A 57,671-nucleotide genomic window follows, 5' to 3' on the forward strand; every position below is an offset into this window, starting at 1 on the left:
CTAGCACCTAGCACCTAGCACCTAGCACCTAGCACCTAGCACCTAGTTACCCCAAGGGTTACTGGCATTTGAGCGTTGTTTACGCGTCCGTGCACGATCTTTGGCTTCTTTTTTCGCTTGAATACGTTTTGCGTCACTAAAACTTAACTCACATGGTTCACCCGGTTTATGATCTTCAGGAATAACGCGGTCACGTGGTGGTAGTTCATATTGAACATCATCGGGTTTAGGTAGATTTTTTAATCTATAAAGATAAAAGTTTTCAACTTTATCTTGTGCCCACTGGGTTTTACGCAAAAATTTAACTGCAGATTTGATGTCAGGGTTGTTTTTAAAACAATTTAGCAGTAGATAAGCATGTAAAAGCTCCCACCCATATTGATCAACTAACTCTGATACAACTTGCTCAAGTTTAACGCCTTGTAGCGGGTTATTGCCGAATAAATCTTCATTACTCATGTTTTACACTCTTTTTCTAAAATCTAATCCCAGAATTATAATTTTTATCACGATAATTTGATACAAGAATATCAAGTCAGTTTGCTTGTGTAATTTACATTTGTTTACTTTATCGGTAATATTAGCGCGCTTTAATAAGCATCGGCATGACGCCACAACATTGGATGATAGATTTAAGGAATAATATACATGGGTCTTTTTAATAAAATTAAAACACAAGCTACCACTATTGGTTCAAATATCAGCGAATCAACGTCTAAACTAAGCTCTGATATGAGCACCTCAATGAAAGAGAACTCAAAGTTATCGGCGATCCGCTCTGAGATCACTTCAATAGAAGGGCAGCTAAATATTGGTTATCAAGATATTGGTAAAAAATACGTCGAAAATTTACTAGAAAACCAAGGACAAAATATCGAAAGTGCTTTGCAAGAAGCATTAAACCGTGTTGAACCGTTACTTGAGAAAAAAATTGAGCTTGAAGATGAAGCTATTGAAATTGAGAAAAAGCTAAAAGATCAAATCATCATTCAAGAAAAAGCAATTTTTCAAAAAGAATACGATCAAGAAAAAGAGAAGCTTGAAAAAGCCGTTAAACTTGATGTGATCTCTGTAGCAGAAAAAGAACAGAAATTAGCTAAAGCACGATTAAAACTTGATAATTTCGACACTATTCGTAAAGTTAAAAAACAGTATGAAATGAGTTTAATTTCAAAAGACGAATTAAACGAAAAGCTTGCTGCTTTAGGCGTGTAATGACGAAGAAATTAAAGCTTCTTTTACAAGAAGCTTTAATAATACCAATTGAGTTAAATATTTAACCATTCTAGCGGGCTAAAAACTACGTCAGTAATTTTTCAAGTAGAACAACGGCATGTCAAAATTCCTGCCTTGTTATTACTGCATTTCTATGTCGCTATAAATACTTAGTAACTTAACACGATTGGTATAACTTATTTTTACTGTTGGCAATTTACTACTACACGGCCTCGGATATTTCCGGCCATCAGCTCATCAGCCGCGTTAATAACCTGCTCTAAATTAATTTCAGTCGATATTTTATCTAAGTAGCTCTGCTCAACAAGCTCACCTAGACGTTGCCATGCTTGGATGCGGTCGACCTTTGGACGCATTACACTGTCTATGCCGATTAATGAAATACCACGCAAAATAAACGGCGCAACGGATGCAGGAAAATCCATGCCTTGTGCTAAACCGCAAGCAGTAACTACACCGCCATACTTTAAAGAAGCACAAATATTAGCAAGGGTGTGACTGCCAACTGAGTCAATGGCTGCAGCAAAACGTTCTTTTGCTAATGGCTTACCTGGATTTGATAGCTCATTTCGGTCGATCACTTCAGAGGCGCCAAGTTGTTTTAAATGTTCGCTTTGATCTACACGACCTGTTGCTGCAACTACGGTAAAACCTAGTAGATTAAGTAAATAGACGGCAAAACTACCTACACCACCGTTTGCACCCGTTACTAAAATATCACCAGAGTCGGGAGTGATGCCTTGCTTTTCAAGCGCAATAATACTGAGCATCGCGGTGTAACCGGCAGTACCAATTTGCATGGCCTGTTTAGGTGTTAACGACGTTGGGAGTGGGATCAACCAATCGCCATTAACAGCGGCTTGTTGAGCCAGCCCCCCCCAGTATTTTTCGCCAACACCAAAGCCATTTAATAATACCAACTGATCAATAGCGAACTCGCTAGAATCACTGGCTGTTACTTTACCCACTAAATCAATACCCGGCACCATAGGAAATGAGCGCACCACGGGGCCTTTTCCTGTGATAGCTAAACCATCTTTATAATTTAGGGTGCTGTAAAGCACATCTAATTTGACAGGGAGATTGGGTAATTCGCTATTATTTAGTGTTTGTAGTGACGCGGTATACTTATCGTCAGTATTATTTATAACAATGGCTTTAAATTGATTGTTCATCTGGACTCCATTTAGACCGATCGTCTTTTAATTGTTATGCAAAAAGAGCAATTACTTAAGCCGTTACCTAAGCAATGCACGTAAAAACATTTCAGTATATAAAATAAGTGGCTGAGTATTTTTAGTTAGCTTGGCACGCATTACAGCACCTTCCCAGCCAATCCAAAAAAATTCACTCATTTGTGTGGTATTCACGTTGGCTGCAATAACACGATCCTGCTGAGCTTGTGCCAGGCAAACTTGCACATGTTGTTGCCAAATCTCGTAGCTGGTTAATAGTTTATTTTTAAAATCAGCGCTGAGGTGGTTTAGTTCCTGATTTAAATTACCGACTAGACAACCGCGACTAAAATCGTACTTTTGCATACCCCTTGCTGCACTTTGGGTGAAATTGATTAGTCGCTCTAAAGGAGGGATATCGCTTGCCCCTAGATAGCGAATAAGTTTAGCAACAAAGTAATCGTTATAAGCGTCTATAACAGCTAAGCCGTAGGCATCTTTATTATTAAAGTAGTGGTAAAAAGAACCTTTTGGAACACCTACTTTTTTTAAAATAGTATCAAGTCCTGTGGCACTGAAGCCAAACTCGGTAAGTGTTTCTACCCCCGTAGCAATAAGTAATGCTTTGGTGTCGGCATTACTGCGGGCAACTTTTGGTGGGCGACCACGTCGTGGTGGATTTTGACTGTTTTTTAGCATAAACACATATTAGACCGATCGTATTTATATATGCAAGGATTAATTATTAAACAATTTAAAAAAGTGTACGTGAAATGTGGGCTAATTAAGTGCGAATAAGCCGCAGTAAAGTGGTCTGAAATAAGTTCAAAAATTAAACTTCTTTACTATTAATGAGTTGAAATAAATTTGTCATAATTACATTTTTTATAGGAACTTCATCCATAAACCGCAGTCACAATTAGAGCAGGAAACTGCGTGTTAGTGATTAGATAGTCGTAATTTTTTGTACATATATGGGTCGCACAGAAGATGGTACGACCACTTTACTTTTTTATATGTTAATTCATTTTTGCATCAGCAGCTTAGTTAAAGTCAATTTATTTAATTGCTTTTGTGATTTGAATTTAACAGTTTTATTAACTATTCATTAAATGTAGATGTCACGAACACTACAAATATATAAATATAAAAGGTGAGGATTTACCTATGAAGAGACAGAAAAGAGATCGGTTAGAAAGAGCTCATTCTCAAGGCTTTAAAGCAGGCCTCGCGGGCCGTTCAAAAGACCTATGCCCTTATCAACAAGTAGACCCAAAATCAGAGTGGTTAGGCGGTTGGCGCGAAGCGATAGAAAATCGCAATATGTATAAAACCTAATTTTTAAGTATTGAATTAAAGCAAAAACGCTGCTGTTTATGAAACAGCGGCGTTTTTGTAGCTGGGTTTTAATAAAAAATTAAAACGCGCTAGTATCTTGGAATAAACCAACTTTTAAATCTTTTGCTTCGTAGATAACGCGGCCATCTACTTCAACAGTACCATCAGCCATCCCCATGAATAATTTACGTTTAATAACGCGCTTCATGGTCAAACGGTAGGTCACTTTTTTTGCTGTTGGTAAAATTTGCCCAGTAAATTTAACTTCACCTACACCTAGCGCACGGCCAAGACCAGGACCACCAGACCAACCAAGGAAAAAGCCAACCAGTTGCCACATTGCATCTAAACCAAGACAACCTGGCATGACTGGATCACCTTTAAAGTGACAAGCAAAAAACCAAAGATCAGGGTTAATATCAAGCTCAGCAACGATTTCACCTTTACCATGCTCTCCACCGTCATCAGTGATTGAGATGATACGATCCATCATTAACATGTTGTCACTTGGTAGACGACAATTGCCTTCTCCAAACATTTCACCTTGACCACATAGGATCAAATCTTCTTTTGTATAACTATTTTTAGGTTCCATAACACTTTTCATCGCTTAGAAATTGCCACGTACTTTAGCGTACACTTGTACGCTAAACAACTCGGAGCAGTTAAAAAAATAATTTATTTGCACGAAATACCACCGCTTAGGTGAAGAACATGCTAATTACACGATTAAATCGCGCAATTACTAGCAAAAATCATTATAATTACCGTGATTTTTTAACCAGTATAAAGGAAGTTTATGATCCTTTTTGTTAACGCACTTACCGTAATTGATTTTTCTTACTTGTGTAATAAACGAGGCGCAGTTGGCGAGAGCTGGATTGTTGATTTAACCTTGCATGGCAAGTTAAATGAAGAGTCTATGGTGCTTGATTTTGGCTTAGTTAAAAAGCAAATCAAAGGCATTATCGACCAATGTATTGATCACAAGCTGGCCATTGGCAACCAAATTAACGGCCAAGTTGAAAACCATGGTGACTACACAACACTTGATTGTACTTTTGGTGATGATCACCACTTAGCAATGAGCGCGCCAAACCAAGCGTTTTGTTTAATTGATGCTGATGTTATTAATGAGCAGTCAGTTATTGAATTTTTAATTGCTACAATCATGCCGCAGTTACCAAGCAATATCGATAAAATCGAAATTGAGTTAAAGCCAGAGCATAGTAAGAGCTTTTATTATCACTATAGTCATGGCCTTAAAAAGCACGACGGTAATTGCCAGCGTATTATTCATGGTCACCGTTCGCAAATTGGTATTGCCCTTGATGGCATGGCAATGCCACGCTTACAAAAGCAATGGGCTGATAAATGGCAAGATATTTATTTAGCGACAGCAGAAGATCAAATTCAAGCGCCGCAGCTACAGCACATCAGCGCCAAAGAAAATGACCTCTGTTTTGCCTATACCGCCGCACAAGGCTATTTTGAAATGGCAATAAGTAAAGAACGGTGTGATATTTTACCCATTGATACTACGGTTGAATGTATTGCAGGTTACCTTGCTGAGCAAGTTAAAGCGCAGCATCCTGACAATGACGTAAAAGTCACAGCATACGAAGGTGTGGCCAAAGGGTCCATTTGTTATGCGTAAATTATTAGCCGTTTCGTTATTTGCTACTGTGAGCTTTTTTGCTGATGCAGTGGAGCTAAAAGGTCACTTAACCCAAGGCGGGTTAGTGACGGGTCAAATTGATGGGGTTAAGTCAGTTATTTTTAATGGCCAAGCATTAAAAACCACCGCACAAGGTGAGTTTGTATTTGGCTTTGGCCGTGATGCTGAATTAACCCATCAATTAGCCTGGGTTGATGCAGACGGTGTCAAACATCAGCAAGCGATTGAGATCACTAAACGTGATTATAAAATTGATAAAATTACTGGAGTGGCAAGTAAATATGTGTCACCGCCAAAAGCGGTAAGTGAACGTATCAGCCGCGAAGCTGTGGCAGTAAGAAATGCCCGAAAAGTTGACTCTGAGCTTAGGTATTTTTTAGATCCAGTTTACAAACCTGCACAAGGGCGTATTTCGGGTGTGTATGGTAGCCAACGCTATTTTAATGGTGAGCCTCGTCGGCCACATTTTGGTTTAGATATAGCCAACAAAACAGGCAGCCCTGTTTATGCGCCTGTCAGTGGTACCGTTGTTTTTGCTGATAACGACCTTTATTACTCTGGCGGAACTTTAATTTTAGATCATGGCCACAGTGTCACGTCTACCTACATACACTTAAGTAAGCTTGATGTAAAAGTAGGGGATACCATTAAACGCGGTGATAAAATAGCTGAAATTGGTGCGACTGGCCGTTTAACTGGCCCTCATCTGGATTGGCGTTTTAATTGGAAAGGCGAACGCCTTGATCCTGCACTTATGATGTTAGATAAATTAGCAAACCAAAAGTAGAGAACATGACAACTCAAGTAAACCGTGAAGAAATAATTGCTCAGCGTATTAAAGACTCAACGACTTCGGTCACAAAAACAGTATTTCCTGGGCGCACTAATCACCACAATACCTTGTTTGGTGGTGATGCATTGGCATGGATGGACGAAGTTGCATTTATTGCTGCAACGCGCTTTTGCCGTAAACCATTGGTAACCATTTCATCAGATAGAGTTGATTTTAAAGAAGCTATTCCAGCTGGAACCTTCGCTGAATTGATCTCAAAAGTTGTGCATGTAGGCAATACAAGTTTAAGAGTAGACGTTGAAATATTCTTAGAAACAATGCACAGGGATGATAAACACTCGGCAATTACTGGCAGTTTTACATTCGTTGCGGTCGATGACAATCACAGACCTACGCCGGTTGTATGCGATAAGATGATTTATGGTTTTTAAACCGAGTTGTTAAGTTAAGAAAGCATTTTTATGGTGCTTTCTTTGCTTTATAAAAAGAACACATCATACTATGTTGCACTATTATATATCTTTAGCATCTGCGTTAAAACAATAATTTAGTAACCAAGTAGGGGGCTTAATCTATTCTCTACTTGGTTACTCACATTCAAGGTATTAAAGCACCATAGCGGCTATCCAGCCAAATATTAGTAATGGAATATTAAAGTGGATAAAAGTAGGCACAACTGAATCCCAGATATGATCATGCTGACCGTCAGCGTTTAAGCCGGAAGTTGGTCCTAAGGTTGAATCGGAAGCAGGGGAGCCAGCATCACCTAAAGCACCTGCGGTTCCCACTAAAGCTGCGGTTGCCATCATTGAAAAGTTAAGCTCTAAGCACAGTGGCACAAACAAGGTTGCTATGATTGGCACTGTGGAAAATGAGCTGCCAATCCCCATGGTAATCATTAAACCAACTAATAAAATTAGTGCAGCTGCCAAAGGTTTGTTGCCATCAATAATCAATGCGGCGCTTTGTACTAAACTAGTCACATCGCCTGTCGCTTTCATTACAGAGGCAAACCCTTGAGCTGAGATCATGATAAATCCAATCATTGCCATCATTGCCACGCCTTTACTAAATACGTCGCTATTTTGCTCCCACTTAACTACGCCAAACAAACTAAAAATCATCACCCCAACTAAGCCACCTAAAATCATTGAACCACTGACATTTTGTGCTGCGAAAGAGGCTAATACCGCTGTAATACCGACTAACAATACTTTTTTAGGCTGTTCTACAACCACATTAGTTGCGTGCTCTTGATGTTCATCATGCTGATAATCCCGACGTTTTCTATAACTGATAAACACAGCTACAATTAACCCAACTAACATGCCACAGGCAGGAATGATCATCGCCATAGGTACTTGGGTATTAATGATATCTAAGCCATTTTCCACTAAGTTTTTATGTAAAATCGAGTATAAATAAATTCCACCAAAGCCATAGGGTAAAACCATATATGAGGTTGCTAGACCAAACGTTAAAATACAGGCAATAGCACGTCGGTCTAACCTTAGTTTATTAAATATAATCAGTAGCGGGGGTATCAAAATTGGTATAAAAGCTATATGAACTGGGACTAGGTTCTGCGATGAAATTGCACACACTAAAATTATCAGTAAAATAAAATAGCTTAAATTTGTTTCGCTATTACTACTATTGTTATTTACTTTAGCGAGTAGTTTTGCAGCTAAAATGCGCGTTAAGCCTGATTTTGAAATCGCAACAGCGAATGCGCCTAGCATTGCATAGCTTAGAGCGATCTCAGCTCCGCCAGAGAGGCCTGCGTTAAATGCGTTTAGGGTATCGTTTAAGCTAAGTCCGGCGGTTAAACCGGCGACTAAAGCACTTAAAGTCATAGCAACAATTACATTAACGCGGGCTAAAGTAAGGCCAAGCATTAAAATAACGCCAATCACGACTGCATTCATAGAGTTCTCTTAGTTGTTGTTTTAATTAATTTTACCAGATTTTTACTGTGTTTTTTACGATAAGCGCTAAATATTAGCTGGCGATAACGCACATCGGAGTATAATTGCGCAAATTGCATGATATATGTCCGCTTGTTAGGCAGCTGTTGAGCTGCATATGCTAAAAATTGCAGCGGCGTTTGATTTGACGGTGCAGAAATACCTTGCTTATTACACCAACGCACAACAGTAAGGTAGTCTTTTGCGAGTGAATGCGCTGGCGATTCTGGCTTTTTAGGCCAAGACAAATACACAAAGTAACAAATAAAGGCTAAACATACGGTTGCTATCACCATCAGTGAAATTTGCCAAAGCTGTTTATTACCGAATAATTCTTTTAGCAGGGAAGATTGCTTTTGCTGGTCAAAACCTAACACCCAATTTGTCCATTGATAATCAAGATTTTCAAGCTTAAGCCTTAACCAGTTAATACCAGCAATATTACTCAATCGTAATAAGCCAAAACTCAAGTTGCTTGTAAATTCGCTATTCAGCTGCAAGTGCTGTGATAAAGATCCGTTTAATCGTTCAGGTGAAACAACCGCAGTTGCATCAAAAATTTGCCAACCTTTATTTTTTATAAATACTTCAACCCATGCATGGGCATCATATTGATAGACGCTCATATAACTATTTTGTTGATTATACTCACCACCTAAGTACCCCGAAACAACGCGGGCAGGAATACCAACACTTCTAAACATAAATGCAGCTGTGCTGGCATAATGGCCACAAAAACCACGTTTATTAGCAAATAAAAACTGGTCAAGGGTGTTGTTACCGGTAATTGGATCCGGCGTTAAGGTATAGCTAAAGTTATTATTGGCAAAGTAGTCATACAGTGCTGAATAAAAAGCCTGATCATTGTTATTATGTTGTTCATATAGACGTTTAGCTAAAGACTGCGACTGTAAATTAGTCTCTTTAGCTAAACTAAGCTGCACGTTTTGATAGTGTGCAGAGCGAGAGAGTTCAGCCAAGCTAAAAGCATAACTCTGGGCTGTATAGCTAATACTATTAGCTAAAAAACGTTTCCGCAGTAGTAATCCATTGCTGGTTGTTTTTACATCTTGATGGGCCGAGTCGGCAAACTGTAAACCATAAAGCCAAGGCTTAGCGCCAGGCTCTGCAAAAATTTGATAACTATATAATGGTTCACCACGTTCAGCTGAGGTGATTTGGTCAATTACTTGTTGGCTTTTTAAAATGTCCGATATTAACCAGCGTTTCCCATCAAACTCATCATGTATAATCGCTCGCCAGTAATAGGGGGAAGATGGCTTTTGCTGATCAAATTTAGCTCGAAATACTAACTCATCTGAATTAGACAGTTTGGCTATATCAAATGGATCAACACTTTCTGACAAACCGGTTTTAGCGAGTTTTGGCCCCGGTAATTGCCAAAATGCGGGAAGTTTCGGTAACAATAATAATAAAAATATCGCTAAAGGTAGTGCTAGCAACAAAAGTTTGCAGCTGTCTTTAGCTGCAATTTTTAAACTATGTTTAGATTCAATCAGCGCTAAAAGCGCAAAATTTAAAATATATAGCATGCTAATTACTAGCGTAGCAAATAAGCTCTGAGAAAATAGATATACTGTTGAGAGACTAAAAAAACTTAACAAAATGATAGTTTGATAATGCTTTTTTGTATTGGCTTGCAGTAATTTAAATAAGCTAGAGAGGATCAGCATCGCAACAAATAAAGTCACCGTATCGCTAAAACCTACGTCATAAAACAAGATCAATAGACTCAAACCGGCCAAAGTATTTGCTAATATGGCATTGGGTTTATTTCTTTTCAATAAGGTAACGGCTAGATTCCAAATACACAAACTAGCTAATAATGTATTAAATAGAGGAGGTAACTCAGTAAAAATAAAACTCAGCACTAAAATATAAACAATAGATAACGACAAATTGATCGCGGTTAAATTATCAGTGACTTTCATTTTCATCCTTTGCAAAACGGCTTAGTGCTTCTAAACACTGTTTACAATGTTCTTTGGTATCACTGATCGCGTATAGTCCTGCTTCTAATTGCAGGCCATAACTAACGCCTTGTGAGTAAGCCTGAGTGACTAAATAGCTTAATTGTTGTAGGCGGGATTCGGTATTTCCTTGTAACTGATTAAAATCAAAAACAACACTTTGGGCTGAATAATTTACAAACTCTTTTACCATTAATTGCTGAGTTTTTGCGTAATGTTTCCATGATATTCGTTTCATATTCATACCAAGTTGATGAATATTTAAACCATCAAATTCATCACTACCATGGCTGTTTTTATGCAGGCCATCATCAGTGTTGTGGTTATTTTGCAAACTAGCTTCATGCAATGGTTTGAGTTGTTGCGGGTAGACAAATACCGTATGTGCTAATTGCATATAGCTCCATACCGATACTAATCCAAACGGGTACTTGCTGATTATTTTTAATCGGCGCAAGGGGTATTCACCACGTTCTTTTAATCCTAAATCTAAATTAACTATTTGCTTTTGACTGGTTATTTCATCAACGGTTGTGAGGGTTTTATTTTCATAATTAAACTGCAATGATTGACATTTTTTTTCGGTTTTTAGTTGCAGCTCTAATAATGCAGAGCAGGGAGCATAGCTAGCTATATGATTTTTATAATCAATTTTTAATCCTTTAAGATTGCTATAACCCATAAGTAGCGAAAATATCATTACTACAAGCATTAAATAAGCCATCGCTAAAATCAGATTATTCTGATAATTAATGCCTAATATAAAATTAAGCATAGTAACCACTAAAAAGCTCACGCCCAATTTTGATGGCAAAACATATATTGTGTTATGCGTTAAGGTAAGATGTTCGGTATTATGTTTATTTCTTAGTAATAGCTTGAAAACCTTAGCTTTAAACTGAAACCAAAAAGTAGGGCGCTTTCCTGTTTTATTGTTCATACCTTAAAGTGGCACATCAACAGTATTTATTAATTGTTTGATCTGTTGTGAGCTAACATCATGCTGCAGACCTAAACGATGTTCGGTAACACTAGCAAAAATAGTTTGGACATCATCAGGGGTAACAAAGTCACGACCATCAATAAACGCCCATGCTTTCGCGGCTTTGCCAACTGCAATACTGGCCCGTGGAGATAACGCATTAGCAAATTGGCTGTTATTTCGGGTAGCAGATACAAGCGCCAAAATATAATCAACAACCGGTTCACTTAACATAACAGCACTTACTTTATTTTGTATTTCAATTAATTGTTGTGTATCGATACGTACAGGTAAGTGTGCATAATCACGATTATGTTGGCCTAAAATGAGTTTACGTTCAGCTTCTTTAGGTGGAAAACCCAAACTAATACGCATAAAAAAACGGTCTAATTGAGATTCAGGTAAAGGATAAGTACCTGATTGATATAAAGGGTTTTGAGTTGCTATAACAAAAAATGGTGTTGGTAGGGCATGCTTATCACCATCCATAGTAACTTGGTTTTCTTCCATTGCCTCTAATAAAGCGCTTTGTGTTTTTGGACCTGCGCGATTTATTTCGTCCGCTAAAACAACTTGACTGAAGATAGGCCCTTTATGAAAAGTAAATTTATGCTCATTGGCATTAAAAATACTTGAGCCCAGTATGTCTGAGGGTAATAAATCACTGGTAAATTGCACTCGTTGATATGATAAACCTAATACCGCAGCAAGTGCATGCGATAAAGTGGTTTTACCCATACCTGGCAAATCTTCAATTAATAAATGACCTTGGCTAAATAAGCAGGTTAACGAGAGTTTTATTTGTTGCTGTTTGCCAAAAATAACCTGAGATAAATCATCAATGATCGCTTGTACGGTCTGTTGCATAGTAACCTTGTAGGTTGATAAATTACATTAAATAAGTTCGAGGCGTTTCATCACAGTATCAACTTTTTTAGCATTAAATGGCTTTGCAATAAAACCTTTAGCACCTAGTTCCCAAGTATTTTGAACATTTTCAAGGCTGTTATGGCCAGAGCACATGACAACATGTGTATGTGGGTAATTGTCATTTAAGTATTCAAGAATTTCTGTACCATCGGTATCGGGAAGTTCAATATCGAGAAAGATAACATTCGGAGACTTTTCATCAATCAACGTTTTAGCCGATTCAAAATCTCTGCTTTCAAGAATATCTTCAAAACCTAACTCAGTTAAGATCTGATTTAAGTAGTCACGTATATCTTGAACATCATCAATTATTAGGATTGGTTCTAACGGGCGCACAAATTCCATATTGTTTACTTCTTGTGATACAGCTTAAATTGTATTTTTAATACTATGCTAAGCGATAATGAAGCTCAAGAAAGATACTCGAATTAAACTGTATTATTGAAATAAATCATCACTAAGTCCGATACCGTCTAGTATTGGACTTAGTAGGTGGTTCTAGGTGTGTATTTGCAGATGTTCGCATTAATATATTTAATAACCTATAATTTATATTATGTTAAATAGAGTGAGTTTTATAAGTAACAACCTAATTACCGTGATTAATAAACGCTATTTTCCCTATTTGCATGCAAATTTAGATTAAATCAGTTACACCAATTTCAAACACCTAACTCACACATAACTAATTGTTAATGGCTGGTTGTTTAACTTTGACTCTAAACGCACTTTAAAAGCTGTTTTATATTAGCTGACTTTGAGCACTGCTCATTTACACACAACTATAATGAGCTGTCGATGTTTAAACTTTACCGGCAGCTATGATGGTATTTAACCCTGGCCTAGCTCTGCCGTGATCATAAAATCTTGGTACGATATTTTTACTTGGTTGCCTATATAAGCAAACGTATTTGGTTTTTGAACAGCGTTCATTAGTTCGTGTACTTGCTCAATTGCCAGTTGGCCAGTTAAGAACTTTTCAACTTGAGTGCTGCTAACTGTAACAGCGCTACTATATATAGGTGCGTTTTTACGTGACATTCCGTTTAGTATATTCACAGGCAAGTGCCCTAGCGTTAATTGCTAGCTATCTGGTATCGACTTTTTAAGCGCTAACTTTGCTGCTGTTACTTAAATTTCAACCATATTTACTTACTAATCATTTTTAACTTTACATAATTATATTTGTAAACCATGTTTATATTAGTTACTAATGTAAAGGAGTACGATATGAAACTTATTTCTATTATTGCTGTTACATCTATACTTTGTGGTTGCAGTACATACTTTAAAAAATCCTATATATCTATTGCCGATAAAAATGAACAAACTGTTGGTACGCTCTTTGTTTGGGAGCCAGATACCAGTGCTGCAGTTATCTTAAACGATCCAGATGGAACAATTAGAGCTTGCATGCAAACTGCATTAGCTATTAAAACAACCGATAGCAAAGGTGAAGCAACTATTTCAGAAGCTATTTTGAACTTGTCCAAAACTGCCGCAAGTGTCTCAACTAGTCAAGGCACTAGTTCTGAAAAAGCGCTTGCGCTGGCTGAGTTATCTGGTTCAATTAAGCAAACTGCAAATATTTTAACAACAACTACTGAACGAACTGCTTTTTTGAACATGGGATTATTTTATATTTGCCAACTATCTGCAAATAAATCAATATCTGAATCTACAACTCTACAATTAACATCTGAGCTTATTAAACAAACCGTTACAATGCACAATAAAGAATAAAAATTTTGAGTTTCAGCCAGTTAATATCATTTTTAAAAGTAATAAAATCATATTAACGGTAACCCCCTACTCCGGCCACTATTGGATTGTTTCTGCATTAACTAAATACCAATAGAATAACCTGCAGATGCGAGTTTGTCTGAAAATTTCATTTAAAAGTCTTTATGCTCATCATGAGTGATATAGCTCCAAACTAATGCCGTATTCAATATTAGTGATAGTTATTTACATAGAGTGACTAATAATGGTCTTTATTTCTTCAAATATCATTTTTTCAGAAGTCATGCTAAATTAATTCTATGCAAAATTTTTTGCTAAATAACATTATCGATAATATCGATGATGTTGACTTCGGTATTTTAGAAAAAGTAAAAAGAAAAGTTAGCAGTAAATAATGATAAAGGTTTACTACATGTAGCTATTGTATTCACATACATAAGAACACTCCGTGTTGTGGACAATTGTTAGTATGTACCTTAAAAAATATTCACTGGAACTTTATTTATGCATTTTGGCAGTTGAAATAGATGAAGTTAATAAAACTAGCTCAGAACTTCTCCAACTAATATTAGTGATTAGTAGCTAACACTTTGGTTGAAAAAGTTTTAGAGAAATTACTTTATAAAAAATTGCCTACAAGACGTGAACTTCTGATGTGCAAAAGTTACAACAATACTGACTCAAAAGCTTTTGACTGTCATGAGTGAGGTATTTGTTGATACTGTTGCAGATGGATCTTTGTCTATGGCGTAAAAAAGGATATTAATATGCTTAAAAATACATTTAAAATTGCAACTTTACTGTGTGCAACATTAACGATTTGTAATGTTGCAGCCCTTGCTCCTCAAGCAGATCGTGCAGTTATTCAATATATGAGTGCAGATATTTTACTACCAGATAATTCATTGCTTAATGTTGATATGAGCTTTGATTGTGGTAGTGACTTTTCTAAAACGGCGATGATTATAACCAGTGATGCAGGTGCGCATTTACTTGCTACTGCATTTGCAAGTATGTACGGCAACGCAGCAGGTGATCAGGTTTTGCATAGTTGGAACACTAAAGTAAATGAAGCTGACCCTCGAAAGCCTACATTTCTAGTTGTAACTCCTCCTGAAAATGCTCATGAAAATTGGTATAAAAGTACTATATCAAAAGGGGTTAAAAAAACGTTAAATTATCAAGCGGAATCATTAACATCTGAACGTTCTGATGATTTAAACGTAGAGTTACCAATTGTAAAGCCATATTGTGGTTCTAGAGATCACAGGCCAACATCGGCACAATAATGGTCACTAGGAAATGTGTAAGCCAATTTGATTGGTAATAATAATAAAATGGACACCATTATGAACAAGTTACTATTTTTAATCTTCTTTATGTTGAGTAGCACTTATTGTTTTGCATTTAACATGCAGCATTTGAATGCCGCTACCCAAGATAATAACAAGAATATTTATTTTTCTTCACATGATGGTGTCTATCGTTTCGATGGTAGTCATTACCTAAACCTTTCGAGTATCTCTATTTTACCTAAGCGTTGGACAAGTGATGTTATCTTTCAATCACCAGGTTATTTGTATATAGCCTATAAAGATAAAGAGGTGTGGCAATTTAATCTAAATACGCTTGAAGCCGTTAAACTTAGTGATATCGCAGCTAGAAAGCTGGCAGTAAATAATACATATTTATTTATGTTAGCTAGAGAGCAATTAACGTTACTTGATCTAGAAACATTTGAAGTTACTGAGCCGCTTGGTAAAAAAGATAAGATGTTTGATGTATCTGCCTCAGCCAACCATGGGTACATTATGGCAAATGACGGTGTCTACGTGATTAATAATAGGAGTGTACGATTAATTGATGACACACATGTTAGTGACGGAGAGCTAGTTGCTACACCTTACGGAGTGATTTATTTTTTAAATGATCATATGACATCATATTCATACTTGAATGACATAAAAATTGTTAATGACGACATTACAAGTGCAAGACATCTGCGCTTTTCACCTCCATATTTTTTGTATTATGTAGACCGTGGCTCTATAAACCAAGCTGAAATAACACAACTATCAGTGTTACAAAAAGGCATAAACTCCCATCCTCAAGCATATAAAGACTTGTTTGTTGATGATGAACAAAATTTATGGGCATTAGATGTTAATAGCTTTGAGGTCGTTTCATCTAAGGTCAGACTCGATCGTCTTTCAATTGCTTCGATTTACAATGTGATCGCAACAGTAAATGGTAAAACCTGGATAGGCTCTGATAACGGGCTTTATATTTACTCTGACGGTCACTATTCTGCTCTTAACAATTTGAATCAGCAAATCTCAAAACTTGGTTTTTCTGTCACTGCATTACAGCAAGAAGGTGACACGCTGTTCGTTACTACTAATTTAGGTGCATATGCTATTAACTTGACTACACAGCTTGTTACTCAGTTCTTTAAAGGTTATGTAATTAACTTAGCAGTTATTAATAAACAGATTTACTTATCCACAAATGATGAGGGAGTTCAAATATTTGATTTAGCCCTTTCGCAACTCGATTCAGGGTATATCAATAAATTTCTATCGCATAAGACTGCTTGGGCAACTAAAAACCTTGGAGGTATACTCTATATTGCTAATGAAAAGGGGTTGATATCTTTTAATCAACGGGGTGATGCCTCGATTGAACTTGAAAAATATGCACCTATCGCAGATATTCAATTGTTAGGTAATACACTTTATGCTGCAACTTACGGCAGCGGTTTATTTAGAAAAATTAACGGTCAGTGGGAATCTATTGTAAGCCCGCTATATATTAATGAGCTACATTCATTGAGCCAAGAGCTCTATTTATCTACTAACCATGGTATTCACAAGTTTAGTATGGATGATGCTTACACTAATCTTTTAGAAGGTACAGGAGATCATTCTTTTACACCAAATGGAATATTAAGTATTAGTGATAAAATTGTTGCGGTTAGCAACCAAGGCGTAATAAGAGTTGAAAGAAAAAGGCAAGAAACTATACCAAATAGTCGTATTAGTTATATAAGAACAAACACTAAAACGTACTTAAATCCAGAAACGTTAAAAGTGAATAACTCTGGCTGGCTTGATATAGCTTTGACTAATTATAGCTACACGCTTAGCGATCACATTAATTATCAATACCGCTTAAATATGAGCGAATGGCATGATATCCCTACCCCATTAATACAATTAAATAAGCTAAACCCTGATAATTACACATTAGAATATAGAAGCAAAGTTAATGGAGGTATGTGGAGTAAGCCACAGTCTTTCAATTTTTTTGTAAGTGGGCCTTGGTATAGCTCAAATAGTGCTTTGTGGTTTTATGCTTTAATACTAATTAGCTTATTTTTAGGTGTTGCTAGCTTTGTATTCTTTTGGTTGCAGAGTTTTCACCGTGTTTTTAAGTCACATCAAAAGCAATTACAGCGTGAAGGGCTAAGTGTTGCTGCTATAAACTTAGCAAACGGCATAGATTTATGTGGCGGAGATCAAATAATGGTATGTAAAGGCCTTGATAAACTTAAAAAAGCACATGAAATTTTAAGCCCTATTGCTAATAGCCATGCAAGCCTTGGGCAGAACGACTTGGCTACAGCGATTGATATGCTACATATTAAATGTTTATCAAGGGATGGTATTGAGTCGGAATTCAATATCACGCTTGGTAATGAAGTTCTTACTAAACAATTACAGTGTGATATTTATGCGGTGTTATACCATGCTGTTGAGAATATATTTAAACATGCAAGTGCAACTAAAATAACAGTTCACTTAAATAAGATCGGTAACAAGTTAATATTGCAGGTACTAGATAACGGTAAAGGCCTATCAATGTTTACCCGCTCTATAAATTTTGGCCTAGGTTATTACGTGATGAATAGTATTGCAAAAGAATATAAACTGCCTATCAAGCGAAGCTCTAGCAGCAAAGGGACTAAGGTAGTAGCCCAATTTCCAGTGATCTTACAACCAAAAAAAATTCAAAAAAGTGAGTTACATACAAGCAAATATCAGCCAAATTAATGGCTGAACATATGGCAGCTGTTGCTGCTCAGCGGTTATACACTTCAACGTGCACTATCAAGCGCTGATCTGATTAATGCAGCGCCGCAGTAAATGGGATGTTTTTACATATTTCGGCTTCCGCTATTAAAATTTCTTCTAATCGCGAATCGACCTCATTTTTATCAAAATATTCATAAGCCAGCTCGACAAATAAGTTTTTATGTTTTTCTTCTGATTTAGCTATTGCCACATAAAAATCTTTTTCTTTGCCGATTGGTAATGCTTGTGCAACTAAAGAGAAACGCTCGTGTCCCCTCGCCTCAATTACGGCACCTACTAATAATCTATCCATTAAAAACTCGTCGCGGCCATTTCTAAAAATCGCGCGAATTTTTTTTACGTACGGATCTTTTTGGTCGTTACCTAAGTTAACATCACGATCAAGCAATAGCTTTAATACTTGTTTAAAGTGGATCATTTCTTCCAGTGCTAAATCGGTCATTGCTTTTACAAGCTTGCGGCGATCTGGATAATGCGACAACATCGACATAGCCATACCGGACGCTTTTTTTTCTGCAGCGGCATGATCTTGTAAAAAGGTGTCAAAGTCTGCCATCACAGCTTCGGTCCATGTAAATGGAGTGTGGTATTTTAATTCGAACATAAATATTTTACCTAAAAACTAATGGCGAGATTTTAACGCAATTGAACTACAAAATCTTGTTACAGCAATAATTTTTAATCACCTTGAGTAGTTACTTCTTATCAAGATGTTGGGTATAGATATTTATCGATTTTACCATTTGCTGTTGATGCAACTTTTAGTGGATGTTTTATTGCATTCCAAGCTGTTACCTTGCCGCCAATATTCATTTTTTCAAACTTTGTCAGTTCAGTTTGTAATTGCAAAAAATCACAAAGCTGATTAAAACTGTTTGGATGGGCAATATCTATTGATAAAAAGTCAGCTGCTCGCTTAGCAAAATAGTTATGTGCAGCACTTTTGTGTTGCTCATAGCATTGTTGTAAATAGGCATCATTGTGTAACTCATTAATAGAAAAACTACCAAAGGTATGCAGATAACAACGCTTAATATGTGGGTTAAAACCCCCATCCTCTCGCATTAAGTTGGTGTGCATTCTCAGTAATAATTGGCGAATTGAAGGCAGCCACTTTTCTGCTTCCCGCTCTAAATAGATAAATTTAGCACCTGGATAAAGTGAATCTAAATATTCGTAATCATTAAAAATTGGTGTGTCAGCCATCACTTGCGCTTGGTTAAAACATTGCTTGGTATAGGCTGTATGGGCACAACTAAAACCAAGTTGTAAAAATGCATGGCATACACTGGTTGTGCCCGTACGAGGTAGGCCAATTATAAAGATTTTAGTTATTGGATTCATAATGACTTGTGGAACTGAATGCTTTTTTCTGGAGTAAACCATAATGCACTGTTGTTAATAGGAGTTAAGTGAGGAAGATGTGTATTTTCTAATTTTATAATCATTTTTTCTTGTAATTTTGCGCTTGCAATAATTTCAGCGAAGTGGCGATTAAATAATTTATCAAACTCACCATTTTGATGTGCTTTTTCTAGACCAGTTTGAATTGCATTATGTAAATCATCGCGCTGCGAGTTAACAAAAAAGTAGATCGCTGCTGGATAATAAAATACCACATTCGGTACAGTAGTAATGTGAGCGTTTGCATCAAGCTGCTTTAATTCCCAATCAACTTCTAAAATTGAGCGGGGAAATGCATCCCCACGCCCTTTAACAAGCATATTAAATAAGGAGTCATAACTTGTTGATGTTGAAACTTGAAAACCGTTATCACTTAGAATTACCGTGTCTGGCCAGTCATGTCCTTGAATAAAATAAAGCTTTTTAAGTTCAGATGGCATTTTTACGGCTGTAAATAATGAAAGTTTGTCTTCAGTAGTTAGTAGTAAACGCCAACCATATAAACCTTTATAAATTGGAATTCTAATAGGCTTAAACAATTGCTCCCTTTCTATACTTGTCATTGACCATACTACATTAACTAGTTCACCGTATTCTAGCTCTTTTAAAGAACGGCTTTGTACCATTTTTATCGATGATTGTAAGGTATGCGCTTGACCACTATATTTTAATGCAAGTTTGAGTAACTCTAGCGGATACCAATTGTCTAATTCACGCTCTGGCTTAGGATAAATAACATTCAGTGTTTGACGCGGATCATTATGATCAACAGCTGCACTAACAGGGTTTACTATCAATGATGTAGAAAGTGCAAGCCATGTACAAAACATTTAGAAAAAACGACCGAGCAGTAACGCAATTGCACTTAACGCGAGGGTTGCAAAGGTTGATAGCATGCCTATAACTCTAAGTTTTAAGGTATTATCATTAATCGCAATGCTGTGGCATACGCGACCAAATACTAATAAAGTCCCTAAAAGATGGCAATAATGACTGCTTAAACCTTGGTACTCTGCTAAAAAAATAAGGATCAGCGCGAAAGGTACGTATTCAATAAAATTACCATGAGCTCGCGTTGCTCTTAGTAGTTGTTGGTTATCGTTAGTACCTAATGATATTTGATTTGCTTTTCGCACTTTTACAACATTTATACTTAAATAAATATACATAAAAGCTAATATGGCTGCGTAGAAAGATATGATCACAATAAACCTAATTTTTATCTAATAGTTTATAAGAACTTGTGTATTGCCAAGTCCCCCTAATAATTCGTATTACTATACAACTATTGTTATTTAAATAACAAATGATAATCAACCTCAGAAAACAACATCACTTATTTTAACCTTTCTATGGTCTTGCTACTGAGATTAATAGAATGACCTTATACAATGCCCTCTCAATGACGTCTATTATTTAGACGATTTCGTCGCATATCAAGCAATAAGCTAATATTGTAGTCAAGACGCTCAATGCGGTCCGTAAAATTAAAGTTACAACATCTTGCTGCTTGCTATTAGGAGTCCATATACTAAGTAAGTTTTAAGCCTCCAGCTAATAAAACATGCATATATTGGAAACGTTATTATTAATAATTAGACGTAAAACAAAGTTTGTTGTTAAGCTTACTGCATAAATTAGCTGTTGTTGGTACAACAACTAAGTCATCTTAGGGTTTCATATATGTTCACTCCGCGAAAAATTGCCGATAATTACCGAGAATTAGTCAGTAGTATCGGTTTCTATCCATCGTTATTATCAGTGATATTTTTATTGTTTGCTGTACTTGTAACAACTACAGAGTATACGTCTTTTGTTATGGAGCTTAAATCGCTGCTTGAGGTACTATTGGTTGATAGCGAAGAAAATGCACGAACGATTCTAAGTACATTAACGGGTAGTATTATTTCGCTAACTGTTTTTAGTTTTTCTATGGTTATGGTGGTACTTAATAGTGCCAGCGCAAGTCTATCACCAAGAGTATTACCGGGGCTTATAACGCGTAAATCACATCAACTTGTTTTGGGGTTTTATCTCGGCAGTATTATTTTTTCAATCGTTATGCTGATCAACATCCGTACTATGGATAATGGTGAAATAGGAATTCCTTCATTGGGCATACTTTTTTCACTTGTTTTTGGCCTGATATCGTTAGGCTTTTTTGTATTTTTCATCCATTCAATTTCAAGGGCGATTCAAGTCGATAACGTATTAAACGACTTATATAAGAATACTAAAAATGAATTGAAATCGATTATTAGCATGCAAAAAGATAACCCTATCGATGTATTTCCTAACTTTGACGATTGGTCGAGTATTTCAAGTAAAACAGAAGGTTACTTTAAAGGCGTCAATAGCGATAAACTATGTGCCCTTTGCCAACAACATGATATAAAAATTTATGTTGTAGTTAAGCAGGGTTTTTTTACTGTTGAAGGCTATCCGTTTTTAAAATGTAATCATGATTTATCTGATAACGAGCAACTCCTTGAAGATTTACTTAATTGCTTTATTTTTTATATCGAAGAATATGTAAGTGACAATTATCGATTTGGAATGACACAGATCTCAGAGATTGCAGTGAAAGCGATGAGCCCGGGTATTAACGATCCTGGTACTGCGGTAAAGGCGATCGATATGCTCAGTATTTTACTCATTGATCGATTAAGCATTTATAACGTTAATTACTCTTTAAAACATAGTGATGATAAACAGCCACTGTTATATTTCCATGAAACATCATTTGATGAATTATTGCATGATAACTTCACGCCAATCCGCAACTATGCAAAAAGTGATGGTTATGTGATGAATAATGTACTCGAAGCGTTCAAAAACATTTTGTTCAGAACCCACCAGAACAGTAAAGCAGCGCAGAGTCTATTTACTTATTTAGATGCTATTATCGATGATGTAAATGAGAATATTAGTAATCAGTATGATCGCGACCAAATAATTAATATGCTTAATGCTATCGCGAGAATCTCCCCTGAAATGGGAGATAAATTGGTGGCGAAATTTCGCCACCAATGAGTTGGCTGTTAATTTTTAATTAGATAAATAGCGTAACTGTCTGCCGAAATTGTGATTTCGCCGGCATGATAGGCATCAGGGACGAAACTGCCAGAATTACTGTCTGACAACATGGTTTTTTCAGCACGCATATAAGGTTGAGCTGATACGTTCATAGGGGCATTTGAAGCACTATACAAACCTTTGAGTTCTACGTCATAATCAGCAGCAAATTCTTTTGCCGCTGATTTAGCATCTGCAATTGCCATTTTTTGCACTTTCTTTTGCAATGACTCAAAACGACTCGATGTGAACTCAGTTTGGTTTATTTCATTAATGCCTGCGTTCACTAAACTTTGCAGCAGTAATGGATATTTTGTTACATCCGTCAGTGTGAGTGAAAGTGTGCGACTAACCCGGTAACCAATAAAGTCTTGCTTACCTGTTTCACGGTTGTATTGATTTTCTCGGTTAATTGAGATTTGTGAACCATAAATACTTTTTTCATCAATCCCCTGCTGCTTTGCTAATTTAATCGCTTTAGCCATAGTTTGATCAGCTTTTTGTTTAGCGCTCATCAAGTCCTTATCAACTTCAACAATTGCAACGCCTAACTTTACATTATCGGCAATAGTGGAGATTTTCGCTTGGCCTTGAATGTAAATGTGTGGGGCATCTGGTGTACTGGCTGCAAATACATTGAAACTTAGAGTCGCGGCTAACAATGGTAAATAACGCATACATATCCTTAATAGTTTTAATAACGTTATTAGATACCGTACGCGGTTAATTTAAAATGAACAAGCATAAAAAAACAGGCCGAAGCCTGTTTCTAGATAATTTACTAGTTAATCAGCAGTGATCACTTAGATACTACAACGTTTGTAATTACGGTATTTTGGTAACCAGTAATTTCTGTCAATTGCCGCCCATAACATATCATCGCTGATCTCAAGTGCAGCCCCCTCTTCGATGGCTTTTTTAGCCACACCAAAAGCAATGCGTTTACTCAGTGTTTCAATTTCTGTTAGTGCAGGTAATAAACTCCCTTTACCGGTATTAGCTCGAGGTGATGATTCTGCCAATATTTCACTCGACACCATGAGCATTGCATCAGTAATACGGGTGGCCTTCGCCGCAATGACACCTAAACCAATACCAGGGAAAATATAGCTGTTATTACACTGTGGAATTACAAATGTTTCACCGTCATAAACAACCGGTGCAAAAGGACTGCCAGTTGCAACAATCGCTTTGCCTTGTGTCCAATTGATCACATCTTCCGGCAGTGCTTCAACTTGCTTAGATGGATTACTTAACGGGAAAATAACGGGCTGTTCGCATCCATTATGCATGGCGCGAATAACTTGCTCAGTAAATAAACCAGGTTGCCCTGATACACCAATGAGAATATCAGGAGCTGTGCAGTGCATCACATCTAGCAATGACGCGTATTCACCGCTGTATGTCCAATCAGCTAATTTATCTGTAGGTTGGGCAAGTGCTTGCTGGAAGTCGCGCAGCCCTTCCATGCCTTGTGTTAACAAACCAAAACGATCAACCATGAAAACTTGGCTGCGGGCTTGCTCGTCAGAAATACCTTCCGACACCATTTGTGTAATGATTTGCTCGGCAATACCACAGCCTGCGGAGCCTGCACCTACGAACACTACCTTTTGTTCTGATAACTGTGCACTCTTCACACGACATGCAGCAAGTAACGAACCAACTGTAACCGCCGCTGTGCCTTGAATATCATCATTAAAACTACAAATTTCATCACGGTAGCGTTTTAATAAAGGCATTGCATTAGGTTGTGCAAAGTCTTCAAATTGTAATAACACATTTGGCCAACGACGCTTAACGGCTTTAATAAATAGATCTAAAAATTCATCGTATTCATCTTGTGCAATACGTTTATGGCGAGCGCCCATATACATAGGATCGTTTAATAACTTTTCGTTATTCGTTCCTACATCAAGCATAACCGGTAGCGTATAGGCTGGGCTTATGCCACCACAGGCGGTATAAAGTGATAGCTTACCAATTGGAATGCCCATGCCACCAATACCTTGGTCGCCTAAACCAAGAATACGTTCACCATCAGTAACAACGATAACCTTTACTTTGCCTTTGGTCGCATTACGTAAAATATCATCGATTTGATAACGGTCTTCATAAGAGATAAATAAACCGCGCGCGCTGCGATAAATATCTGAGAATTTTTCACAGGCATCACCCACGGTTGGGGTGTAAATAATAGGCAACATTTCTTCAAGATGGTCACGCACTAAACGATAGTAAAGTGTTTCGTTGTTATCTTGGATGGCGCGTAAATAAATGTGTTTATTTAGGTTGTCTTTAAAACTTGAATATTGTTGATAACAACGTTCAACCTGCTCTTCAATCGTTTCATAGCGAGGAGGCAGTAATCCCGCAAGGTTGAAACTTTCACGCTCTTTTTGAGTAAATGCACTGCCTTTATTTAAGAGTGGCGTTTCGATCAGACCTGGGCCTGAGTGATGAATATAAAGATAATTTGGGTCAGTATTTGTAGTCATAAGTCCAAGCTTAACGAAGTCTTTAAGTTACGATCTGTCATTATTACTGTTGAATATTAAAAAGCAATGATATTCAATCTTGTCAGACCATTAGGAGAAAATAAGACGTGTGCGCTTAACACACACGTAAAAGTAGATTGTACATTAAATCACGATGTCAATTAAGGCTTATTCACTGGCATTTCGTGCTCTTTAAGAACAATACTTTGCTCACTTAAAGCGATCCCTTCGCGGCGAGGATCTGCGGCACCAAATAAAGTGCCATTGACGACTTCAACCGCATGCAAGCCAGAGTTTAAATCGACGACTTTTACTGTATGACCACGTTTTTGTAAATCAGGAATAATCGCCTCTATAGCGGTGCCTTTTTCAACACTTGTATAATTATTACGATTAGTAATTCTTGGTAAGTCAATGGCTTGTTGAGCAGTTAGTTGCCAATCTAATACGCCAATAACTACTTGCGCGACATAGTCGATAATTCGGCTACCGCCAGGTGAGCCGACCACTAAGCGTAAACTGCCATCGTTATTAAACACCATCACCGGTGACATTGAGCTGCGCGGGCGTTTACCTGCTTCAACGCGGTTGGCTAATAATTTGCCGTTTTTGCGCGGCGACAAGGCAAAGTCGGTTAATTGGTTGTTTAATATATAACCGTTCACCATAACCGTTGAACCAAACGCCATTTCTATTGAGCTGGTCATTGATACCGCGTTCCCTTCACTGTCAACAATAGATACATGAGTAGTAGATGGCAATTCATACGCATCATCTTGTGCGTAACTCAGTAATGGACGAGGTTGCCCTGCATAGGCTTTTTCGTCTCGCTCACTTATTAATTTTGTCCGTTGCTCGATATAGCGTTTATCGAGTAGCTCATTAGTAGGAATATCTGCAAAATCGGGGTCGCCCATATACACATTACGATCCGCAAAAGCGAGTCGCGATGCTTGGCTAAAATAATGCAGGGCTTGTGCAGAATTAGCTTTAAATTGACCCATGTTCTTATCTTCAAGCAAAGCGAGAATTTGTAACACCGCGACTCCGCCACTGCTCGGTGGTGCCATGGAACATACTTTATAACTGTGGTACGGGGTGCAAACTGCGTCACGTTGTTTACTTTTATAATTAGCTAAATCGGTTAATGCTAAAGTACCTGGTGCCACAATAGAATGAGTGACCGCAGCAACCATTTGCTTAGCGTTATCGCCTTTATAAAAAGCATCAATGCCTTTACTGGCGATTTTTTTGTAAACTTCAGCAAGTGGTTGGTTCGTTTTAACAGTGCCAACAGCAAGCGGTTTACCATCTGGAAAAAAATAATCACGGATCACTGGAAGTGTTGTCACCCCAGGGTTTATTTGTTTGGCTAATAAAGCATGTAAACGCGGTGATACTACAAATCCTTGTTCAGCAAGTTCTATGGCCGGTTTAAACAGTTCCGCCCATGCAAGTTTGCCATATTGTTGATGCGCTTTAGCAAAGGCATGCAATAAACCAGGTACACCCACTGAACGGCCGCCAACCACTGCTTCAATCCAAGGTGCCGCGTTACCTTTTTCATCTAAAAACAATCTTTCGTCAGCATTACTTGGCGCTGTTTCGCGGCCATCAAAGCTGGTTAGCTTATTATGACCTTTGTCAAAATGCAGCATAAAAGTCCCACCACCAATTCCTGATGATTGCGGCTCGACCAAGGTCAAGACTAATTGCGTTGCAATGGCAGCATCGACTGCACTGCCGCCCTTAGCGAGTATGGTTTGTCCTGCTTTAGCAGCATAGGGGTTTGCCGCAGCAACCATATACTGCTGACCAGTTACATGTTGCTTAAGTTGATGGCCTGTAGCGGCTTCTGGCTCGCGTACTTCTCGTGGTGTTTGAGTGGCTAAAACAGGTAAAGTGAGAAGAGTTAAACTAAAGACGACGCTGGTTTTAAAAGGTAAAAACATAAAAAGACCTTAATTGCATTGAGATGTTTGGCATCTTAAAGTTAAACGGGCACAATATGCAAAATTTTGCTGTAAAAATAAGAATAAAATGGTCAATTTACCACTTCAACCCCGATATATTTTACCCCCGCTGTGTTTAATGGCATTAAGCGCCCTATTTGCAGCGTTTAATTTAAATGATGTTTTAGAGTTTAATCGCCAGCTCATTGACCAAGGCCAAGTTTGGCGTTTGATCACGAGCCAATATGTGCATGCTAACTGGGCGCACTTAGCATTAAATTGTGCCGGTATCGTACTGATATGGGCGTTACATGCTGAGCATACAAAACCGACGCAATATGCATTGCACACCTTATTTTTGGCTGCTTGGTGCGGTATTGGGGTTTACTTTTTTTGTCCTGACATTCACATTTACACCGGATTGAGTGCACTACTGCATGGTGTAATTGTGTGGGGGGCAATCAAAGATATTGAAGTTGGCATGAAAAGCGGCGGTTTATTGTTTATCGGTATTTGGCTTAAAATTGCTTATGAACAATTTCATGGCCCCAGTGCTGAAGTGAGTAAATTAATTGCCTCTCGGGTTGCTGTTGATGCTCACTTAATAGGTGCAATTGGCGGAATAGTACTCGCAACGCCATTGCTGATAAATTATATAAAAAAACGCCAAGCATAAGCTTGGCGTTGTCTAAAAATTTAGTGCTTATAAACTTTCTTTAAATAGTTTATGAATACGACGGTATTCATCTAACCAACTAGAAGGCTGTACAAAACCATGTGGTTCGACTGGAAATATAGCCGTTTCAAAGTTTTCTTTTTCAAGCTCAATTAAACGCTGTACTAAGCGTACTGAGTCTTGGAAAAACACATTATTATCAACCATAGGGGCGTTGATCAATAAGCGGTTTTTAAGTCCCTGCGCATAATATATAGGCGAACTTTTTTCATACGCAATTGGATCAACATCTGGGTGATTTAAAATGTTTGATGTGTATGGACCATTATAGTGTGCCCAATCGGTAACTGGACGAAGCGCAGCCCCGGCTTGAAATAAATCAGGCTGAGTAAATAACGCCATAAAGGTCATAAAGCCACCATAAGAGCCGCCATATGTACCCACAGCACCGGTATCAACATTGGCATTTTCAGCCATCCATTTAACACCATCGGCTAAATCTTCAATTTCTGGGGTACCCATTTGACGGTAAATCGCCGTACGCCAATCACGTCCATAACCTTTTGATGCACGATAATCCATATCCATCACTACATAACCTTCAGAGGCTAGTAATGAATGAAACATAAATTCGCGGAAGTAACCTGACCAACCCATGTGTGAGTTTTGTAGATAACCTGCACCATGGTTAAAAATGATCGCTTTGCGGTTTTTGCCGCTCTCACCTTCTACATAGTCTGCTGGGTAATATACTTTAGCGTATACCGGTTGTTCAGTATGACTTGACGGTACCGCAACAATTTTAGGCGCAATTAATTGTTTTGCTAAAAATTCACTCGATACTGTATGAGTTAGCTGCGTTGCAGTTGTATTCGCTTTTGCATCAGCAACATATAACTCTGGTGGAGCCATGATTTTGGAATGTGTTAACAATAATTTGCTTTGATCAGGGCTTAATTTATAGTCGGTCATACCGTCTAAGTTGGTTACTTGCTCTGATTTTGCCGTTTGTGGATCAACGCGGTAGATTTCATATAGACCAGGATGCTCAACATTGGCTTTGTAATAAATTGCACTGTCGTCATCTGTTAGTGTGAGGTTCGATACGACAAACTGACCTTTGGTAAGTTGTGTTGCTTTACCATTGAGTGGTTTTTTATATAGGTGGCTATAGCCAGTTTCTTCAGATAAATAATACAAGGTATCTGAATTATTTAACCAGCCAAAATCGTTATAAGCATAGTTAACCCATGCATCATCGTGTAAACGGTGTTGTGAAACAAGTTTGGAATTTTCAGCATCAACAGTAGCTAACCAACGGTCTTTGTTATCCCATGCTTCAAGCATAATCGCGACTTGCGTGCCGGCTTTATTCCAGACGATAGCACTTTGATCCCATCCCCAATCCATCATTAGGTTGATAGCACGAAGTTCTTTTTTAGATTCATATGTTTTGCCGTCACGGGCATAGTTTTCTTTTTTAACTGCCGCTAATACATCTTCATCAAAACCAGGTAAGGTATCAAATGCGAGTGCTGTTTGCGTTTGCTCAGTTAAATCTATGTAGATAACTTGCGAGGTTTGTGGTTTTTCATCAGCAACACGACGACGTACTTTTTCAGCTTTTACCCGTGCATCATCAGCAATATAGTTTGGCATGATGTCGGCTTCATCTCGCCAAGGTTTGGCCTCAGTGACAACAGCAATTAATGCTTTACCATTTGGTGATAACTGCACATCGGCTAACTCATTGCCTTTACCTAAGTAAAACTGAGCATCGGCAATTGAACTATTTTGCTGGTTGAGTTGCTCTTTGCGCGCTTGTTTATCTTTTTTATTTTTATGAGTCAGCGCAATGTAATCAATCAGTTTATGCTGTTCTTTAGCGATGTAAGTTTCAGGCTCTGTAACTCCTTTTGGTGCATCGCTCAAATGAAGATTTACAAGCTCAGCTTGCAGTCCCGTTGCCAAATCTACTTTATAAAAAGTGTTTCCTTGACGATAAGCTAAATTACCATCAGTTAAAAATTGTGGTTTAGATTGTTTAGCACTGTCGTGAGTAATTTGTGTAATTGCACCTGTATTGATGTTCTTTACAAATATATTACCTTCAAATACATAGGCTTGCTGTGTACGATCCACTGAATAAACAGCATCACCAGCCCCTAATGTATGCAACTTATTTAACGCTACTTGGCTTGCCGCTTGGCTATCAACAGCTTGTGTAAATAAGTCTCGAAGCTCATTACCTTGTTGTTTTTGCGCATAGACAACTGTTTTTGAATCAGCAGCCCAAAACGCACGCTCTGCTTGGCGGCCTAACCAATCAGGATGAGCCATTGCTTGCTCAAGTGTGATCGCGCTGCTGCCTGTATCAGCAGGCGTTACAACAACGCTGGCAACAGTTGGTTGTGGTTGCTCTTTAGGGGTAGATGCGGTTGATTGACAACCGGACAACATAACGCTGGATGCTACGGCAAGTGCAATTAAGGTTTTTTGAGTAGAAGATTTAAAAATCATAGGGCTTCTGTAAGGTTATTGTAATTCCGCCAATTTAAGCAGAAGCGCCTATGTAATAGCAATTATTTCAGACAAACAGCCAAACTTTGCTGTTTAATAACCAAGTTACTTTATAGAAATATCTAACCACACCATGCGATGATCTGACGATGCATTACGATCTTTAATTAACCGGTATAACTCGCTACTTTTAGTTGGCCAAAATACCCCACCGTCATGGACTTCAATGCCATAAGTTGAAGGCAAAACATAATCTGCACGAGCTTGCCAGTAAGCTGTGTAAGCCGCAGCATATTTTTCACTGTAAGTGGTTTTAGCGCCCTTACTAGTTGGTGTAAATTGACTATTTATTAATGAGTTTTTTAAAAGTTGATCCGTTGTATCTGGGCGTTTTTTATCTCCTTCAGGAGCCGCATTTAAATCTCCGACTATAACAAATCGTGATTTTTCAGCTAACCCGCCTTTGACACCATGATCGTCATAGAGGTAATCTGCGCTGGCGATATAATCTTTAATCAAACGTACTTCATCATGATTACGTAAGCCGTTTCTATCTTCAGCACCATCAAATACAGGAGGCGTTGGGTGCGATGCAATAACGTGCAGCGTTTTACCTTTTACAGTAACCGGAATATCCCAAAACGATTTTGAGCTGAGCCTCAAAGCTTGCCACTCTTCGTTGTTATACCAATTTTCACCTGTAGTTGGATCAATTGGCATTTTAGCATTTGGCATATCTTTGTATTTAAAGGTTTGTAAGGTACGAATTTTATCAAAATCAATTGGGTAGCGAGATAAGACGGCCATACCATAATGGCCTTCAAAAAAGCCAAAACCAAATGCATCCCCTTTAATACCAGTTGCTTGGCCGTCATTATCTAGATCAAATGGCGTTTTCAAACCTGTGTTTACTGGGCCAACATAGCTGTACGGATAATCTATAGCGGGCTGTTTATTTTGGCTTTTAGCAAGGTAGTGCGTTTTAAAATAATCAATGCCTTGCGCTTTGCTGACATAATCAAATTCATTTAATAATAAAATGTCAGGGCGAATACGTTGAATGATCTCGGCAATATTTTTGATTTGTGGATGATTTGTTTGTAACGCATTTACCAGGCCATTAGGATCAACGTCCTTATCATTTTCAGCATAATTTGTTGCATCCATGCTCACATTAAACGTGGCTACACGTAAAGATGATGCGGCCAATGCTGAGTTAGAAAAACCACTGATTAATAGGCACGCTAATGTGGCGATAGAAAACTGCTTCTTCATACGATATATCCATCTAAAATTAATAACAAAATGACACTACTTACGACTATCCATAAAATAATTGCCATTATAAAGGGCTTTAGTCCTGCTTGTTTTAATACAGCCAGTGATAAGCCACTGCCAATTAAGAATAAAGTCATTACCAATAGTTGTTTTGCTACGGTGTTGATCAGCTGCCAGAGATCCGTAAATTGAGGCAAATACGTATTGATCAATGCAGCAGCTAAAAAACCAACAATAAATAAAGGAATGCTGGCCTTTTCTTCTGAGCGCCAAAAGACACCTGCAATCGTAGTGTAGGGAATGATCCACATCGCACGTGTGAGCTTAACTGTTGTAGCAATACTTAGTGCCACAGCTCCATAAGCTGCTGAGGCCCCTACTACACTGCTTGTATCATGAATAGCTAACGCTGCCCATAAACCAAATTGGTGTTGGCTTAAACTAAAGTAATGACCAATGGTTGGAAATAGTAGCAAACCGACACCGTTTAATAAAAACACTACACCAAGTGCAACCGCTACTTCGTGATCTTTAGCTTTAATTACAGGCGCCATCGCTGCAATCGCACTGCCTCCACAAATGGCCGTACCGAATGATATTAATACACCTGTGTTACGATTTAATTTAAAGACTTGCGTTAAAATTTCACCAAGACCAATGATCGCTGTAATACTGACTATGGTCAGTACCAGCGAACTGCGACCAACTTCAATCACCTGATTAAAATCAACAGCAAAACCTAAGCCAACCACCGCGGCTTTGAGCATCCATTTACTCGCCTTTTGGGATAGCTCTGCAAATGGATTACCGAGCAAAATAGCAAACATCGCGCCACAAATTAGGGCACTACCACCACCAATCCAAGGGGTGATACACAGGCCAAAAAAAAGCAAGTATAGAGGCTTTTTAATCCGATCAGACACAGACAAAATAATCCCTTCGTTACGAGCGCACAATCTTTGTAGTGAGCTTATGCACAACTGGCGCTACAAGAATTACGGTAGGAAATGCGACACAAAATGCAAAAGCCCACGCCGCTAGCCAAATAGAAACTATGTTATCAATTAAACCAACATTAAAAATTGAAATTACCAATGACATAAAACCAGACATAAATAATGCCATGAAAAAAGCGAATACCACGGTTCTGTATTTAGCGCTAATCATAAAACCATTCCTCAAGTAAAAAGCCGAGATAAACTCGGCTTTTTTAGTTAATTTAAAATCAACGCGGTGCTGGCCGCTAATACGCCGGGATAATCTTCCTCCGGAAGATACTCCGACAATTGTGCTAAGCGTTCACCTAACTCATGAAGGTTCGCAGCAGATACATTAATATGGCCCATTTTACGACCAGGCTTTGCTGTTTTACCATACCAATGACTCGTAACCTCAGCAATGCTTAGTACTTGCTGAGGAATCGCGGCTTGTCCGAGCACATTCACCATTGCCGTAACACGCTGCAATTGTGTGCTACCTAATGGCAGCCCAGAGACTGCACGCATATGATTTTCAAATTGACTGCAATGCGCGCCTTGTTGGGTCCAATGACCAGAATTATGAACCCGAGGAGCAATTTCATTGACCAATAACTGCCCTGCCACATCGAAAAACTCAATCGCCAATACACCAACGTAATCAAGCTCATTAGCCAATTTATTAAATGCATCTTCAGCTTGTTGTTGAATCACAGATTTTTCTTTACCGGCGATAGATAAGGTTAAAACACCATTGGTATGCTGGTTTTCAGTAAGTGGGTAAATAGCGGTATTACCACTTTTATCGCGAACACCAATGATTGATACTTCACGATCAAATGGGATCATTTGCTCGGCAATAATAGTGTGTGGCGCGGATTCAGTACCGGAGGCAATAAAATCAGCCATTTGTGACCATATCTGCTCAATTTGATCATCTGATTTTAAACGCCACTGGCCTTTCCCATCGTAACCGGCTTGACAGGTTTTGATAACTAATGGCTTACCCAAGCTAGCAACGGCTTGTTCTAAATGGGCTTTTTCAGTGATCAACTGATATGGTGCGCACTTAACTGCGGTTTTACTTAGTAATGCTTTTTCTAGGGCGCGATCGCCACCCGTTTTAATCGCGGCTTTACCCGGATAAAACTTCTTGCTTGCACAGCATAGCGTTAGCACATCATCAGGAATATGCTCAAACTCAGCGGTGATCGCATGAGCGTCTACAATTGCTTGCTCTAACGTTGTAGTATAGATTTGCCCAGTTAATGGGTGAACAATTTTTTTACTACCAACATCATACGCAACCACATTTAAATTCAATGGCGCACCAGCTAAACACATCATACGTGCTAATTGGCCGGCTCCTAAAATTAAAATAGTCATATTACTCTGCTGGATTTGGGTTAGCTAAAATAGTTTCGGTTTGTTCTTTACGGAACGCTTCAACTTTGGCAAATATCTCCGGTTGCTGACAACCTAAAATCTGTGCAGCTAATAATCCTGCATTTGCAGCACCAGCTTCACCAATTGCTAATGTACCTACTGCAACACCTTTTGGCATTTGGCAAATCGACAGCAATGAATCAATGCCATTTAACGTTTTAGACTTAACCGGCACACCTAATACTGGTAACGATGTGAAAGCAGCGGCCATACCTGGTAAATGCGCTGCACCACCGGCACCGGCAATAATTACTTTAATACCACGTTCTGCTGCTGAACTTGCGTAATCAGCGAGTAGTTGAGGAGTACGATGAGCCGATACAACTTTAGTTTCGTAAGCGATGCCAAATTTATCTAGCATGATCGCCGCATGTTCCATAGTTGGCCAATCTGACTTGGAACCCATAATAATGCCAACAGTCATAAATACTCCTCAGTAATGGTTTTAATACCTATAGCGGACTTATGTCCGCATTAAAGGCGGTCATTATACACGTATTAATTGTTAAATTGCGAATATCGAGTAACAAAAAAGCCATGACTAGCATGGCTTTTTGATCAGTATGTAAATTGAGCTTTAGCCTTCTTTACTGGCTAAATATTCAGAGTAAGTACCTCTGAAATCAATTATTTTGCCGTCTTTGATTTCCCAAATACGGGTTGCAACTGAGGATACAAATTGACGGTCGTGAGATACAAACATCAACGTACCTTCATATGCTTCTAGCGCAAGGTTTAATGCTTCTATTGACTCCATATCCATGTGGTTCGTTGGCTCATCCATTAATAGGATATTTGGTTTATGCATCATAATCTTACCAAATAACATGCGGCCTTGCTCACCACCAGATATTACTTTTACAGACTTTTTAATATCATTTTGTGAGAACAACATACGGCCTAAGAAACTGCGAACAACTTGTTCATCATCGCCTTCTTGCTGCCATTGCTCCATCCACTGGAATAAGTTCATATCGGTGGCAAATTCATCAGCATGATCTTGCGCATAATAACCGATATTGTGGTTTTCAGACCATTTAAACTCGCCTTGCTTCGGTGCCAAACGACCTGCTAAAGTATTTAACAGTGTTGTTTTACCAACCCCATTTTCACCGATGATAGCGATACGCTCGCCTACTTCAACTAAGCCTTCAAGGCCAGTGAACAGCATATCGTCAAAACCTTGGCCTAAGTTTGTTAATTCAAGGGCATTACGGAATAACTGTTTTTCTTGCTCAAAACGAATGAACGGTGTTTGACGTGACGATGCTTTAACTTCATCTAATTGAATCTTGTCAATTCGCTTGGCACGAGATGTTGCTTGCTTTGCTTTAGATGCATTAGCTGAAAAGCGCGAAACAAACTGTTGTAGCTCGGCAATTTGATTTTTCTTCTTGGCATTTTCACTTAATAAGCGTTCACGAGCTTGCGTTGCTGCAAACATATATTCGTCATAGTTACCTGGGTAAATACGCAATTCACCATAGTCAATATCAGCCATATGCGTACATACAGAGTTTAAGAAATGACGGTCATGGGAAATGATGATCATTGTGCAATCACGTTGATTCAGTACATCTTCAAGCCACTTGATAGTATAAATATCCAAGTTATTAGTTGGCTCATCGAGTAGCATGATATCTGGATCTGAAAATAACACTTGCGCAAGAAGCACTCGCAGTTTAAAACCAGGAGCAATCTCTGACATCGGACCGTAATGCTGATCAGTTGCAATACCTACGCCCATTAGTAGCTCGCCGGCTTTAGATTCTGCAGAATAGCCATCCATTTCAGCAAACTCAGTTTCAAGATCGGCAACCTTCATGCCATCCTCTTCACTCATTTCAGGCAAGCTATAGATACGATCACGCTCTTGTTTAATCGCCCACAGCTCTTTGTGGCCCATTATTACAGTATCAATAACTGAATATTCTTCGTAAGCGAACTGGTCTTGGTTTAGTTTAGCAACACGTTCATTTGGATCAGTACTTACATTACCAGCTGACGGTTCCAATTCCCCACTTAAGATTTTCATAAATGTTGATTTACCACAGCCATTTGCGCCAATTAAACCATAACGGTTACCTTCGCCAAATTTAGCTGAAATATTCTCAAATAACGGTTTAGCACCAAATTGCATGGTGATGTTAGCTGTACTGATGATAGCGCTACCCTCCAACGGGGAAAATCAAAGAAATAAAATTGGCTGGAGTGTAAACCAAATAGGCCTATTTTTCCATGAATTATTAGCTTTGTGAGCTATAGCTGCCACGCATTAAAATAAGCTAATTTGGATCAATTTATTGTGCTCGCATTTTGTCGCCGGACAAAAAAGGAACAGAAATTAACAATTCAAATTTCCTCTATCATTTTTTAATGATATTTTTTCACTTTAGCCATTAATTTAGCTTTGTTAGTCTGCGCGACCAAAGGACAATGATAGATAGCACACAAGGCAATATCAAATGAATAGAAAATTAATTGGGGTCATTATCGCAAGCGCTTTGATGGCACCGAGCGTAAACGCTGTTGAAGTTTATGATGACGGAAAAAACAATTTAACCATCGGTGGTTTTATTGACGCCAGAATAATCCACACACAAGGGCAAACTGAAATAGTTAATGGTGCATCACGGATTAGCTTTGATTTTAGCCGCAAACTAAAAGATCAGTGGTCAGCTTTAGCCTTATTAGAATGGGGTGTAAACCCTGTTGGCAGTAGCGATATCATCTATAACAACCGCTTTGAATCTATTCAAGATGAATTTTTATATAACCGACTTGGTTATATAGGTATAGCGCATGAAAAATATGGCCAAGTGACAATAGGTAAACAATGGGGGGCTTGGTACGACGTAGTTTATAGTACTAACTATAGCCTAGTTTGGGATGGTAATGCAGCCGGTGTTTACACCTACAACAAAGACGATGGTGCAATTAATGGCACCGGGCGCGGTGATAAGTTATTGCAGTATCGTAATACGTTTGGTGATTTTAGTATTGCAACTCAAGTGCAATTTAAAAATAATGATTTTTATACCTGCGATATTGAAGCCATTTCAGAAGCTGCTTGCCAGACATTGTGGGAAAGTGGCAGTGATCTTGCTCAACAAGTAGAATTTAATTCAACCTATGGGGCAGCCGTTACCTATTCTGTAAGCGACGACTTAAAACTTACTGCCGGGTTTAACCGCGGTGAACTAACCGTAAATTACGCAGCAGGACGTATTCAGTCTGTTAATGATTTTATTTATGGCGCAGGTGTTACTTGGGGTAATTTCAACAATGATGGCCTTTATTTTGCCGCAAATATCAACAAAAATGAAAATCATGATACCGATAACTTAGGCCGTCTGATCAAAGACGCGATTGGGGTAGAGTCATTATTATCTTATAAGTTTGATAATGACATTCGTACCTTCATTGCATATAACCTCTATGATGCTGGAACAGATTACGTGATCCAGCCAAATTTTAACGCCGATCCTAATGACAACTTTAAACGTCAATTTACAGTACTTGGCTTTCACTATCTATTCGACGAAGATACGATTTTTTATATTGAAGCACGTAAAGACTTTAGTGATTTTTCAAGTGCCGATAAAGAGCAAGAATATCAAATGGGTCTATCAGAAGATGATGGCATTGCATTTGGTTTTCATTACACATTATAACTAGAACACTTACAGGCTGATTATTTAATCAGCCTGTTTTGCTAATATTAACCACCCGCTGCGATCACACTTTTTTGCTTTACCTTTAGTTGCAAACGCTTTTGTCAAAGCCAAATAACCTTCCTTAGGTCCTAAAATTATCCATAACATTAAAATTCCCCCCGGTAATAAAATTGCTTTAAGTAATGGTCCTAGCATGTAAGAATAAAAAATAATAAATGGGATAAATAGTCCGTAACCAATAACTTGTTTGATAAAGTTCATATAAGTTCCTTGCTTAAATGAGCGCGCTCATAAATATAATTGAGCGCAGTCAATTTTTCAAGTAACTTCATCTTTACTATCACAAGTTAAATATAATCAATTGATATACAATGAATAAAAAAACGCAAACCTATAATAAAATTCTTACCTCGGCTTGGCTGTTATTCTTAGAGCAAGGTTATGCTCATACATCTACACGAGAAATCGCAAAAGCGGCTAATGTGGCCGTTGGTACAGTGTTTAGTCATTTCGAAAATAAAATCGACTTACTAAAAGCAGGAATGCAGCAACAAATAGATACGATCATTCATCAGGCTAGTTTAACTGATCGCCAACATGCACCAAGGCTTAAGTTACGTCACTATGCCCTACCGTTATTTGAATTTTATTGTAATAACATTGAATTTAGTAAAATATTGATAAGCGATATGATTTGGCAAGCCGATTTTTTTGAACAGCAAATGAGTGAGTTTAAAAAACGGCTGTTCGATGAACAGCAAGAGTTTGACGATATAAAAGCAAATGTGATGTTAGATTGTTATTTTATGACCATTATTTCAGGGTTAAATGAACCTGCGCCAGAACCTGAAAAAATGCTACGCCAACTCACCAGCAAAATATCTATTCTTTAGCGACAACTTATTTCATGGTGTGTTTCACTTTGGGCATTAAATTTAAGCTTTTAACTTAAAGTAATAGCGATTTTCTATGGTTAAGTGCAAACTCTGTAACTTATCTATTGATAAATTAAACGTCGTTAGTGTGTAAATAAAACTCACCTTCTGAACCCCTACTAATTCGCTGCAATTACCGACTGTTTACTGATATTTTTTGATTTAAGACGTTGTCGTTGTATCAATGAAGATCCCTCCATAGCCAAATAAGCATAACTCTTGTGATACGTTTAATCGAATTACTAACTTTGATTTATCAAGCTCATAATTCCTCTTGATAGCTTTTAGTAAAAAATAACTTTTATGCAGAGTTATCTTAATTAATAAAAATAGTATGATGTGTTCTTTTGTGGTTTATTACGCAGATTTCTTACTGTCTTATTCTTTAGTTAAGGATATTAGTTTATTGATGAATTATAGAAATCGAGTGCCTGCTTAACACTAACCACCGGGTTTTCCAAGTGCTCTAAACCTTCATTAATTCTGCTATTCCAAATAATATCATTAGCATATATGTTAAGGCTATTATTAAGACCAGCAAAGGCACTTAACATTAAAGGATGCTCAGCGCTTCCTACTGTTATATAGAGCGACAGCGGTATGTTATCGTCTGTATTGAGGCTTCGTTGCGATAAGAATCGAGCAAACTCTTTTACAACTGTCATGTCGTCGTACCAAGCAGCCGGACTAAATGCAAAATAACCGTTAAACAACCAAGGTTTTGTGCTCATAGTGTATAAAACAAAACTCCCTCCTGCTGAATAACCCGACAAAACACGATTATTATCTAGCTTATAATGTGATTCTAAATACGGTAATAACTCACCTTCAATAAAAGCCAAAAATTGATCTGCTTTACCGAACAGTTCCGGTGAATTTTCACTTGGTGGTCTTGCTTGGGTATTCACATCTTGGCGTGCATACGGTGGGACTAAATCACGATTTCTAGTAAAGGTCCAAAATTGATTGGGGATCGATACCAAAATTGTATCCTGCTGCGCTGGTAGCTCAGCCATCACTGAATCCCACTGCGTAAGATTAAAGTTACCGTCGGTTCTAATGATCAAGGAGTAGCGTTTATTTGGCTCAAAATTGCTAGGTAAACGAATAAACACTTTCCTATTTTCATCCAATACCTGCGAATAAATTGTGATGTCTTTAAAATTTGACGTGTAATGCGCGTTGTATTTATAAATGACAATAGTGCATGCAATGAAGGCGGCTATACTCAATAGAATTATGATTGCAGTGCGATTAAGTTTTTTTAATAGAAGCATAGCTTTCAGGTAAAGATTGTTTTAAAAACAATACCCTTTCTGTATTTTTAATTAAACTACCGTTATGTAACAAAGTATGATTTACAGTTGATACGCCCATTGTTCACTCGCTACATGAGTGAATTTAAAACGGCGAAGTAATTGCTGGCTTTGGGTGTTTTCTACCGCCACTTTAGCCTTTAAATTAGTAATGTTCAACTCATTGCCTAACAGCTTAACAACGGCTTTTATATTTGTTAGCAAGAATGCTAATGCTTCAGACATAAACCCATTCCCCCAATAATTTGAAGACAACTCAAAACCTAACCAAGCAGTATCTTCTTCAATATCATATAAACCAATGCAGCCAATCAAGGTCGACGTATTTAATAAGTAGATTCCAAAGCGCAGCGTATTTCCTTCATACATGCCAGTAATATCATCTTGGATCAGTTGTTTTACGTCATCACGTGTTAGTGGCACTGCATAATCATTAAACTGAGCAACTAGCGGCTCAGACAAAATAGCCCACAACGCGCTACAGTTCCTATGCTTAATTGGCTTTAATGTGATTCGACTTAGTGCAAACTCATTGTTCATAAATAAAATTAAATTACGGCTTTAAAGCCCGCTATTATTCCCTTAAGATACCCGCCATACAAGTTAATAACTGAGCTAATTATGAATGACGAATTTAAAGTAATACAACCTACAACCACAGTTTATTGCCCAAAGCGCGGTGAAGGTTGGACCCTTACAGGTATTACTAGCATTAATGAATTTACATCGGTTATGTTTGATGGTGTGCGTTATACGTTACCTGCACGTGAAATCATTGAACAGTTATTACCTAACCAGCTTGCTCGTGAACAAAAATAGCCACAACTTAAAATTCCCCCGTTAAAGATACAAAATAAAGCCTTTAGTATTATAAAACACCTCAATTTAGCAAGCATTTCGTGTATAAATGCCAACCGTTCGTTAAGATATGTTGCTTTTGTAATCAACCATTAGGATAATTGTACAATACTTTGAGGTTAATAACGGATGCGCTCGGCTTATAGGAATTAAGCAATACAATTTTGGGAACAAGGATAGGCAGCTATAAACCAAATTGTAATTACCTCAGACTAACTATAGCTGTAACAATGGATCCTCGTTAAAAGGCCTACTCTAAATGAAAACAACACTAAAAATTACAACCCTGTCTGTTGCTATCCTTTCATCTTTGCAAGTTGCGCATGCAAACCAATGTAACGGTCAACTTTATGGTATTAATGCTGGACGCGGTGACACCGGTATTATATTTAAACTAGACGAGTATACACAACAAACTCAAGCACATTCTAGAGCTAAATACAGCTCTTCAGCGCTTGCTCATATTCCGGAAATAAATCGCTTGTATTACATCTCAGCACCTCGCCCTATTGAATATCAAGTAGATGTTGAGCACTTAGGTTTTAATTCAACGGAGCTCAAATCTCTACCTATTAGTGGCAGTAAGTTTAAGTACATCAAATTGGCCTATGTTGATTTAGATACAAACGAACATGTTGAAGTTGGCAGAACAAGTAACATGTATCGTTTAGTGTATGACCAACAAAATAATCGCTTACTTGGATCATATAAAGATAAGCTATACGCGATCGATCCTGAAACTAGCGAAACAACTTTACTTGGAAATATTACAGGCCTTGAAAATGACCAAGGTATCTGGCGTGGTGACATGGTATTTAAAAATGGTGAATTAATCTTAGTCACCAGTACAAGTTTATATACTGTGAATGTACAGGAACTTACGGCAACAAAATTATCTGATCACAACTTAACGACTGTCACAGGCGCTGCACTTAACCAGCAAGGTGATATTGTATTAAGCCGAACTATTTTAACTGATCTAGGCCATTCTAATAAATCTGAGTTGTACAAAGTAAATAAAAACACTGGTAATACCTGCCATGTTGCAGATTTTCCAGTACGTTTAAATGATTTAGCAACTAATTTTAACGAATCAGTTGCATGCTACGATGCACCAGTTTGCACCGTGTCAGATATTCCAAGCTTTACTATTGTACCGATTGTTGATTCAGTAGACGAAGGTAGCGCATTATCTTATAAACTAGAGCTAAGCAATAGTTATGAACAAGATAGTGATATTTATGTATCGACTTCAGCAGGAACAGCAACAAGTAGCGACTACAGTTTCTCTGATCAAGTCATTACTATTGCGGCAGGTGAAACAACTGCTTCATTTACAATCCCAACAATTGATAACGATGACTATAGTAAAACTAAAACCTTTACCGTCAATGCCGTTGCTCAGCTTAATGTAACTGGTTCAAGTTCTCTACCAGCGTCTATCTTAAATGATGATGCTCAGTGTATTGCCGAGAATTACACACGGATCAGTTACTCTTTTATCTCTGAAAATTCTGGTTATAATAATGATTGGGGTATTAAGGTTAATAACCAATATATTAAATTGTTAGATGAGCATGGAGCATCAGGTTATTACGACGTTAAAGCCAGTGATTCAATCGTTTACGTACTTTCCGTGAACGGTAATGCAAACAATCTTAAAACAGCCTATAAAGCCAGTGGTACTAAGCAATATTGGGAAGATCAAAACGACAGAGACTACAATGACTTCGTCGTAAATGTCACAACACAACCAATTCAAAAAGGCTGTAATTAATCTGAACTTAGGATAATAAATCCCTTACCCAAGGTTCAGGTAATTCATAACTTTCCTGTTTATCATTATCAAATTTACCCCACAAAAAAGCCAGCATCGCTGGCTTTTTAACGTCTAAATTGAAAATTAACGTAACGCGTTAATTCGACCATAAAGTGGTGGGGGTGAAGAGAATAACTCAGCCATACCTTATACCAATCGACTTAAATATTTAACCATTCTAGCGGGCTAAATAAAGCGCTGACTGCGTTAGTGATTTTTTATGTACGACTGCATGGATGCAGGAGGTAGAGCAATGCAGGAGCAATTGCCGAGAACAACTACATGTCAAAATTCCTGCCTTGTTATCACTGTATTTATCTGTCGCTATAAATGGTCAGTAACTTAACACGACTAGTATTAACCACTAGCAATACCCACCATAACAATAAAATAGACACCCACTTTTAATAATCTCAGACTAAACATGATTTTTATCTGGTAATTTTACTGTGTCCCCTAACATGCTCTCAATTTATCATGCAAATAAACAACTCATGATAAAAAACCTAAATAACAAACACACTAAAAAGTGCATTATTGCAATGCGCAGCTTTTTGTTTGGTTGACGTTTTAAGCAAGTAGCTTTTCTATATTATGAGCAAGACAATAAAGTTGCCGCATAATGCAATGAAAGCATTACTTTCGTTTTTCCGTGTAAGGTCAATTTATTCATGCATTTTAAACTGTAATATTGCACAGTTTACTTACAAGCAAACAGGCTCAATACAGCCTAACCTTTTACCATTTCTTAAATAAAAAGCTGTCATAGCCCTATTGAGCTGTCTTTTTGAGCTTCATTCTGTCGATGTAACTTACTTGCAGTCTTCCAACGCTTATCGACTAACCGTGGGTTTAGAACACAAGATCCCCCGTTTAGTAATAATGTGTTACAGGCGACAGTGGTGTTTTTATAAAAATAGTACGCACTAATTAGATACGCAGTTTAATCAAGTTGAAGGTTAGTGATCGACTCGCCATATCCATACAGTGTGGTATCACCAATACCAAAAGTAGGCGCTTGAAAGCGAAAGCTCTTATCAAAGCTCAAAAAAAAAAGGCATTAACATTGCGCTAGGCAATGACTATTTAGCGTCACAAGGTTTAGTGTCATTGAGAGATATTTGGATCAATATTCATGAGGGGAGATGAGCCGCCCATTGCACTTGCTGTTAATAAAAAGCGCATGATGAGCGGTATGGGGCTTGATGTTAGAGACCCCCGGCTATCCGATTTGCTCTCACTCTTTAATCAACACCCATCGCGCGGTTTTAACCCACTTTTTTAAACAGGCAATTTCTTCCATACAGCGTAGTTCATTTAAAACCGACAAATACTGCTCTTCATTTGACGTATACATAACAAATGCATCACCTTCGCTATCAAATTGAACAGATGCAAAATGTGTATTTGCTCTCACAACTTGCTCTATAGATGGGCCATTGCCGCTAAAACCGTAGGCATTAAACAACTCTGTGAATGATCGCTTATCATCCTTTAAATCAATTTCCACAGGGATCGTAATTGAAAAATAGGTCTCATCAGAATATATGATTGGAGGATAATATTCTGTAATGTCAGGGTTAGCCAGTGGACGAATCCAATAGAACACGAACAATACGAGTAAAATGCAAACTACAATTATTTTCAAAATTTTCATCCTTGAGAACTAACGCTGAGTTTTACGACAATTTTGATGCCGCGAAGCGGTGTAACAAGTAAAAATGACACCCCCATTTTAAAATCACTTAAAAATAGCATCAAATAAGTTCAGATCAAATCAATTTACCGCCTAAAACTCATTCAAAATTACATTTACAATTATCTTGGGAAGCTTTTATTCTACAAATCCAAAATTACTGACATGCAAACCCTTGCCTTGGGGCAATATTTGACGTTTTAGCTGGGTATAAGTACTGGCCAGTAGTTTTTCGCTGTTGTTAACGTTGCTACATTTTGCTGGTTATTCATTACGGCGTTAGCACATATATAAATACAAAATGTCTTTGCGACTAAAGCAAGTAACTTGCCTTTCCCCCCTCTGCGATGTTCATAAGACTTTCCTGTAAAGCAGTCTTCACCACATAAAAATGCTCGGCGAACACAACGTGAAATACAGTGATAATACTTTGTAGCGGCACCATGATTATTTTTCACACTAATTAAAACTTAGTATTTAGCTTTGTAAAATGCAAAAAATTAAGGTGGCTGTCTTACTTATTTATTATTTATAAATTAAACATTGGGTTATCGTTAAAATGAGAACCCAACTAAATAAATTATTTCAAAATCTAGAAAAAGCCATATTACTTATCTATATGTTCAAATAAATTGATAGGCTTTATTAACAAACAGGATACGGCTGTTACTTTTGTTTATTGCTTAATTGTGTTTTGATGAATTACCTAAAATTTAGATCCCTTTGATTCTTAAGTAGCTTCATTTATAACAAAGCGAATAAAGTTTAAAAATAAGAAGAGAAAATAATGACAAAACTTAATAACAATAGCGTAGTTATATTAAGCGCAGTTCGTACCGCTATCGGCAGCTTTGGTGGCAGCCTTAAACATTTCACGCCCGCTGAACTTGGCACTCTATGTGCAAAAGAAGCGCTAGCCAGAGCCAAGCTATCACCCAACCAAGTTGGCTCCACTGTAGTTGGTAAAGTAATTCATAACGGCCCTAAAGACGCATACCTTTCAAGAGTCATTGGGTTAGATGCGGGGTTACCTATTAGTAGTCACGCAGTAACTCTCAACCGATTATGTGGCTCTGGCCTTGAAGCCATTATACAAGCCGCACAACAAATTCAATTAGGTGATGTAGACGCAGCCCTTGCTGGCGGAGCTGAAAGCATGAGTAGCTCAGCTTATACCCTCGAAAGTAATCGCTGGGGGCAAAAAATGGGTAATAGCATCATGCAAGATGAACTCACCTCCACATTACAAGACCCATGGGATAATAACCCAATGGGAATAACCGCTGAAAACATCGCAGATAAATACACTATTAGCCGCGAGCAACAAGACGCTTACGCAGCTCAAAGTCATCACAAAGCAGCAAAAGCAATTGCTGCAGGCCATTTTAAACAGCAAATACTCCCTATTGAAATCAAATCAAAAAGTGGCATTCATATTTTTGATACTGACGAACACGTGCGAGCCGATACCACAACCGATAAGCTCGCTACATTAAAGCCCTACTTTAAAAAAGATGGAACCGTTACCGCAGCAAGCTCATCAGGTATAAACGATGGTGCAGCCATGTTGGTACTCATGTCTGAGCAAAAAGCGAATGAGCAAGGCTTAAAACCGCTTGGTCGATTAGTAGGTTATGCCAGAGCGGGTGTTGATCCTACTTTAATAGGGACAGGCCCAATTCCTGCAGTACAGCAGGTATTTGAAAAAACAGGCTTAACCATTGACGACATGGATGTAATTGAATCTAACGAGGCCTTTGCAGTGCAAGCACTGTGCGTTGCCAACGAGTTAAATTTCCCAGCGCATAAGGTAAACCCGAATGGCGGTGCTATTGCCTTAGGCCACCCTGTTGGCGCAACAGGCGCAATTTTATCAACTAAATGCTTGTATGAACTTAAACGAATTAATGGCAAATATGGGCTAGTAACAATGTGTATTGGCGGTGGGCAAGGCATTGCAGCCATTTTTGAAGCGCTTTGATTCTAAGTTTGTAACAACTATTTGATACCACATTAGGTTTAAACATAAGAGCTTTATTCACAAGGAGAACTAAGAGACGCTTTGCTGTTAGAGGAAACAAACAATGTGAAAGGCTATCTTCACAAAGGGAGCAAAGCTCTGCTACACCTTATAGGTTAATAACAAACGCTTTACCTCAAACGTGGGCAAAACTCTCGTCTACAAAACGTGTTTTAAAGTTAACTTTCTTACGCCTAATAAAACACCGCCAAATGAGATTGAAAATAATATCGGTAAAAACAGTAATGTATTAGTGTTGCCTATATCTGTAGCTGGGCTACCAATAACCGCCAGCGTATTAATTAACAGCAATATCAAACTTGATTGCAGGTAGCCCTTGTATCCAATAGCTCCTGCAAACAACAGCATAATAAATGATCCTGATATTGCAGGCGTAAAAGGTGCGGCTGCGAGTAACATGCAAACAAACGAAAATATGACAGCACAACCAATTATTATTTTAAACATAACATCCTCCATGGTGTTTAACAGTTAATTCAATATAGCTTAACTTAAAGCACCTTATCGTGCCTATATTCCACCAGCTATTTATAGCTGTATTATCAAAAATCGTATTCCACCTAACAGATTTTAACCAAATTACTGGTTTATAGATAACCCCAATATAAAAACTACCTATTCCCAAACTGCCGTTCACAGGGCTCGCCATCTCTATCTCCGTCCATTTCATTATTTTTAATTTTACAGCCGTTTTATCAGAGACAGAAAAAGCACAAATTCCGCCACACATAAATGCTATTTGAAAGCTAGATAGCGAAGAAAAACTAAATTGCAGAGAATACATGTACTGCCCTAATAACTGTACAAAGGTAGCCATGCCTAAAATAATCAAAAATGGACATACAACTAGCGTAAACCAAAACCAAATACGTTTAATGCCTTTTATAATTAATACAAAAGATCCTTTTCCTTAATTTAACTTAGAGATTAATTAGCTTGTAAGTCACCGGCATTTTAAAAGCAGCTTATAAGTTTGCCGTGTGAATTTGATGTCTGAAGTCAAGATTTGATCCCTTTGGTTTTATAACCATGAACTGCATTTTTTTTCGCAATTAACTTCAGGTATTTCGCCAGGGGCACCTGACTCCATAAATAAAGCATCTAATTTTGAATGACTATAATAATGTGCAGCTAGAACTGAAGACACTGCACCAATAATCGAATTGGGTATATTCGAATTCAACGACAACTCCTTAATGCCTAACGCCGTGCTAAACGGCACAAAATGCTTGGCTAAAATTTGCGAGGAACGAGCACAGCCAAGCTTTTTTGTCCGCTTTTTAAGCACTTTGTTATACGCTATTTGACTTTATGAAGTCCTTTATAGTGTTTTCTGAGCGTTTACTATCGGTTAACCACTCTACACACCACTCAGTGACTCGCTCACCTTTTTCATGAATAAAGTTGTTAGGTTCCGGCTCATCTATCCATTCAAGTTGTCTTATTAATACAAGGGGTTCTTCGGTTCCTTTCGTTTTGGTCGAAAACTCCAAAGCTTCTTTGTATGTATGAAAAGCATAATAGTAGATTTCACCATCGAATTCGTCTGGTGCTCCTTCCCAAGGTCTGCACCATACTCGGTATTCGAGTACCTCGTCGTAAAAATATCCGCCACCCGACTTACTTCTTGCAGGGTATTCTCCAACCAAGTTTTTATTTATTGAATCTGGATACATTTTGGGGATACTTCCTTAGCGTATAACGCCGCCTTAAGCGGTGAGTATCAGTTGGCTAAAATGTGAAGCGGAACCGAGCCAACTGTTACGAACCCGACTTAAAGGCCTTGTTAGTGCTTTTTTGAATTTCATCAACTATATCATAACCCCATAATCCGGCTCTTAGTTTTACCTTTAACTGGTCACCAACTTTATAGGGATTACTTGTATCCGTACCTAAACTATAACTGGTTTCCGATATTCCATCTGATATTCGAACATATTCAAAAAGATCGTAACGGACACGCTGTTGACCAACTCCGGTTACTCTGAATTCTTTGTGGGTCACCTCATTAGATGAAAATTTATGATTCGTTACAGCAATAAATCCCATGCTGCCCATTGTAGTAAGTACCACGATCGCTGGGATGTTTAAGATCTTATGATGGAATGGTGTTGAATCTGACTTGTATTCAATAATCAAATTAGCCGATTTATCATGCCTCCACTTTTGATAAAGTCGAAGCAATGGAGCCACTAGCAAGCCTATACCTACCGCTACATAAGTTAAAACACCATCATCAAGAACATCACTAAATACCAAAAAACTTAGTTGGATAATAGCAGCGCCATAAATTCCAATAAAAGCTAATGAAAAAAGATGATTCATCGTACCTCTTGAGCACTAAAGCCCCAATAAGGGGCTGATAATAGCTTGCTAAAATGTGAAACGAAGTGGAACCGAGCAAACTGTTAGCAGTCCCGACTTTATTGGATTGTTATGTTTACATACCAAACCAACTAGTCATTTTGAAATAGACCACTTTAGTTTCGCCATTTGATGTTTCAATGGTTATAGCATCGTATACATCATTGCCGTTGGAGAGCATAGATTGACTTACTTTTTTAAAGTTTGGATACTTCTCTTGCAGCCATTGATTCTCCATTGGTATACCATCAAAGCTACTTTTAGCATTAGGAAAAACAACTGCATTTTCAAACGAGCTACCTTCAATCCCATCATATGAGGATGAAGTTGAAGCACATCCGACCATAGCTAGACAAAATACTAAAATAGATAATTTATACATAACTTTCCTTGTAAACATAACACCTAATTAACAGGCAAAAAATGGTTGGCTAAAATGTGTAGCGAAGCGAAACCGAGCAAACTATTTTTAGTCCCGCTTGATTGGCTTATAGTTATATGCAATTTACGGGATGCCAATTTCCCATAGTTGTTCATTACTTAAAAGCTCATTTGTCCCGTCATTTGCTTGGATTAAACCTAAACAATATTTATTAGAAATAAAGAGCTTGTTAGTTGCCAACATAACGACTACCACATTACCTAATTCATGTGGCTCTAGCCAAACATTTTGGGTAAATATTTGACCATCTATTTCTAATTTAATGTCAACGCAAGGCATCAATTTACCATTGATAAATTGATCTCTTAAAAACTCTAATTTGGCATAAATGCTAGATTCATTCATTTTGCATATAACGCCCGCTTAAATTGCGTAAAAAGCTGGCTTTGGTTTTTGCTCCGCAAAAAATATGAGCGCTTTTGGAGTCAAATTTAAAGCCCTTGTAGTTATATGTATTAAGCACAAAGCTTAATTGCTATCTCTTTACCGTTATTCCAGTACATATGAGGCCTAATTTTGTCAGAATTTAAAATATCAGTAACGCTATTATACTGATTAAAAAATGGAATAAGTTTAGAGGCTATAAGATTTGTTAATCTTGTAATTTTAGCTTCTGTATTTAGGCCTGACTCAAAATCAGACAGCCTATAAAAATCTCTAATTTCTTCATCAGAACTTAACAGCTGCTCAAATCGAAAGCGTAAATGGCAATCTAGTTCTTTTGGGTAGTCTACTTCTTTTGTTGCTTGAAAATAGATACCAACATTAAAGTAAACACAACCGCTGTTCCGAGAACATTGGATGTTGAACCACTTTGCTAATTCACCCTCAGCACAAGCCCAAGAAGCCCCTTTCTTTTTAAATCCAAAAGCTTTGAATTGAGCTTTTAATGCTTCTTGAAGTTTTTTACTTATAATCGACGACATATAGTACAACCTCAAAAATACATATAACGCCGCCAGCAGCGGCCGAGTGAAACGAGGTCCAGCGACCGTAGGGAGCGATGCTGGCTGGCCTTGTTATGAGCTTTTGCTAGTGCCACAACAAATTATTCTTATAGCTCACAGGAGGTTTTCCATCAGTAGTTAACCCTAAGTAGTAATAAAAACTCACCATTTTACCGCCAATGTCGGCGGAACCAACAAAATACCAATGATCTGTATAAGACACTAAACCGAAGTGTGAGCTATGAGAAGCCTCTGAAACTTTAATTTCAGCCCCCTTTAGAAGGGACGCAACATCCATTCCGCGAGGACAGGATTTGAAACCATGGTTTTCATATAGCTCGTTAACGGGTAAGCCTTTCGTAAACATTGCATTATTATCAACAGTGCAAATGAAAGCGTTCTTTTCTAAATACTTTATGCCTATGTCACCTTCAAATTGAGAACTATCTGAAACATTTTTTATGGTTGTGCAACTAACCAACAGAATTATCAGGCTACAAATTAGTAAGTTATTCATATGGCTCATAACGCTAGCAGCAACGGCAAATTGGTGGGCGCGGATTTCGCGTTTATTTGCAAAATGCGTAAACACCAATTTGTCCGATTGACTGCCCTTGTTATAAATCATTGCCGACATACCCAGCCAACCGAAAACTCTTGTTCATTTCCGCTCTGTAACTCGAACTTGACCACACAAAATCTACATGCTTTAAACTACCAATACAATCTGGAGACACCAGAAATTTGGTATCGTTTCGAACCAAATTTTCAATTAAGTATGTATAGGGTTCATGATCTTCACAGTAATCGATAGCATAAAGCCCCCAACATTCGTTAATGAAAGGATCAATTACATCGTAGATAAACCCTATTGTTCCGCAACCGAAACTTCCAGGTGAAGCAAAATGTTGAATTGAATTTCTTAATGCACCAAATGATTTAAATAGCCCAACATTTGGTATTTTTATACCCGTTGTAGCCCATAGTCTTTCGGGTAAATCAGAATATTGTATGGTTTTAGCCTTTTGCACTAGCGCTTTAAAGTCCAGTTTTGAACCATCCACTTGTGTTGAACGAGGGATTTGTTCGAAAATAAGCAAAGGGTGTTCTTGCGCTATTCTTGCTTTTACCAAAATTTCAGCAGCATGAGCGGCTTGCAACACCGATAGTTCATACCATTTGTCATTTTCATAGCTATGAAAGTTTGCATGCCAATTTGCGTGAGCCAAAGCTCCCAGACCTAGACTCTTCATATTAATGTGAACATCATTTAATTCTGGATGCATTCACCAATCCTTGAATATGATTTAACGCCGCCATAAATTGCGGCTTTGTAGTTGATTTTTTTTGTGGTAGCGTAGCGTTAAACCACCAAAAAAGCGACGGAAAAGACGTCAATTTGATGGCTTTGTTAAATGCGGACTCCCCACCCAACTAGGCTTATTAATATAGTGGTAGTGGAACAGCAAACCAGTAATACCACCGGCCAAATTCCAATATAGATTCTCTAGCGAGGTGGAAAACCCAAAGCAAAAGAATGTAACAGTAAGACCTAGCAAAAATGCCGTGTAATAGTTGGCAAGCTTATATTTAGTGAGTACAACGTAAATTGGCCCAGCAACAACTGTTGCTATAACGCATGAAAAAATAGCTGTAATAAAGTAAAACAGTATAGCTCCACCAATTGCGCCACCTATAAAATCCCACCCACCAGCCAAGAACGATGCAACCATACCAATAAAGACCACCACGCTACCCAAGAACGAGGAATAAATGGCGCTGGTAAAAATATTAGCGATGATTTTCTTCATAGGCATTTAACAACTTTGTCTACGACATTTGTCGTTTTATAAACCGACAAATGTCCATATATACATTGCATTTATCTTAGCCCTCAAATAAACACCTGTAAACAGCTAGTTAACTTCAGGTCATACTTCATAAATGCAGAAATACCCCAAAATGGTGGTGATCAGTAATATTGGACAAAACATCAAGAACTGTATAAATAAACAGTATCGCTAAATATGCCATTTTTTTGCTTATAAAACATTCAGCTCACTGGCTGGTAATTTAGCTCGGTGGTTTTAATTTTTGCTGCTGTTGATTATGATGAGCGCACACCCTGCCTTTTTAAATCCATTAAGGTTTTTTCAGTCATTTTATTAAGGATTATCTCATGTCTAGCTATAATGAATCTCCAGAGCAAATTGCACAGGCCACTGAAGGCTATGTGATGCAGCAAACTATGTTGCGTATTAAAGATCCAAAACCGTCGCTGGCATTTTATGAAAACGTATTGGGCATGAAACTATTAGGAAAGTATGACTTTCCTGGTATGGAGTTTACTTTGTACTTTTTAGGCTACGAACAAGACATGCCAAAGGGTGATGATAAAGAAAAAACCCAGTGGGTGTTTCGCCGCCCTGCACTCATTGAGCTTACCCATAACTGGGGCACTGAAAACGACGACAGCTTTAGCGGTTATCATAGTGGTAATGAAGAACCAAAAGGCTTTGGCCATATTGGTATTAGTGTGCCTGATGTATATGCAGCGTGCGAGCGCTTTGCTAAGTACGATGTGGAGTTTGTAAAACAGCCAGATGGCGGCTCAATGAAAGGCCTTGCCTTTATTAAAGACCCAGACGGTTACTGGATTGAAATACTCTCGCCGGAGGGCATTACTGAGATTATTCAATCGCAATAAAAACCATTAAAAATAAAAAAGCCTGCAAATGCAGGCTTTTTGTTTACAAGTACTGTGAAAAACTTGAATTTTTTTAACGACGTAGTGCGTCTATTCGTGCGTCAAGCGGTGGGTGAGATGAAAACAACTCAGCCATGCCTTTACCACTGGCAATACCAAAGGCCATCATTGAGCCTTCTAATTGCGATGGGTGGTTTTGCTTTAATCGCTCAAGGGCTGAACGCATTTTATCTGCGCCTACCAACTGAGCTGCGCCGTTATCGGCTGCAAATTCACGTTTTCGGCTGTAATGGGCAACCACTATGCTTGCCAATACACCAAATAATACTTGGAATAACATATCGAATAAGAAGTAAGTCCAGCTGCTGCCGCCCTCTTCTTCATCGCTATTGATAAAGTTATCTACAATGCCAGCCAGCACTTTCGCGGCAAAAATAACAAAAGTATTAACCACACCTTGAATAAGCGTTAGCGTTACCATGTCGCCATTAGCAACATGCGATACTTCGTGCGCCAGTACGGCTTCTGCTTGATCTTGGCTCATGTTATGTAATAAACCCGTACTTACCGCCACCAACGAATTATTTTTACTTGGGCCGGTTGCAAAGGCGTTCATTTCTGGGCTGTCGTAAATCGCCACTTCTGGCATGTTAATGCCGGCTTTTTTAGCTTGAGCAGCCACAGTGCTTACCAGCCATTGTTCGGTTTCGGTACGAGGCTGGGTGATCACCTGCGCACCAGTTGATTTTTTTGCGATCCATTTCGACATAAATAACGAAATAAACGATCCACCAAAACCAAATACAGTCGCAATTAGTAAAATTCCGCCAAGGCTACGATGGCTTAAGCCCAGCGCACTCATTATGATTGAAAGCACCACACCTAATACCAACATAACCGCGAGGTTAGTTAATAAAAACAAAAATACACGTTTCATACGAGTTCTCCAAAAATAACATTTATTGCTGAGCGATTTACTATGTTTGATCGGCTTTGAGCAATCACTGCGTTATGACACACTATGTCATAACGTCAGCGCTATTCTGTGACAAACTATGTCACAACACAAGGGTTATTTATGGATTTATGGATAATTTTTCAAGCAGGGTTTTATAAATTTGTAATTTAGGGGTTTGCTCTGTGTATGGGCTAATGGCAAGCAGTGGAAATGGTAAACGTGTTTTCAGTGAAGCTAGGTTTGCTTGGTATTCATCCATAGTGGCATCAACTTGGTTTGCAATCCACCCTACACAATTAACACCCATACTTTGCATGTGTGCAGCAGTGAGTAATGCATGATTTATACAGCCTAGTTTCATCCCTACCACTAATATTACTGGCAGTTGCTCTGCTTTTACCCAGTCGTATAAATACTCGTTATTATTAATTGGTAATGCCCAGCCGCCCGCGCCTTCTGTTAACAGGTAATCTGCGCCTTGTTGCTTAACATGTTGATAAGCCATGCTGAGCTTCTCTACTGTTATGTTCATACCTGCTTGCTCTGCAGCTATGTGGGGAGCTATTGGCGGCGCAAATGCAAATGGGTTAATTATGTCGTATTTAGCGCTGACTGTGGCACTTTCCATCAGCATTAGTGCATCGGCGTTTACGAGCTGCTCAAATGCCATTTCACACCCAGAGGCAATCGGCTTAAAGCCTATTGCGCGCTTTTTATGTTGTGCGAGTAACTTTAATAGCAAACTGGTTACATGAGTTTTACCGGCGTCGGTATCAGTACCGGTAATAAAAAACTGGTTCATGGCATGGCCTTATTATTTTTACTGGGCTTTTTCTAATGATAACAATACCACATGGTAAGATACATGGGCTTTATTGTTTGCAAGCGGATAGGCATCACAGACTTTTTTTAGCGCTGATTTAGTTAATAAACCACGACGACTTGTTGCGTGGTTTTGTGTGGTGGCACCAATGGCTTTAATCGATTTTATAGCCGCTAATGCACTGCTGTGTTGATCGGTATAAATGACTTTTTTTGAGGTGTTGATCTTAAACCCGGCCTTTTCGACCGATTGGTTTATATTATTATGGCTTGCAAACTGATTAATATGATTGTGTGAATCAAGCGCAGCAAAGGCAGTTTTTATTTCGTTTAATGACCCTGCAACAACCGTACTAATATAGGCTTGCCCGCCTGGTTTTAATACTTGGTAAAGCGAGTGCATTAAGGTTTCAAAATTAACAGACCACTGCAGCGCAAAATTACTAAATAGCACATCAATACTGTTAGCTTGCAGCGGTAAGTTATCCATATCGGCGCACAGTTTAGGGGTGTTTAAGGCACTGCTTTTTAGCATGTTAAAACTTAAATCTATGGCAACAACTTGGCCAAATAATGCCTTTAAAGCCTGAGTATTAACAAGCGGCCCTGCGCCTAGGTCAACACAGAGCTTTTTAGGGTTTGCAGTAATGAGTTTAAATAAATCATTCGCGGCTTGTTTTTGCACATTGGCATGCTGGCTGTAACTGTTTGCTGCTTTTGAAAAGTTATGTGCTGTGGTTTTTTTTAAAATCTGAGCAGCTATACACACATTTGTAGGGCTAAGTGGCTTAGTTTTAATTGCCTGCGGGCTTATCATGAAATGACCTTTTGTAAACTACCAACGAGTTGTTTTATATCCTCATGGGTGTGGGCTGCACTTAAGGTAATACGCAAACGCGAGGTATTGTGTAAAACAGTTGGCGGGCGAATAGCCGTTAACCAAATGCCCTGCTGCTTTAGTTGCTCACTGGCTTTTAACGTTTGCTCGGCGCAGCCTAAAACAATCGGTTGAATCGCGGTATTAGAATCCATTAGTGCAATGTGCTGCTCTTTTGCTAAACATTTAAACAGCGCAATATTAGCGTTTAATTTGGCTCGCCTGTTGTTGGCGTCTCTTATGCTTTTAATACGCGCTAAAGTATGTGAGGCAATAAACGGTGACATAGCGGTTGAGTAGGTATAATCACGATTAAACTGCAGCATGTAGTCTATAAAATGCTGCGAACCTAATACGCACGCCCCACTACTCGCAACCGCTTTACCAAAGGTGATCACTAAAATATCGGGCAAGGTGTCGGCTGCAATTAAGGCTTCACAACTGCCAAGCCCCGATTTTCCTAAAACACCAAAACCATGGGCGTCGTCTATCATTAACCAGGCGTTATGCTGCTTTGCTAAGGTAAATAGCGCTTTAATTGGCGCGGTATCACCATCCATTGAGAACACACCTTCAGAAACTATGAGCTTATTGCGCGCTTTTGATTTTTCTAGCCGTGAGCGTAAATGGTTTATATCGTTATGGTTAAAGCGTATTAACGCGGCGTTGGCGTGTAATGCGCCATCAATTAAACTGGCGTGATTGAGTTTATCTTGAAAAATCGCACTGTGTTGCGCTGTCGCTTTATCTTGAAACAAGGCTTTAATAACACTGCTATTTGCGCTAAAGCCCGAATTAAACAACATGCCTGCCTCATAACCCAAAGCACTGCATAAAGCTTGCTCAAGCGCTTGCTGTGGTTGTTGATAACCCGTTACTAGTGCTGAGCTGTGGCTACCTAATAATGGCGCGCTGGTTAACTCCACCGGCGAATCGCCAAACCCTAAGTAATCGTTACTCGCAAAGTTAAGGTAGGTTTTATCATTAACCGTAATAGTGCGCGCCGTTGCGCTTTGTACTACATAGCGTTTACGCAATAGCTGCTGTGCTTTGCGTTCATCTAAATGGGTGTTAATAAATTCAAATGACATAAATGCTTTAACCTTCAACGCGATACTTTAAATCATTACCTTAGTACTGAGCACTTTACGCTTCATAAAACAATTCTGCGGTTGCTTTATCAGCCACTTGCGATGACAAAGACGCAGCAACGGCTTCATCTGAATAATCGTGGCGTGTTTCTGGGTTCATCCCGAGCTTTTTAATTAATTGCATGTCGGTATCGGCTTCTGGGTTTTCTGTAGTTAGAAGTTTATCACCATAAAATATAGAGTTAGCACCGGCAAAAAAGCACATTGACTGCATTTGTTCGTTCATTGCTGTGCGCCCTGCCGATAAACGTACGTAGCTATGCGGCATCATAATACGTGCTGTGGCAATGGTACGAATAAACTCAAACTGATCTAAGTCATCAACGTTTTCAAGCGGTGTCCCTTTTACCTTTACTAGCATATTAATTGGCACGCTTTCTGGCTGCTGGGGTAAATTAGCTAACTGCATTAATAAGCCATAACGATCGCTTGCTTGTTCCCCCATACCCACAATACCGCCGGAGCAGACTTTCATACCAGCGTCTCGCACATTACCTATAGTATCAAGGCGGTCTTGAAAGGTGCGAGTTGATATAATTTGCTCATAGTATTCAGGTGAGGTGTCGAGGTTGTGGTTATAGTAATCAAGCCCTGCACTGCGCAGTTCATGGGCTTTTTCGTTATTTAACATGCCTAAAGTCATACAGGTTTCAAGGCCAAGGGCTTTTACTTCTTTTACCATTTGCGAAATGTATGGCATGTCTCTGTCTTTTGGATCTGACCATGCAGCCCCCATACAAAAACGGGTGGCGCCTTTTTGTTTTGCTAACCGCGCTTGCTCTACCACTTTTTCTACTTCTATTAGGCGCTCGCGTTCTAAATCAGTTTTGTAATGACCCGATTGCGGGCAATATTTACAGTCTTCTGGGCAGGCACCGGTTTTAATAGATAACAACGTAGAAATTTGTACTTCGTTTGGATTAAAATTAGCGCGATGCACAGAGGCGGCTTTAAACAATAAATCGTTAAATGGCATTTCAAATAAGGCTTTCACCTCACTGTGGGTCCAATCGTGTCGAACAGTTGCAAGCTCCATAATACTCTCTTTTATTTTTTGCTCTTGGTGTTATTGGCTTAGAATACGTATTGCCGTAACATTGTCAACGAACCTAAATAGAATTGAGTTTACGAATGAATAAAAAACAATCGATTGACCTTGATTTTGATCGTCAACATATTTGGCATCCATACACATCAATGATCCAGCCGTTGCCTGTATACCCTGTTAGCCACACTCGCGATAATCGAATTTTCCTTGCCACCGGCGAAGTGCTAATAGATGGTATGGCCTCTTGGTGGAGTGCTATT

General features: G+C 38.3%; 61 protein-coding genes and 1 pseudogene (1 of these 62 running past the window's edge). 17 read left to right on the top strand and 45 right to left on the bottom strand.

The genetic code is table 11. The features are described 5' to 3' along the window. Positions 1-42: 42 nt before the first annotated feature. Complete coding sequence (locus H5163_RS15935; RefSeq protein WP_145233938.1) at positions 43-459, bottom strand: VF530 family DNA-binding protein; 417 nt, start codon at positions 457-459, stop codon at positions 43-45. A 189-nt stretch (positions 460-648) separates the two neighbouring features. Here H5163_RS15935 and H5163_RS15940 point away from each other — a divergent pair, with 189 nt between their 5' ends. Beyond that, the gene (locus tag H5163_RS15940; RefSeq protein WP_149981103.1) at positions 649-1,215 is read left to right on the top strand and encodes a hypothetical protein; all 567 of its coding nucleotides are present in this window, start codon (positions 649-651) and stop codon (positions 1,213-1,215) included. A 203-nt stretch (positions 1,216-1,418) separates the two neighbouring features. Here H5163_RS15940 and H5163_RS15945 read toward each other — a convergent pair whose 3' ends face one another. Next, entirely contained in the window at positions 1,419-2,411 is a 993-nt protein-coding gene (locus H5163_RS15945) for an MDR family oxidoreductase (RefSeq protein ID WP_182735515.1), read from the bottom strand. Positions 2,412-2,474: 63 nt separating this feature from the next. Further along, entirely contained in the window at positions 2,475-3,110 is a 636-nt protein-coding gene (locus tag H5163_RS15950) for a TetR/AcrR family transcriptional regulator (RefSeq protein ID WP_182735516.1), read from the bottom strand. Between the two features lie 468 nt (positions 3,111-3,578). On the opposite strand from H5163_RS15950, the gene rmf reads away from it, so the two are divergent. Next, complete coding sequence (rmf, locus tag H5163_RS15955; protein ID WP_016707188.1) at positions 3,579-3,749, top strand: ribosome modulation factor; 171 nt, start codon at positions 3,579-3,581, stop codon at positions 3,747-3,749. Positions 3,750-3,828: 79 nt separating this feature from the next. On the opposite strand, the gene fabA is transcribed toward rmf, so the two are convergent. Next, the gene (gene fabA / locus H5163_RS15960) at positions 3,829-4,344 is read right to left on the bottom strand and encodes a bifunctional 3-hydroxydecanoyl-ACP dehydratase/trans-2-decenoyl-ACP isomerase (RefSeq protein WP_145233946.1); all 516 of its coding nucleotides are present in this window, start codon (positions 4,342-4,344) and stop codon (positions 3,829-3,831) included. 204 nt (positions 4,345-4,548) lie between these two features. Here fabA and H5163_RS15965 point away from each other — a divergent pair, with 204 nt between their 5' ends. Genes H5163_RS15965 through H5163_RS15975 form a run of 3 tightly spaced genes read left to right on the top strand, consistent with a single transcriptional unit; the run spans position 4,549 to position 6,651 of the window. Then, positions 4,549-5,406 carry a 6-carboxytetrahydropterin synthase gene (locus tag H5163_RS15965; RefSeq protein ID WP_149981106.1) on the top strand — a complete coding sequence of 286 codons (858 nt, stop codon included), beginning with the start codon at positions 4,549-4,551 and terminating at the stop codon, positions 5,404-5,406. Next, positions 5,399-6,214 (top strand): M23 family metallopeptidase, encoded by an 816-nt coding sequence (locus tag H5163_RS15970; protein ID WP_182735517.1) that lies wholly within the window; start codon positions 5,399-5,401, stop codon positions 6,212-6,214. The genes H5163_RS15965 and H5163_RS15970 overlap by 8 nt, the downstream gene beginning before the upstream one ends. A 5-nt stretch (positions 6,215-6,219) precedes the next feature. After that, positions 6,220-6,651: an acyl-CoA thioesterase gene (locus H5163_RS15975; RefSeq protein WP_064666260.1), complete on the top strand. Its 432-nt coding sequence runs from the start codon at positions 6,220-6,222 to the stop codon at positions 6,649-6,651. 174 nt (positions 6,652-6,825) lie between these two features. Here the strand turns inward: H5163_RS15975 and H5163_RS15980 are convergent, their stop codons facing one another. From H5163_RS15980 to H5163_RS16005, 6 genes are all read right to left on the bottom strand, one after another. Further along, a complete protein-coding gene (locus H5163_RS15980) occupies positions 6,826-8,148 on the bottom strand; it encodes a Na+/H+ antiporter family protein (protein WP_182735518.1) in 1,323 nt (440 codons plus the stop codon). Then, positions 8,145-10,139 carry a DUF3488 and transglutaminase-like domain-containing protein gene (locus H5163_RS15985; RefSeq protein WP_182735519.1) on the bottom strand — a complete coding sequence of 665 codons (1,995 nt, stop codon included), beginning with the start codon at positions 10,137-10,139 and terminating at the stop codon, positions 8,145-8,147. Before H5163_RS15985 ends, H5163_RS15980 begins: the two co-directional genes overlap by 4 nt. Continuing rightward, the gene (locus H5163_RS15990) at positions 10,126-10,953 is read right to left on the bottom strand and encodes a DUF58 domain-containing protein (RefSeq protein WP_182735520.1); all 828 of its coding nucleotides are present in this window, start codon (positions 10,951-10,953) and stop codon (positions 10,126-10,128) included. The genes H5163_RS15985 and H5163_RS15990 overlap by 14 nt, the downstream gene beginning before the upstream one ends. Positions 10,954-11,121: 168 nt before the next feature. Beyond that, positions 11,122-12,027 (bottom strand): MoxR family ATPase, encoded by a 906-nt coding sequence (locus H5163_RS15995; protein WP_182735521.1) that lies wholly within the window; start codon positions 12,025-12,027, stop codon positions 11,122-11,124. A 27-nt stretch (positions 12,028-12,054) separates the two neighbouring features. Then, on the bottom strand, positions 12,055-12,435 hold the full coding sequence (locus H5163_RS16000) for a response regulator (protein ID WP_145233960.1): 381 nt from the start codon (positions 12,433-12,435) through the stop codon (positions 12,055-12,057). A 486-nt stretch (positions 12,436-12,921) separates the two neighbouring features. Beyond that, entirely contained in the window at positions 12,922-13,149 is a 228-nt protein-coding gene (locus H5163_RS16005) for a hypothetical protein (RefSeq protein WP_259397336.1), read from the bottom strand. 171 nt (positions 13,150-13,320) lie between these two features. Here H5163_RS16005 and H5163_RS16010 point away from each other — a divergent pair, with 171 nt between their 5' ends. The 3 genes from H5163_RS16010 to H5163_RS16020 all read left to right on the top strand — a co-directional run bounded on the left by H5163_RS16010 (position 13,321) and on the right by H5163_RS16020 (position 17,885). Then, positions 13,321-13,833, top strand: a complete 513-nt coding sequence (locus tag H5163_RS16010; RefSeq protein ID WP_182732068.1) for a hypothetical protein — start codon at positions 13,321-13,323, stop codon at positions 13,831-13,833. A 767-nt stretch (positions 13,834-14,600) separates the two neighbouring features. Continuing rightward, positions 14,601-15,122, top strand: a complete 522-nt coding sequence (locus H5163_RS16015) for a hypothetical protein (RefSeq protein WP_182732069.1) — start codon at positions 14,601-14,603, stop codon at positions 15,120-15,122. A gap of 60 nt (positions 15,123-15,182) precedes the next feature. After that, positions 15,183-17,885: an ATP-binding protein gene (locus H5163_RS16020; protein WP_182735522.1), complete on the top strand. Its 2,703-nt coding sequence runs from the start codon at positions 15,183-15,185 to the stop codon at positions 17,883-17,885. Between the two features lie 73 nt (positions 17,886-17,958). Here H5163_RS16020 and H5163_RS16025 read toward each other — a convergent pair whose 3' ends face one another. From H5163_RS16025 to H5163_RS16040, 4 genes are all read right to left on the bottom strand, one after another. Then, positions 17,959-18,531: a tRNA-(ms[2]io[6]A)-hydroxylase gene (locus H5163_RS16025; protein WP_182735523.1), complete on the bottom strand. Its 573-nt coding sequence runs from the start codon at positions 18,529-18,531 to the stop codon at positions 17,959-17,961. Between the two features lie 101 nt (positions 18,532-18,632). Next, positions 18,633-19,262, bottom strand: a complete 630-nt coding sequence (locus H5163_RS16030; RefSeq protein WP_182735542.1) for a sulfotransferase — start codon at positions 19,260-19,262, stop codon at positions 18,633-18,635. 5 nt (positions 19,263-19,267) lie between these two features. Beyond that, positions 19,268-20,161: a transporter substrate-binding domain-containing protein gene (locus tag H5163_RS16035; RefSeq protein WP_182735524.1), complete on the bottom strand. Its 894-nt coding sequence runs from the start codon at positions 20,159-20,161 to the stop codon at positions 19,268-19,270. After that, a complete protein-coding gene (locus H5163_RS16040) occupies positions 20,162-20,536 on the bottom strand; it encodes an MAPEG family protein (protein ID WP_145233364.1) in 375 nt (124 codons plus the stop codon). It abuts the gene before it with no gap. A 478-nt stretch (positions 20,537-21,014) separates the two neighbouring features. Here H5163_RS16040 and H5163_RS16045 point away from each other — a divergent pair, with 478 nt between their 5' ends. After that, positions 21,015-22,364: a DUF2254 domain-containing protein gene (locus H5163_RS16045; RefSeq protein WP_145233363.1), complete on the top strand. Its 1,350-nt coding sequence runs from the start codon at positions 21,015-21,017 to the stop codon at positions 22,362-22,364. Between the two features lie 8 nt (positions 22,365-22,372). Here H5163_RS16045 and H5163_RS16050 read toward each other — a convergent pair whose 3' ends face one another. The 3 genes from H5163_RS16050 to ggt all read right to left on the bottom strand — a co-directional run bounded on the left by H5163_RS16050 (position 22,373) and on the right by ggt (position 26,856). After that, complete coding sequence (locus H5163_RS16050; protein WP_182735525.1) at positions 22,373-23,083, bottom strand: SIMPL domain-containing protein; 711 nt, start codon at positions 23,081-23,083, stop codon at positions 22,373-22,375. Between the two features lie 126 nt (positions 23,084-23,209). Next, complete coding sequence (locus H5163_RS16055) at positions 23,210-24,904, bottom strand: NAD-dependent malic enzyme (RefSeq protein WP_145233359.1); 1,695 nt, start codon at positions 24,902-24,904, stop codon at positions 23,210-23,212. A gap of 161 nt (positions 24,905-25,065) precedes the next feature. Further along, on the bottom strand, positions 25,066-26,856 hold the full coding sequence (ggt, locus tag H5163_RS16060) for a gamma-glutamyltransferase (protein ID WP_182735526.1): 1,791 nt from the start codon (positions 26,854-26,856) through the stop codon (positions 25,066-25,068). Between the two features lie 88 nt (positions 26,857-26,944). Here ggt and rrtA point away from each other — a divergent pair, with 88 nt between their 5' ends. Beyond that, positions 26,945-27,532: a rhombosortase gene (rrtA, locus tag H5163_RS16065; protein WP_149981163.1), complete on the top strand. Its 588-nt coding sequence runs from the start codon at positions 26,945-26,947 to the stop codon at positions 27,530-27,532. A 27-nt stretch (positions 27,533-27,559) separates the two neighbouring features. Here the strand turns inward: rrtA and H5163_RS16070 are convergent, their stop codons facing one another. The 7 genes from H5163_RS16070 to H5163_RS16100 form a co-directional block, all read right to left on the bottom strand. Beyond that, positions 27,560-30,052, bottom strand: coding sequence for a prolyl oligopeptidase family serine peptidase (locus H5163_RS16070; RefSeq protein ID WP_182735527.1), 2,493 nt, complete (start codon positions 30,050-30,052; stop codon positions 27,560-27,562). 105 nt (positions 30,053-30,157) lie between these two features. Further along, positions 30,158-31,327 (bottom strand): endonuclease/exonuclease/phosphatase family protein, encoded by a 1,170-nt coding sequence (locus H5163_RS16075; protein ID WP_145233350.1) that lies wholly within the window; start codon positions 31,325-31,327, stop codon positions 30,158-30,160. Then, positions 31,324-32,259 (bottom strand): YeiH family protein, encoded by a 936-nt coding sequence (locus tag H5163_RS16080; protein ID WP_182718854.1) that lies wholly within the window; start codon positions 32,257-32,259, stop codon positions 31,324-31,326. The genes H5163_RS16075 and H5163_RS16080 overlap by 4 nt, the downstream gene beginning before the upstream one ends. Positions 32,260-32,272: 13 nt before the next feature. Next, positions 32,273-32,497 (bottom strand): DUF2798 domain-containing protein, encoded by a 225-nt coding sequence (locus H5163_RS16085; RefSeq protein ID WP_145233348.1) that lies wholly within the window; start codon positions 32,495-32,497, stop codon positions 32,273-32,275. A 47-nt stretch (positions 32,498-32,544) separates the two neighbouring features. Beyond that, positions 32,545-33,693 (bottom strand): 5-(carboxyamino)imidazole ribonucleotide synthase, encoded by a 1,149-nt coding sequence (locus H5163_RS16090; RefSeq protein WP_182735528.1) that lies wholly within the window; start codon positions 33,691-33,693, stop codon positions 32,545-32,547. 1 nt (position 33,694) lies between these two features. After that, on the bottom strand, positions 33,695-34,177 hold the full coding sequence (purE, locus tag H5163_RS16095; protein ID WP_145233343.1) for a 5-(carboxyamino)imidazole ribonucleotide mutase: 483 nt from the start codon (positions 34,175-34,177) through the stop codon (positions 33,695-33,697). 153 nt (positions 34,178-34,330) lie between these two features. Beyond that, positions 34,331-35,917 (bottom strand): ABC-F family ATPase, encoded by a 1,587-nt coding sequence (locus H5163_RS16100; RefSeq protein WP_145233417.1) that lies wholly within the window; start codon positions 35,915-35,917, stop codon positions 34,331-34,333. A gap of 301 nt (positions 35,918-36,218) precedes the next feature. Between H5163_RS16100 and H5163_RS16105 the strand changes: the two genes are divergently transcribed. Then, positions 36,219-37,427 carry a porin gene (locus tag H5163_RS16105; protein ID WP_182732078.1) on the top strand — a complete coding sequence of 403 codons (1,209 nt, stop codon included), beginning with the start codon at positions 36,219-36,221 and terminating at the stop codon, positions 37,425-37,427. A 24-nt stretch (positions 37,428-37,451) separates the two neighbouring features. Here the strand turns inward: H5163_RS16105 and H5163_RS16110 are convergent, their stop codons facing one another. Beyond that, complete coding sequence (locus H5163_RS16110) at positions 37,452-37,691, bottom strand: hypothetical protein (protein WP_145233341.1); 240 nt, start codon at positions 37,689-37,691, stop codon at positions 37,452-37,454. Positions 37,692-37,801: 110 nt separating this feature from the next. Here H5163_RS16110 and H5163_RS16115 point away from each other — a divergent pair, with 110 nt between their 5' ends. Continuing rightward, positions 37,802-38,323, top strand: a complete 522-nt coding sequence (locus H5163_RS16115) for a TetR/AcrR family transcriptional regulator (RefSeq protein WP_145233339.1) — start codon at positions 37,802-37,804, stop codon at positions 38,321-38,323. Between the two features lie 440 nt (positions 38,324-38,763). Here H5163_RS16115 and H5163_RS16120 read toward each other — a convergent pair whose 3' ends face one another. Beyond that, positions 38,764-39,642: an alpha/beta hydrolase gene (locus H5163_RS16120; RefSeq protein WP_182735529.1), complete on the bottom strand. Its 879-nt coding sequence runs from the start codon at positions 39,640-39,642 to the stop codon at positions 38,764-38,766. A gap of 81 nt (positions 39,643-39,723) precedes the next feature. Then, positions 39,724-40,221: a GNAT family N-acetyltransferase gene (locus H5163_RS16125; RefSeq protein ID WP_182735530.1), complete on the bottom strand. Its 498-nt coding sequence runs from the start codon at positions 40,219-40,221 to the stop codon at positions 39,724-39,726. Positions 40,222-40,302: 81 nt separating this feature from the next. On the opposite strand from H5163_RS16125, the gene H5163_RS16130 reads away from it, so the two are divergent. Beyond that, complete coding sequence (locus tag H5163_RS16130) at positions 40,303-40,500, top strand: hypothetical protein (protein ID WP_145233335.1); 198 nt, start codon at positions 40,303-40,305, stop codon at positions 40,498-40,500. Between the two features lie 298 nt (positions 40,501-40,798). Further along, positions 40,799-42,316, top strand: coding sequence for a Calx-beta domain-containing protein (locus H5163_RS16135; RefSeq protein WP_182735531.1), 1,518 nt, complete (start codon positions 40,799-40,801; stop codon positions 42,314-42,316). A 1,279-nt stretch (positions 42,317-43,595) separates the two neighbouring features. Here H5163_RS16135 and H5163_RS16140 read toward each other — a convergent pair. Beyond that, the gene (locus H5163_RS16140; RefSeq protein ID WP_145233331.1) at positions 43,596-44,006 is read right to left on the bottom strand and encodes a hypothetical protein; all 411 of its coding nucleotides are present in this window, start codon (positions 44,004-44,006) and stop codon (positions 43,596-43,598) included. A 299-nt stretch (positions 44,007-44,305) separates the two neighbouring features. After that, positions 44,306-44,518, bottom strand: a pseudogene (locus H5163_RS16145) (hypothetical protein); the annotation flags it as partial. A 323-nt stretch (positions 44,519-44,841) separates the two neighbouring features. Here H5163_RS16145 and bktB point away from each other — a divergent pair. Next, positions 44,842-46,035, top strand: a complete 1,194-nt coding sequence (bktB, locus tag H5163_RS16150) for a beta-ketothiolase BktB (protein WP_182735532.1) — start codon at positions 44,842-44,844, stop codon at positions 46,033-46,035. Between the two features lie 198 nt (positions 46,036-46,233). Here bktB and H5163_RS16155 read toward each other — a convergent pair whose 3' ends face one another. From H5163_RS16155 to H5163_RS16205, 11 genes are all read right to left on the bottom strand, one after another. Next, on the bottom strand, positions 46,234-46,542 hold the full coding sequence (locus tag H5163_RS16155) for a DUF6419 family natural product biosynthesis protein (RefSeq protein WP_182718863.1): 309 nt from the start codon (positions 46,540-46,542) through the stop codon (positions 46,234-46,236). Beyond that, complete coding sequence (locus tag H5163_RS21190; RefSeq protein ID WP_220494593.1) at positions 46,535-46,879, bottom strand: hypothetical protein; 345 nt, start codon at positions 46,877-46,879, stop codon at positions 46,535-46,537. Before H5163_RS21190 ends, H5163_RS16155 begins: the two co-directional genes overlap by 8 nt. A 237-nt stretch (positions 46,880-47,116) precedes the next feature. Continuing rightward, on the bottom strand, positions 47,117-47,278 hold the full coding sequence (locus H5163_RS16165) for a hypothetical protein (RefSeq protein WP_182732099.1): 162 nt from the start codon (positions 47,276-47,278) through the stop codon (positions 47,117-47,119). A 109-nt stretch (positions 47,279-47,387) separates the two neighbouring features. Continuing rightward, positions 47,388-47,771 carry a GCN5 family acetyltransferase gene (locus H5163_RS16170; protein WP_182735533.1) on the bottom strand — a complete coding sequence of 128 codons (384 nt, stop codon included), beginning with the start codon at positions 47,769-47,771 and terminating at the stop codon, positions 47,388-47,390. An 85-nt stretch (positions 47,772-47,856) separates the two neighbouring features. Beyond that, positions 47,857-48,420, bottom strand: coding sequence for a hypothetical protein (locus tag H5163_RS16175; protein WP_182735534.1), 564 nt, complete (start codon positions 48,418-48,420; stop codon positions 47,857-47,859). A gap of 115 nt (positions 48,421-48,535) precedes the next feature. Then, positions 48,536-48,841: a hypothetical protein gene (locus tag H5163_RS16180; RefSeq protein WP_182732086.1), complete on the bottom strand. Its 306-nt coding sequence runs from the start codon at positions 48,839-48,841 to the stop codon at positions 48,536-48,538. 123 nt (positions 48,842-48,964) lie between these two features. Beyond that, positions 48,965-49,246: a hypothetical protein gene (locus H5163_RS16185; protein WP_145233317.1), complete on the bottom strand. Its 282-nt coding sequence runs from the start codon at positions 49,244-49,246 to the stop codon at positions 48,965-48,967. Between the two features lie 110 nt (positions 49,247-49,356). Further along, positions 49,357-49,827 carry a DUF4304 domain-containing protein gene (locus tag H5163_RS16190; protein WP_182732087.1) on the bottom strand — a complete coding sequence of 157 codons (471 nt, stop codon included), beginning with the start codon at positions 49,825-49,827 and terminating at the stop codon, positions 49,357-49,359. Between the two features lie 106 nt (positions 49,828-49,933). Then, positions 49,934-50,485: a hypothetical protein gene (locus H5163_RS16195; protein ID WP_182735535.1), complete on the bottom strand. Its 552-nt coding sequence runs from the start codon at positions 50,483-50,485 to the stop codon at positions 49,934-49,936. Continuing rightward, the gene (locus tag H5163_RS16200; protein ID WP_182735536.1) at positions 50,466-51,134 is read right to left on the bottom strand and encodes a hypothetical protein; all 669 of its coding nucleotides are present in this window, start codon (positions 51,132-51,134) and stop codon (positions 50,466-50,468) included. Before H5163_RS16200 ends, H5163_RS16195 begins: the two co-directional genes overlap by 20 nt. Positions 51,135-51,242: 108 nt before the next feature. Further along, positions 51,243-51,659 (bottom strand): hypothetical protein, encoded by a 417-nt coding sequence (locus tag H5163_RS16205; RefSeq protein WP_145233313.1) that lies wholly within the window; start codon positions 51,657-51,659, stop codon positions 51,243-51,245. A 368-nt stretch (positions 51,660-52,027) separates the two neighbouring features. Between H5163_RS16205 and gloA the strand changes: the two genes are divergently transcribed. Further along, positions 52,028-52,555, top strand: coding sequence for a lactoylglutathione lyase (gene gloA / locus H5163_RS16210; RefSeq protein ID WP_145233310.1), 528 nt, complete (start codon positions 52,028-52,030; stop codon positions 52,553-52,555). Between the two features lie 73 nt (positions 52,556-52,628). Here gloA and htpX read toward each other — a convergent pair whose 3' ends face one another. The 5 genes from htpX to bioB form a co-directional block, all read right to left on the bottom strand. Next, positions 52,629-53,492: a protease HtpX gene (gene htpX / locus H5163_RS16215; protein ID WP_033103426.1), complete on the bottom strand. Its 864-nt coding sequence runs from the start codon at positions 53,490-53,492 to the stop codon at positions 52,629-52,631. A gap of 139 nt (positions 53,493-53,631) precedes the next feature. Continuing rightward, positions 53,632-54,315, bottom strand: a complete 684-nt coding sequence (gene bioD, locus H5163_RS16220) for a dethiobiotin synthase (protein ID WP_182735537.1) — start codon at positions 54,313-54,315, stop codon at positions 53,632-53,634. Between the two features lie 18 nt (positions 54,316-54,333). Further along, positions 54,334-55,152 (bottom strand): methyltransferase domain-containing protein, encoded by an 819-nt coding sequence (locus H5163_RS16225; RefSeq protein WP_182735538.1) that lies wholly within the window; start codon positions 55,150-55,152, stop codon positions 54,334-54,336. After that, on the bottom strand, positions 55,149-56,303 hold the full coding sequence (locus H5163_RS16230; protein WP_182735539.1) for an 8-amino-7-oxononanoate synthase: 1,155 nt from the start codon (positions 56,301-56,303) through the stop codon (positions 55,149-55,151). The genes H5163_RS16225 and H5163_RS16230 overlap by 4 nt, the downstream gene beginning before the upstream one ends. Positions 56,304-56,358: 55 nt before the next feature. Beyond that, the gene (bioB, locus tag H5163_RS16235; RefSeq protein WP_182735540.1) at positions 56,359-57,399 is read right to left on the bottom strand and encodes a biotin synthase BioB; all 1,041 of its coding nucleotides are present in this window, start codon (positions 57,397-57,399) and stop codon (positions 56,359-56,361) included. A 95-nt stretch (positions 57,400-57,494) separates the two neighbouring features. Here bioB and bioA point away from each other — a divergent pair, with 95 nt between their 5' ends. After that, positions 57,495-57,671, top strand: the beginning of a protein-coding gene (gene bioA / locus H5163_RS16240) for an adenosylmethionine--8-amino-7-oxononanoate transaminase (RefSeq protein WP_182735541.1). Its footprint extends 1,113 nt past the window's final position; only the first 177 of its 1,290 coding nucleotides appear in the window; its start codon is at positions 57,495-57,497; its stop codon lies off the right edge, out of view.

The sequence above is a fragment of the Pseudoalteromonas sp. SG44-8 genome, from assembly GCF_014164125.1.
GTDB lineage: Bacteria > Pseudomonadota > Gammaproteobacteria > Enterobacterales > Alteromonadaceae > Pseudoalteromonas > Pseudoalteromonas rhizosphaerae.

What these genes read in the sequence shown, in the direction of transcription:
- H5163_RS16135 (WP_182735531.1), top strand. Translation starts at nt 40,799, where the DNA reads ATGAAAACAACACTAAAAATTACAACCCTGTCTGTTGCTATCCTTTCA.
- H5163_RS16115 (WP_145233339.1), top strand. Translation starts at nt 37,802, where the DNA reads ATGAATAAAAAAACGCAAACCTATAATAAAATTCTTACCTCGGCTTGG.
- H5163_RS15975 (WP_064666260.1), top strand. Translation starts at nt 6,220, where the DNA reads ATGACAACTCAAGTAAACCGTGAAGAAATAATTGCTCAGCGTATTAAA.
- H5163_RS15980 (WP_182735518.1), bottom strand. Translation starts at nt 8,148, where the DNA reads ATGAATGCAGTCGTGATTGGCGTTATTTTAATGCTTGGCCTTACTTTA.
- fabA (WP_145233946.1), bottom strand. Translation starts at nt 4,344, where the DNA reads ATGGAACCTAAAAATAGTTATACAAAAGAAGATTTGATCCTATGTGGT.
- H5163_RS16200 (WP_182735536.1), bottom strand. Translation starts at nt 51,134, where the DNA reads ATGCATCCAGAATTAAATGATGTTCACATTAATATGAAGAGTCTAGGT.
- H5163_RS16020 (WP_182735522.1), top strand. Translation starts at nt 15,183, where the DNA reads ATGAACAAGTTACTATTTTTAATCTTCTTTATGTTGAGTAGCACTTAT.
- H5163_RS16055 (WP_145233359.1), bottom strand. Translation starts at nt 24,904, where the DNA reads ATGACTACAAATACTGACCCAAATTATCTTTATATTCATCACTCAGGC.
- H5163_RS15985 (WP_182735519.1), bottom strand. Translation starts at nt 10,139, where the DNA reads ATGAAAGTCACTGATAATTTAACCGCGATCAATTTGTCGTTATCTATT.
- H5163_RS15995 (WP_182735521.1), bottom strand. Translation starts at nt 12,027, where the DNA reads ATGCAACAGACCGTACAAGCGATCATTGATGATTTATCTCAGGTTATT.
- H5163_RS16050 (WP_182735525.1), bottom strand. Translation starts at nt 23,083, where the DNA reads ATGCGTTATTTACCATTGTTAGCCGCGACTCTAAGTTTCAATGTATTT.
- rrtA (WP_149981163.1), top strand. Translation starts at nt 26,945, where the DNA reads ATGGTCAATTTACCACTTCAACCCCGATATATTTTACCCCCGCTGTGT.
- H5163_RS16010 (WP_182732068.1), top strand. Translation starts at nt 13,321, where the DNA reads ATGAAACTTATTTCTATTATTGCTGTTACATCTATACTTTGTGGTTGC.
- H5163_RS16000 (WP_145233960.1), bottom strand. Translation starts at nt 12,435, where the DNA reads ATGGAATTTGTGCGCCCGTTAGAACCAATCCTAATAATTGATGATGTT.
- bktB (WP_182735532.1), top strand. Translation starts at nt 44,842, where the DNA reads ATGACAAAACTTAATAACAATAGCGTAGTTATATTAAGCGCAGTTCGT.
- H5163_RS16230 (WP_182735539.1), bottom strand. Translation starts at nt 56,303, where the DNA reads ATGTCATTTGAATTTATTAACACCCATTTAGATGAACGCAAAGCACAG.
- H5163_RS16225 (WP_182735538.1), bottom strand. Translation starts at nt 55,152, where the DNA reads ATGATAAGCCCGCAGGCAATTAAAACTAAGCCACTTAGCCCTACAAAT.
- purE (WP_145233343.1), bottom strand. Translation starts at nt 34,177, where the DNA reads ATGACTGTTGGCATTATTATGGGTTCCAAGTCAGATTGGCCAACTATG.
- H5163_RS15945 (WP_182735515.1), bottom strand. Translation starts at nt 2,411, where the DNA reads ATGAACAATCAATTTAAAGCCATTGTTATAAATAATACTGACGATAAG.
- H5163_RS15935 (WP_145233938.1), bottom strand. Translation starts at nt 459, where the DNA reads ATGAGTAATGAAGATTTATTCGGCAATAACCCGCTACAAGGCGTTAAA.
- H5163_RS15990 (WP_182735520.1), bottom strand. Translation starts at nt 10,953, where the DNA reads ATGCTTAATTTTATATTAGGCATTAATTATCAGAATAATCTGATTTTA.
- H5163_RS16175 (WP_182735534.1), bottom strand. Translation starts at nt 48,420, where the DNA reads ATGAATCATCTTTTTTCATTAGCTTTTATTGGAATTTATGGCGCTGCT.
- H5163_RS21190 (WP_220494593.1), bottom strand. Translation starts at nt 46,879, where the DNA reads ATGTATTCTCTGCAATTTAGTTTTTCTTCGCTATCTAGCTTTCAAATA.
- bioD (WP_182735537.1), bottom strand. Translation starts at nt 54,315, where the DNA reads ATGAACCAGTTTTTTATTACCGGTACTGATACCGACGCCGGTAAAACT.
- H5163_RS16205 (WP_145233313.1), bottom strand. Translation starts at nt 51,659, where the DNA reads ATGAAGAAAATCATCGCTAATATTTTTACCAGCGCCATTTATTCCTCG.
- H5163_RS16185 (WP_145233317.1), bottom strand. Translation starts at nt 49,246, where the DNA reads ATGAATGAATCTAGCATTTATGCCAAATTAGAGTTTTTAAGAGATCAA.
- H5163_RS16025 (WP_182735523.1), bottom strand. Translation starts at nt 18,531, where the DNA reads ATGTTCGAATTAAAATACCACACTCCATTTACATGGACCGAAGCTGTG.
- H5163_RS16075 (WP_145233350.1), bottom strand. Translation starts at nt 31,327, where the DNA reads ATGAAGAAGCAGTTTTCTATCGCCACATTAGCGTGCCTATTAATCAGT.
- H5163_RS15950 (WP_182735516.1), bottom strand. Translation starts at nt 3,110, where the DNA reads ATGCTAAAAAACAGTCAAAATCCACCACGACGTGGTCGCCCACCAAAA.
- H5163_RS16190 (WP_182732087.1), bottom strand. Translation starts at nt 49,827, where the DNA reads ATGTCGTCGATTATAAGTAAAAAACTTCAAGAAGCATTAAAAGCTCAA.
- H5163_RS16120 (WP_182735529.1), bottom strand. Translation starts at nt 39,642, where the DNA reads ATGCTTCTATTAAAAAAACTTAATCGCACTGCAATCATAATTCTATTG.
- H5163_RS16085 (WP_145233348.1), bottom strand. Translation starts at nt 32,497, where the DNA reads ATGATTAGCGCTAAATACAGAACCGTGGTATTCGCTTTTTTCATGGCA.
- H5163_RS15970 (WP_182735517.1), top strand. Translation starts at nt 5,399, where the DNA reads ATGCGTAAATTATTAGCCGTTTCGTTATTTGCTACTGTGAGCTTTTTT.
- bioB (WP_182735540.1), bottom strand. Translation starts at nt 57,399, where the DNA reads ATGGAGCTTGCAACTGTTCGACACGATTGGACCCACAGTGAGGTGAAA.
- H5163_RS16035 (WP_182735524.1), bottom strand. Translation starts at nt 20,161, where the DNA reads ATGTTTTGTACATGGCTTGCACTTTCTACATCATTGATAGTAAACCCT.
- H5163_RS16195 (WP_182735535.1), bottom strand. Translation starts at nt 50,485, where the DNA reads ATGTCGGCAATGATTTATAACAAGGGCAGTCAATCGGACAAATTGGTG.
- H5163_RS16070 (WP_182735527.1), bottom strand. Translation starts at nt 30,052, where the DNA reads ATGATTTTTAAATCTTCTACTCAAAAAACCTTAATTGCACTTGCCGTA.
- gloA (WP_145233310.1), top strand. Translation starts at nt 52,028, where the DNA reads ATGTCTAGCTATAATGAATCTCCAGAGCAAATTGCACAGGCCACTGAA.
- H5163_RS15940 (WP_149981103.1), top strand. Translation starts at nt 649, where the DNA reads ATGGGTCTTTTTAATAAAATTAAAACACAAGCTACCACTATTGGTTCA.
- H5163_RS16170 (WP_182735533.1), bottom strand. Translation starts at nt 47,771, where the DNA reads ATGTATCCAGATTCAATAAATAAAAACTTGGTTGGAGAATACCCTGCA.
- H5163_RS16130 (WP_145233335.1), top strand. Translation starts at nt 40,303, where the DNA reads ATGAATGACGAATTTAAAGTAATACAACCTACAACCACAGTTTATTGC.
- H5163_RS15965 (WP_149981106.1), top strand. Translation starts at nt 4,549, where the DNA reads ATGATCCTTTTTGTTAACGCACTTACCGTAATTGATTTTTCTTACTTG.
- H5163_RS16110 (WP_145233341.1), bottom strand. Translation starts at nt 37,691, where the DNA reads ATGAACTTTATCAAACAAGTTATTGGTTACGGACTATTTATCCCATTT.
- H5163_RS16090 (WP_182735528.1), bottom strand. Translation starts at nt 33,693, where the DNA reads ATGACTATTTTAATTTTAGGAGCCGGCCAATTAGCACGTATGATGTGT.
- ggt (WP_182735526.1), bottom strand. Translation starts at nt 26,856, where the DNA reads ATGTTTTTACCTTTTAAAACCAGCGTCGTCTTTAGTTTAACTCTTCTC.
- H5163_RS16105 (WP_182732078.1), top strand. Translation starts at nt 36,219, where the DNA reads ATGAATAGAAAATTAATTGGGGTCATTATCGCAAGCGCTTTGATGGCA.
- htpX (WP_033103426.1), bottom strand. Translation starts at nt 53,492, where the DNA reads ATGAAACGTGTATTTTTGTTTTTATTAACTAACCTCGCGGTTATGTTG.
- H5163_RS16125 (WP_182735530.1), bottom strand. Translation starts at nt 40,221, where the DNA reads ATGAACAATGAGTTTGCACTAAGTCGAATCACATTAAAGCCAATTAAG.
- H5163_RS16015 (WP_182732069.1), top strand. Translation starts at nt 14,601, where the DNA reads ATGCTTAAAAATACATTTAAAATTGCAACTTTACTGTGTGCAACATTA.
- H5163_RS16045 (WP_145233363.1), top strand. Translation starts at nt 21,015, where the DNA reads ATGTTCACTCCGCGAAAAATTGCCGATAATTACCGAGAATTAGTCAGT.
- rmf (WP_016707188.1), top strand. Translation starts at nt 3,579, where the DNA reads ATGAAGAGACAGAAAAGAGATCGGTTAGAAAGAGCTCATTCTCAAGGC.
- H5163_RS16155 (WP_182718863.1), bottom strand. Translation starts at nt 46,542, where the DNA reads ATGTTTAAAATAATAATTGGTTGTGCTGTCATATTTTCGTTTGTTTGC.
- H5163_RS16180 (WP_182732086.1), bottom strand. Translation starts at nt 48,841, where the DNA reads ATGTATAAATTATCTATTTTAGTATTTTGTCTAGCTATGGTCGGATGT.